This is a genomic window from Exiguobacterium antarcticum DSM 14480 (genome assembly GCF_000685865.1).
GTDB lineage: Bacteria > Bacillota > Bacilli > Exiguobacteriales > Exiguobacteriaceae > Exiguobacterium_A > Exiguobacterium_A antarcticum.
This window is the reverse complement of sequence record NZ_JMKS01000003.1, coordinates 1,153,429-1,210,190: the sequence shown is the minus strand read 5'-3', so window position 1 is coordinate 1,210,190 and position 56,762 is coordinate 1,153,429. Positions and strand designations below refer to the sequence as shown.

The 56,762-nt window shown below is 48.0% G+C and carries 58 protein-coding genes, 10 tRNA genes, 1 rRNA gene and 1 riboswitch (2 of these 70 only partly in view); of the genes, 38 read left to right on the top strand and 31 right to left on the bottom strand.

The window, feature by feature from the left end:
* Both P404_RS0107080 and P404_RS0107075 read right to left on the bottom strand, forming a co-directional pair.
* A protein-coding gene (locus P404_RS0107080; RefSeq protein WP_014971569.1) for a carboxymuconolactone decarboxylase family protein crosses the window boundary here: on the bottom strand, positions 1-341 show its 5' portion. The gene continues 73 nt to the left of window position 1, outside the view; the window shows 341 of its 414 coding nt (coding positions 1-341); it begins with the start codon at positions 339-341; its stop codon lies off the left edge, out of view.
* A gap of 87 nt (positions 342-428) precedes the next feature.
* Positions 429-1,298 (bottom strand): LysR family transcriptional regulator, encoded by an 870-nt coding sequence (locus P404_RS0107075; RefSeq protein ID WP_236624346.1) that lies wholly within the window; start codon positions 1,296-1,298, stop codon positions 429-431.
* A 129-nt stretch (positions 1,299-1,427) separates the two neighbouring features.
* Here P404_RS0107075 and P404_RS0107070 point away from each other — a divergent pair, with 129 nt between their 5' ends.
* A complete protein-coding gene (locus P404_RS0107070; protein ID WP_014971567.1) occupies positions 1,428-2,210 on the top strand; it encodes a 3-hydroxybutyrate dehydrogenase in 783 nt (260 codons plus the stop codon).
* Positions 2,211-2,259: 49 nt separating this feature from the next.
* Here the strand turns inward: P404_RS0107070 and P404_RS0107065 are convergent, their stop codons facing one another.
* Positions 2,260-2,754: a YajQ family cyclic di-GMP-binding protein gene (locus P404_RS0107065; RefSeq protein WP_014971566.1), complete on the bottom strand. Its 495-nt coding sequence runs from the start codon at positions 2,752-2,754 to the stop codon at positions 2,260-2,262.
* A gap of 161 nt (positions 2,755-2,915) precedes the next feature.
* Here P404_RS0107065 and pulA point away from each other — a divergent pair, with 161 nt between their 5' ends.
* The gene (pulA, locus tag P404_RS0107060) at positions 2,916-4,928 is read left to right on the top strand and encodes a type I pullulanase (protein ID WP_034774089.1); all 2,013 of its coding nucleotides are present in this window, start codon (positions 2,916-2,918) and stop codon (positions 4,926-4,928) included.
* A gap of 237 nt (positions 4,929-5,165) precedes the next feature.
* On the top strand, positions 5,166-5,648 hold the full coding sequence (locus P404_RS0107055) for a site-2 protease family protein (RefSeq protein WP_026830390.1): 483 nt from the start codon (positions 5,166-5,168) through the stop codon (positions 5,646-5,648).
* 64 nt (positions 5,649-5,712) lie between these two features.
* Here the strand turns inward: P404_RS0107055 and P404_RS0107050 are convergent, their stop codons facing one another.
* The gene (locus tag P404_RS0107050) at positions 5,713-5,892 is read right to left on the bottom strand and encodes a YycC family protein (protein ID WP_014971562.1); all 180 of its coding nucleotides are present in this window, start codon (positions 5,890-5,892) and stop codon (positions 5,713-5,715) included.
* A 115-nt stretch (positions 5,893-6,007) separates the two neighbouring features.
* Between P404_RS0107050 and P404_RS0107045 the strand changes: the two genes are divergently transcribed.
* From P404_RS0107045 to P404_RS0107035, 3 genes are all read left to right on the top strand, one after another.
* Positions 6,008-6,802, top strand: a complete 795-nt coding sequence (locus P404_RS0107045) for a hypothetical protein (RefSeq protein ID WP_026830389.1) — start codon at positions 6,008-6,010, stop codon at positions 6,800-6,802.
* A gap of 68 nt (positions 6,803-6,870) precedes the next feature.
* Entirely contained in the window at positions 6,871-8,979 is a 2,109-nt protein-coding gene (locus P404_RS0107040) for an MMPL family transporter (protein WP_026830388.1), read from the top strand.
* Between the two features lie 100 nt (positions 8,980-9,079).
* Positions 9,080-10,195, top strand: a complete 1,116-nt coding sequence (locus P404_RS0107035; RefSeq protein WP_026830387.1) for an NADH-dependent flavin oxidoreductase — start codon at positions 9,080-9,082, stop codon at positions 10,193-10,195.
* A 275-nt stretch (positions 10,196-10,470) separates the two neighbouring features.
* On the opposite strand, the gene P404_RS0107030 is transcribed toward P404_RS0107035, so the two are convergent.
* The 9 genes from P404_RS0107030 to P404_RS0106990 all read right to left on the bottom strand — a co-directional run bounded on the left by P404_RS0107030 (position 10,471) and on the right by P404_RS0106990 (position 19,962).
* A complete protein-coding gene (locus tag P404_RS0107030) occupies positions 10,471-11,046 on the bottom strand; it encodes a 3'-5' exonuclease (RefSeq protein WP_026830386.1) in 576 nt (191 codons plus the stop codon).
* A gap of 109 nt (positions 11,047-11,155) precedes the next feature.
* A complete protein-coding gene (locus P404_RS0107025; RefSeq protein ID WP_026830385.1) occupies positions 11,156-12,547 on the bottom strand; it encodes an MATE family efflux transporter in 1,392 nt (463 codons plus the stop codon).
* A gap of 169 nt (positions 12,548-12,716) precedes the next feature.
* Positions 12,717-13,796, bottom strand: coding sequence for a site-2 protease family protein (locus P404_RS0107020; protein WP_026830384.1), 1,080 nt, complete (start codon positions 13,794-13,796; stop codon positions 12,717-12,719).
* Positions 13,797-13,874: 78 nt separating this feature from the next.
* Entirely contained in the window at positions 13,875-15,140 is a 1,266-nt protein-coding gene (locus tag P404_RS0107015; RefSeq protein WP_026830383.1) for a sensor histidine kinase, read from the bottom strand.
* Complete coding sequence (locus tag P404_RS0107010) at positions 15,137-15,820, bottom strand: response regulator transcription factor (protein ID WP_026830382.1); 684 nt, start codon at positions 15,818-15,820, stop codon at positions 15,137-15,139. Before P404_RS0107010 ends, P404_RS0107015 begins: the two co-directional genes overlap by 4 nt.
* 11 nt (positions 15,821-15,831) lie before the next feature.
* Positions 15,832-16,725, bottom strand: coding sequence for a hypothetical protein (locus P404_RS0107005; protein WP_026830381.1), 894 nt, complete (start codon positions 16,723-16,725; stop codon positions 15,832-15,834).
* A gap of 100 nt (positions 16,726-16,825) precedes the next feature.
* Complete coding sequence (locus tag P404_RS0107000; RefSeq protein WP_026830380.1) at positions 16,826-17,377, bottom strand: maltose acetyltransferase domain-containing protein; 552 nt, start codon at positions 17,375-17,377, stop codon at positions 16,826-16,828.
* Between the two features lie 121 nt (positions 17,378-17,498).
* Complete coding sequence (locus P404_RS0106995) at positions 17,499-18,383, bottom strand: SDR family oxidoreductase (protein WP_026830379.1); 885 nt, start codon at positions 18,381-18,383, stop codon at positions 17,499-17,501.
* A gap of 226 nt (positions 18,384-18,609) precedes the next feature.
* Positions 18,610-19,962 carry an FAD-dependent oxidoreductase gene (locus P404_RS0106990; protein WP_026830378.1) on the bottom strand — a complete coding sequence of 451 codons (1,353 nt, stop codon included), beginning with the start codon at positions 19,960-19,962 and terminating at the stop codon, positions 18,610-18,612.
* 448 nt (positions 19,963-20,410) lie between these two features.
* On the opposite strand from P404_RS0106990, the gene P404_RS0106985 reads away from it, so the two are divergent.
* Entirely contained in the window at positions 20,411-21,022 is a 612-nt protein-coding gene (locus tag P404_RS0106985; RefSeq protein WP_014971549.1) for a YitT family protein, read from the top strand.
* Between the two features lie 76 nt (positions 21,023-21,098).
* Complete coding sequence (locus tag P404_RS0106980; RefSeq protein ID WP_014971548.1) at positions 21,099-21,659, top strand: GNAT family N-acetyltransferase; 561 nt, start codon at positions 21,099-21,101, stop codon at positions 21,657-21,659.
* A gap of 439 nt (positions 21,660-22,098) precedes the next feature.
* Here P404_RS0106980 and P404_RS0106975 read toward each other — a convergent pair whose 3' ends face one another.
* The 9 genes from P404_RS0106975 to P404_RS0106935 form a co-directional block, all read right to left on the bottom strand.
* The gene (locus P404_RS0106975) at positions 22,099-23,493 is read right to left on the bottom strand and encodes a hypothetical protein (protein ID WP_026830377.1); all 1,395 of its coding nucleotides are present in this window, start codon (positions 23,491-23,493) and stop codon (positions 22,099-22,101) included.
* Entirely contained in the window at positions 23,490-24,407 is a 918-nt protein-coding gene (locus P404_RS0106970) for an FTR1 family iron permease (protein WP_026830376.1), read from the bottom strand. The genes P404_RS0106975 and P404_RS0106970 overlap by 4 nt, the downstream gene beginning before the upstream one ends.
* Before the next feature lie 12 nt (positions 24,408-24,419).
* Entirely contained in the window at positions 24,420-25,157 is a 738-nt protein-coding gene (locus P404_RS0106965) for a hypothetical protein (RefSeq protein WP_014971545.1), read from the bottom strand.
* A complete protein-coding gene (locus tag P404_RS0106960; protein ID WP_026830375.1) occupies positions 25,154-25,885 on the bottom strand; it encodes a glycosyltransferase family 2 protein in 732 nt (243 codons plus the stop codon). The genes P404_RS0106965 and P404_RS0106960 overlap by 4 nt, the downstream gene beginning before the upstream one ends.
* Positions 25,882-27,315 (bottom strand): alkaline phosphatase family protein, encoded by a 1,434-nt coding sequence (locus tag P404_RS0106955; RefSeq protein ID WP_026830374.1) that lies wholly within the window; start codon positions 27,313-27,315, stop codon positions 25,882-25,884. Before P404_RS0106955 ends, P404_RS0106960 begins: the two co-directional genes overlap by 4 nt.
* A gap of 5 nt (positions 27,316-27,320) precedes the next feature.
* Positions 27,321-28,178, bottom strand: coding sequence for a lysylphosphatidylglycerol synthase domain-containing protein (locus P404_RS0106950; protein ID WP_026830373.1), 858 nt, complete (start codon positions 28,176-28,178; stop codon positions 27,321-27,323).
* On the bottom strand, positions 28,157-29,077 hold the full coding sequence (locus tag P404_RS0106945) for an NAD-dependent epimerase/dehydratase family protein (protein ID WP_026830372.1): 921 nt from the start codon (positions 29,075-29,077) through the stop codon (positions 28,157-28,159). Before P404_RS0106945 ends, P404_RS0106950 begins: the two co-directional genes overlap by 22 nt.
* A 25-nt stretch (positions 29,078-29,102) precedes the next feature.
* Entirely contained in the window at positions 29,103-30,284 is a 1,182-nt protein-coding gene (locus P404_RS0106940) for a hypothetical protein (RefSeq protein ID WP_026830371.1), read from the bottom strand.
* Positions 30,285-30,435: 151 nt separating this feature from the next.
* The gene (locus P404_RS0106935) at positions 30,436-30,963 is read right to left on the bottom strand and encodes a type III secretion system chaperone family protein (protein WP_012371690.1); all 528 of its coding nucleotides are present in this window, start codon (positions 30,961-30,963) and stop codon (positions 30,436-30,438) included.
* A gap of 209 nt (positions 30,964-31,172) precedes the next feature.
* Here P404_RS0106935 and P404_RS0106930 point away from each other — a divergent pair, with 209 nt between their 5' ends.
* From P404_RS0106930 to P404_RS0106920, 3 genes are all read left to right on the top strand, one after another.
* Positions 31,173-33,620: a CoA-disulfide reductase gene (locus tag P404_RS0106930; protein ID WP_026830370.1), complete on the top strand. Its 2,448-nt coding sequence runs from the start codon at positions 31,173-31,175 to the stop codon at positions 33,618-33,620.
* Between the two features lie 207 nt (positions 33,621-33,827).
* Positions 33,828-35,273: an alanine/glycine:cation symporter family protein gene (locus tag P404_RS0106925; protein ID WP_026830369.1), complete on the top strand. Its 1,446-nt coding sequence runs from the start codon at positions 33,828-33,830 to the stop codon at positions 35,271-35,273.
* Between the two features lie 119 nt (positions 35,274-35,392).
* Complete coding sequence (locus tag P404_RS0106920; protein ID WP_026830368.1) at positions 35,393-35,854, top strand: hypothetical protein; 462 nt, start codon at positions 35,393-35,395, stop codon at positions 35,852-35,854.
* 68 nt (positions 35,855-35,922) lie between these two features.
* On the opposite strand, the gene P404_RS0106915 is transcribed toward P404_RS0106920, so the two are convergent.
* Entirely contained in the window at positions 35,923-36,735 is an 813-nt protein-coding gene (locus P404_RS0106915; protein ID WP_014971536.1) for an aldo/keto reductase, read from the bottom strand.
* A gap of 156 nt (positions 36,736-36,891) precedes the next feature.
* Between P404_RS0106915 and P404_RS0106910 the strand changes: the two genes are divergently transcribed.
* Complete coding sequence (locus tag P404_RS0106910) at positions 36,892-37,092, top strand: hypothetical protein (protein WP_014971535.1); 201 nt, start codon at positions 36,892-36,894, stop codon at positions 37,090-37,092.
* Between the two features lie 48 nt (positions 37,093-37,140).
* Here P404_RS0106910 and P404_RS0106905 read toward each other — a convergent pair whose 3' ends face one another.
* The 4 genes from P404_RS0106905 to tnpA form a co-directional block, all read right to left on the bottom strand.
* Positions 37,141-38,448: a Na+/H+ antiporter NhaC family protein gene (locus P404_RS0106905; RefSeq protein WP_014971534.1), complete on the bottom strand. Its 1,308-nt coding sequence runs from the start codon at positions 38,446-38,448 to the stop codon at positions 37,141-37,143.
* 81 nt (positions 38,449-38,529) lie between these two features.
* Positions 38,530-38,633, bottom strand: a riboswitch (SAM riboswitch).
* 68 nt (positions 38,634-38,701) lie between these two features.
* Positions 38,702-39,667 (bottom strand): metal ABC transporter solute-binding protein, Zn/Mn family, encoded by a 966-nt coding sequence (locus P404_RS0106900; protein WP_026830367.1) that lies wholly within the window; start codon positions 39,665-39,667, stop codon positions 38,702-38,704.
* Positions 39,668-39,903: 236 nt separating this feature from the next.
* Positions 39,904-40,980, bottom strand: a complete 1,077-nt coding sequence (locus P404_RS0106895) for an RNA-guided endonuclease InsQ/TnpB family protein (protein ID WP_026830366.1) — start codon at positions 40,978-40,980, stop codon at positions 39,904-39,906.
* 4 nt (positions 40,981-40,984) lie between these two features.
* Positions 40,985-41,386: an IS200/IS605 family transposase gene (gene tnpA / locus P404_RS0106890; protein WP_026830365.1), complete on the bottom strand. Its 402-nt coding sequence runs from the start codon at positions 41,384-41,386 to the stop codon at positions 40,985-40,987.
* Positions 41,387-41,631: 245 nt separating this feature from the next.
* Between tnpA and P404_RS0106885 the strand changes: the two genes are divergently transcribed.
* Complete coding sequence (locus P404_RS0106885) at positions 41,632-42,591, top strand: alpha/beta hydrolase (RefSeq protein ID WP_026830364.1); 960 nt, start codon at positions 41,632-41,634, stop codon at positions 42,589-42,591.
* Positions 42,592-42,642: 51 nt separating this feature from the next.
* On the top strand, positions 42,643-43,233 hold the full coding sequence (locus P404_RS0106880) for a histidine phosphatase family protein (RefSeq protein WP_026830363.1): 591 nt from the start codon (positions 42,643-42,645) through the stop codon (positions 43,231-43,233).
* Here P404_RS0106880 and P404_RS0106875 read toward each other — a convergent pair.
* Positions 43,230-43,715 carry a YwpF family protein gene (locus P404_RS0106875; RefSeq protein ID WP_026830362.1) on the bottom strand — a complete coding sequence of 162 codons (486 nt, stop codon included), beginning with the start codon at positions 43,713-43,715 and terminating at the stop codon, positions 43,230-43,232. The genes P404_RS0106880 and P404_RS0106875 overlap by 4 nt on opposite strands.
* A gap of 142 nt (positions 43,716-43,857) precedes the next feature.
* On the opposite strand from P404_RS0106875, the gene P404_RS0106870 reads away from it, so the two are divergent.
* Complete coding sequence (locus tag P404_RS0106870; protein WP_014971529.1) at positions 43,858-44,187, top strand: hypothetical protein; 330 nt, start codon at positions 43,858-43,860, stop codon at positions 44,185-44,187.
* 14 nt (positions 44,188-44,201) lie between these two features.
* On the opposite strand, the gene P404_RS0106865 is transcribed toward P404_RS0106870, so the two are convergent.
* Positions 44,202-45,653: a nicotinate phosphoribosyltransferase gene (locus tag P404_RS0106865; protein ID WP_014971528.1), complete on the bottom strand. Its 1,452-nt coding sequence runs from the start codon at positions 45,651-45,653 to the stop codon at positions 44,202-44,204.
* A gap of 16 nt (positions 45,654-45,669) precedes the next feature.
* Complete coding sequence (locus P404_RS0106860) at positions 45,670-46,203, bottom strand: cysteine hydrolase family protein (RefSeq protein WP_014971527.1); 534 nt, start codon at positions 46,201-46,203, stop codon at positions 45,670-45,672.
* Between the two features lie 164 nt (positions 46,204-46,367).
* Between P404_RS0106860 and P404_RS0106855 the strand changes: the two genes are divergently transcribed.
* From P404_RS0106855 to P404_RS0106845, 3 genes are read left to right on the top strand one after another with little or no spacing between them, the layout of a single operon-like run.
* Entirely contained in the window at positions 46,368-46,643 is a 276-nt protein-coding gene (locus P404_RS0106855) for a 4a-hydroxytetrahydrobiopterin dehydratase (protein WP_014971526.1), read from the top strand.
* Positions 46,633-47,127, top strand: a complete 495-nt coding sequence (locus P404_RS0106850) for a hypothetical protein (protein WP_026830361.1) — start codon at positions 46,633-46,635, stop codon at positions 47,125-47,127. Before P404_RS0106855 ends, P404_RS0106850 begins: the two co-directional genes overlap by 11 nt.
* 34 nt (positions 47,128-47,161) lie before the next feature.
* Positions 47,162-47,425 carry a hypothetical protein gene (locus P404_RS0106845; protein WP_026830360.1) on the top strand — a complete coding sequence of 88 codons (264 nt, stop codon included), beginning with the start codon at positions 47,162-47,164 and terminating at the stop codon, positions 47,423-47,425.
* A gap of 74 nt (positions 47,426-47,499) precedes the next feature.
* Here P404_RS0106845 and P404_RS0106840 read toward each other — a convergent pair whose 3' ends face one another.
* Positions 47,500-48,246, bottom strand: coding sequence for a rhomboid family intramembrane serine protease (locus P404_RS0106840; RefSeq protein ID WP_026830359.1), 747 nt, complete (start codon positions 48,244-48,246; stop codon positions 47,500-47,502).
* Positions 48,247-48,314: 68 nt separating this feature from the next.
* Between P404_RS0106840 and acpS the strand changes: the two genes are divergently transcribed.
* From acpS to P404_RS0106740, 20 genes are all read left to right on the top strand, one after another.
* Positions 48,315-48,701 (top strand): holo-ACP synthase, encoded by a 387-nt coding sequence (acpS, locus tag P404_RS0106835; RefSeq protein ID WP_014971522.1) that lies wholly within the window; start codon positions 48,315-48,317, stop codon positions 48,699-48,701.
* Positions 48,673-49,746 (top strand): alanine racemase, encoded by a 1,074-nt coding sequence (gene alr, locus P404_RS0106830; RefSeq protein WP_026830358.1) that lies wholly within the window; start codon positions 48,673-48,675, stop codon positions 49,744-49,746. Before acpS ends, alr begins: the two co-directional genes overlap by 29 nt.
* Positions 49,747-49,884: 138 nt before the next feature.
* Positions 49,885-50,109 carry a hypothetical protein gene (locus P404_RS0106825; RefSeq protein ID WP_012371670.1) on the top strand — a complete coding sequence of 75 codons (225 nt, stop codon included), beginning with the start codon at positions 49,885-49,887 and terminating at the stop codon, positions 50,107-50,109.
* Between the two features lie 3 nt (positions 50,110-50,112).
* The gene (locus P404_RS0106820) at positions 50,113-50,463 is read left to right on the top strand and encodes a type II toxin-antitoxin system PemK/MazF family toxin (protein WP_014971520.1); all 351 of its coding nucleotides are present in this window, start codon (positions 50,113-50,115) and stop codon (positions 50,461-50,463) included.
* A gap of 194 nt (positions 50,464-50,657) precedes the next feature.
* Positions 50,658-50,984 carry an STAS domain-containing protein gene (locus tag P404_RS0106815; RefSeq protein WP_014971519.1) on the top strand — a complete coding sequence of 109 codons (327 nt, stop codon included), beginning with the start codon at positions 50,658-50,660 and terminating at the stop codon, positions 50,982-50,984.
* Positions 50,981-51,463 carry an anti-sigma B factor RsbW gene (rsbW, locus tag P404_RS0106810; RefSeq protein ID WP_014971518.1) on the top strand — a complete coding sequence of 161 codons (483 nt, stop codon included), beginning with the start codon at positions 50,981-50,983 and terminating at the stop codon, positions 51,461-51,463. Before P404_RS0106815 ends, rsbW begins: the two co-directional genes overlap by 4 nt.
* Positions 51,429-52,226 (top strand): RNA polymerase sigma factor SigB, encoded by a 798-nt coding sequence (sigB, locus tag P404_RS0106805; protein ID WP_026830357.1) that lies wholly within the window; start codon positions 51,429-51,431, stop codon positions 52,224-52,226. The genes rsbW and sigB overlap by 35 nt, the downstream gene beginning before the upstream one ends.
* Positions 52,227-52,294: 68 nt before the next feature.
* The gene (locus tag P404_RS0106800; RefSeq protein WP_026830356.1) at positions 52,295-54,415 is read left to right on the top strand and encodes a Tex family protein; all 2,121 of its coding nucleotides are present in this window, start codon (positions 52,295-52,297) and stop codon (positions 54,413-54,415) included.
* Positions 54,412-54,852 carry a SprT family protein gene (locus P404_RS0106795; RefSeq protein WP_014971515.1) on the top strand — a complete coding sequence of 147 codons (441 nt, stop codon included), beginning with the start codon at positions 54,412-54,414 and terminating at the stop codon, positions 54,850-54,852. The genes P404_RS0106800 and P404_RS0106795 overlap by 4 nt, the downstream gene beginning before the upstream one ends.
* Before the next feature lie 149 nt (positions 54,853-55,001).
* Positions 55,002-55,076 (top strand) — tRNA-Asn (locus tag P404_RS0106790).
* Positions 55,077-55,084: 8 nt separating this feature from the next.
* Positions 55,085-55,176: transfer RNA gene (locus P404_RS0106785), tRNA-Ser, on the top strand.
* A 49-nt stretch (positions 55,177-55,225) separates the two neighbouring features.
* Positions 55,226-55,300: transfer RNA gene (locus P404_RS0106780), tRNA-Glu, on the top strand.
* A gap of 4 nt (positions 55,301-55,304) precedes the next feature.
* A tRNA-Val gene (locus P404_RS0106775) sits at positions 55,305-55,380 on the top strand.
* Between the two features lie 34 nt (positions 55,381-55,414).
* Positions 55,415-55,490 (top strand) — tRNA-Asp (locus tag P404_RS0106770).
* Between the two features lie 4 nt (positions 55,491-55,494).
* A tRNA-Gln gene (locus P404_RS0106765) sits at positions 55,495-55,566 on the top strand.
* A gap of 7 nt (positions 55,567-55,573) precedes the next feature.
* A tRNA-Lys gene (locus P404_RS0106760) sits at positions 55,574-55,649 on the top strand.
* Between the two features lie 34 nt (positions 55,650-55,683).
* Positions 55,684-55,769, top strand: a tRNA-Leu gene (locus P404_RS0106755).
* A gap of 4 nt (positions 55,770-55,773) precedes the next feature.
* Positions 55,774-55,850, top strand: a tRNA-Arg gene (locus P404_RS0106750).
* A 19-nt stretch (positions 55,851-55,869) separates the two neighbouring features.
* Positions 55,870-55,946, top strand: a tRNA-Ile gene (locus tag P404_RS0106745).
* A gap of 134 nt (positions 55,947-56,080) precedes the next feature.
* Positions 56,081-56,762: ribosomal RNA gene (locus P404_RS0106740) — 16S ribosomal RNA — on the top strand; it runs 880 nt beyond the window's last position.

Sequence of the window (56,762 nt, the reverse complement as noted above, 5' to 3'; positions counted from 1 at the left end):
GGGAAACCTGTATAGGGAACAAGGTGCATGATGGCTTCGACGATTTCATTTCCAGTCAAGCCAGCCGTCAGACCCGTATTGATATGAAGAGCAAGCTGCGGTTCTGTCCCTTGTGTGACAAGTGAAGCGATCGTGACGATTGCACGGTCCCGATTCACAAGACCATTCCGGCTATAAACTTCGCCATATGCAAAATCCGTGATCCATTCGCCGACAGCCGGTGCAATATCTTTTAAGGACTCGGCAATTTTTTCATGGGTCGATTGAGCAGAATTTGTATCTGTAAACTCGTTTAATTTTTTCATCCCGACTTCGTGTCGGTTGTCTAAGTGCGTTGCCATAGTGAATAACTTCCTTTCTGTTGTGAACGATACAACTTATCTTAAAGGAAGAAAAACCATGCTACAAATACATGGTTTTTATACATATCATTCATTTTTAGAATGGATTTCTTGGACGAATCGGATCCATTCGCGGGTGACATACGATTGATATCGACCGGTCGGAACGGCGACACCCAGTTGCCAAGGAACACGTACCGTTAATGGAATCGTCTTTACACCTTTGATCGTCATTTGTTGGGCAAGCGAGCGGGGAAGCAGTGTCACCGCATTTCCTTCCGCGACGAGTAGGCAAAGGAAGTCCCACTGTGAACTGACGTGTGCGATGTTCGGTTGAAAACCGGCTGCTTCACACGCCTGTAAGACGACATCATGGAGCGAAAACGTTTCATTGAACAAAACGAAAGGAAGGTCTGCCACTTGATCTAAGGACAAAATCGACTGACGCGCTAACGGATGTTGTTCGGGTAAAAACAAATGAAGTTCTTCTTCGATAAATGGAAAGACGGTCAAATGTTCGTCAGCTGGAAAAACCGTCGCAATCAAATCGACCTCTCCGGCAACGACGGCTTTTTCGAGCGCATGTCCGCCGGCTTCCGTTATCTCGATCGCAATCATCGGATACCGTTCCTTGAACTGACGTAAGAGACGTGGAAAAAATAGCGATCCAATCAAAGGTGGGACACCGATCCGAATCGTACCTTTCGTCAAGTGCATGACGTCATAGAGATGAGACGGTAAGTCGGCCAATTGATTTAAGATCTTTTCGCCTTCTGTCAGTAAGGTCGCACCGGCATCGGTCAAGACGATTTGCCGCTTGCTCCGGTCAAACAGTTCGATGTCGAGTTCTTCCTCTAAGTGACGCACCATCTTGCTGAGCGTCGGCTGAGTCACATGGAGATGGTCGGCCGCCTTCGTAAAACTTTTAAATCGGGCGACTTCCGTAAAATATTCCAATTGGCGAAAATCTATTCTCTTCACTCCTATTCGTACAGGTTATATATATCATAACAAGTATTCATTTTTATTATTCGTTGTCTAAGCGTACAGTAAAGGAAACAAACGAGCAAAGAGGAGTAGATGAAGATGAAACAACTTGAAGGAAAAGTAGCCTTGATTACGGGAGCAGCGAGTGGGATTGGTCTTGAAATCGCGGAAGAATTTGCCCAAGAAGGCGCAAAAGTCGTCATCGTCGATTTACAAGAGGACGCTGCGAAACAAGCGGCGGAGGCACTCCAAAGTAAAGGATTCGAAGCCTTTGCCGTAGCGGGGGATGTGACGAGCGAAGTCGCCATCCAGTCGAGCATCGAACAGACGATGAGCCATTACGGACGCATCGATATCGTCATCAATAATGCCGGGATGCAACACGTCTCACCAATCGAAGAATTCTCGACTGAAAAATTCGACTTACTGCAAAGCATCATGTTACGGGCACCGTTCCTTTATACGAAATATGTTTTCCCGATCATGAAAAAACAGGGATTCGGTCGAATCTTAAATATGTCATCGATTAATGGACTGATCGGATTTGCCGGTAAAGCGGCTTACAATAGCGCAAAACACGGCGTCATCGGCTTGACGAAGGTCGCAGCACTGGAAGGTGCAACGTCCGGCATTACCGTCAATGCGATTTGCCCGGGTTATGTCGATACGCCACTCGTTCAAAAACAATTGTCTTCTCTCGCAGAGACACGCAACGTGCCACTCGACCGTGTACTTGAAGAAGTCATCTATCCGTTGGTGCCACAACACCGCTTATTACAAGTAAAAGAAATCGCGGACTATGCGATCTTCTTAGCAAGTGATAAAGCGGCGGGTGTGACCGGTCAAGCCGTTGTGCTTGATGGTGGTTATACGGCTCAATAAGTATAAAAAAATCCCTTTTCTCCAGCTTGGAGAAAGGGGATTTTTCTGGTTAACGGAAGTTGATGAACTGGACGTCAACCGATAACGATAACTCACGGACGATTTGCATGACTTGTTGCAGGTCATCACGTGATTTGGCCGTGACACGGATTTGATCGTCTTGAATCTGTGTTTTGACTTTGAGTTTCGATTCCTTGACGGCGTTGTTGATTTTTTTCGCATCATCGCGGTCAATCCCACTTTTGAGGATGACGCGTTGACGAACGGTATTACCAGCGGCCTGTTCGACTTTTTCATACTGCAGGTTTTTTGTCGGTACTTCACGTTTGATGAGTTTTGCTGTCAAGACATCCTTCACTTGATCGAGTTTGAAGTTGTCATCCGAGATGAGGATCAAATCCTCTTTCTCTAGTTTCATATCACTTTTAGAGCCTTTAAAGTCAAAGCGGTTCGTGATTTCCTTCAAAGCGACTTGCATCGCATTTTTGACTTCCTCGATGTTGATTTGTGACACGATATCAAATGAATTATCTTTTGCTGCCATTTAAATCTCCCCTTTCGTTCCACAACCATTTTAGCATATTTGTCCGGAAATGCTCTGTCTTCTCAATGAAGTTACAGGAAAAGAACGACAAAGGTGGACAGTCGAAACGTTCACCCGTGTGAAATTTTGCTATAATAAAAACCATGAAATGAAAGGGGTGCATGGCTTTGAAACAAACAGCAGATATGTTGACGCTCACACCAGAAGAGTTGGATGAGCGATATGCCTATAGAGGAACGGATCTAGGAGCAACGTTTGACGAGACGATGATACGGGTCCGCCTGTGGGCGCCGACGGCAGAACGTGTTGCGATTCGACTGTACCGGACATTACGGGCAAGAAAAGTCGAAGAAATCGAACTGACGCCAGATACGAAAGGGACATTCGTCGTTGAACTGGATCGTGCTGTGTATGAAGGTTACTTTTATACGTTTCAAGCCAGCATCAACGGACAAAAGATCGAAGCAGTGGATCCCTACGCAAAAGCAGTCGGGACGAATGGCAAACGGGGGGCATTAATCAATCCGTCCACGATACAACCGGACCGTTGGATTGAAGAACGCCCGTTGTTCCATTCCTCACAAGATGCAGTCATCTATGAACTACATGTCCGAGACGCGACAAGCCATCCGGCGAGTGGTGTCATCGAACGAGGCACGTTCCGCGGATTGACGGAGGCAGGCACACGGACGCCGACTGGTGGCTTGACCGGGCTTGATTATTTAGCAGACCTGGGAGTGACCCATGTCCAACTCCTGCCGATCTATGATTTTGGTTCAGTGAATGAATCGGTCATGAATGATCCGGACAACTACAATTGGGGATATGATCCCGTCAATTATTTTGCGCCGGAAGGTTCGTATGCGTCAAACGCGGACGATCCGACAGTCCGGATCCGTGAGCTGAAAGCGTTGATTCAGGCTTTGCATGACCGGGGGATCCGTGTCGTGATGGATGTCGTCTTTAATCATGTGTATGACGCGGAAACGGCACCACTTGGTCAGTTCGTACCTGGATACTTTTATCGTCACGAAGCAGATGGTACGCTGTCGAACGGCAGTTTTTGCGGAAACGATACGGCATCAGAACGTTTCATGATGCGGAAGTTCATCCTCGATTGCGTGACCTACTGGGCAAAGGAATATCACCTCGACGGATTCCGATTTGATTTGATGGGGTTACATGATGTTGAGACGATGAATCAAGTGCGTCACGCCCTCGATCGGATTGATCCTTCGATTTTGATTATCGGCGAAGGGTGGGATCTCGATACGCCACTAGCACCGGAACAGAAAGCCAATTACTTTAATGCACCACAAATGCCGGGAATCGCGCACTTCAACAATGGGTTACGTGACGGGATCAAAGGAGATGTCCAGACACCGACGGATCGCGGATTCATCAGTGGTGCTTTCGAGCGGACAAGTGAAGTCAAACGCGGTATCGCTGGTAACGTATCTTCACAAGGATTCGCGGAGGAACCGAACCAAGTCGTTTCTTACGTCGAAGCACACGATGATTTAACGATTTGGGATAAACTGTTGATCTCACGCCCGGAAGATACGGATGAGATTCGCAGGAAGCGACAGATGCTTGCAAATGCCATCATCTTGACAGGACAAGGCATTCCATTTTTACACGCAGGACAAGAATTCTTCCGGACGAAAAACGGGATTCGCGACAGCTTCAATGCGGGTGAAGTCGTGAATCGACTGGATTACGAACGGGCGGATCAATTCCGTTATAGTGTCGAATACGTCAAAGGGTTGATCGCCATGCGTCGTCAATATCCGATGTTCCGGTTAGAAAACACCGCGATGATTCGTAAACATCTCCGTTTTCTTGAAGAGGGAGAAGGCATCATCGCCTACGAACTGAAACGGACGTATGAAGGATATGTCGAACGGCAACGTGTCTATCACAACGCGACAGAGCAGGATGTGACAATCACGTTACCGAGCGGAGAATTTGAAGTCCTCGTCGAAGAAGGCACCGTGAAAATCCATGCACCCCGTCTGCATGAAGAAAAAGAAATCGTCGTCAAAGCGTTGACGACGACGGTGATTGCAGAACGGAAGTCGGACTATAAGAAGTATGCGGTCGCAGGTGGAGCCGCGCTGACGGTTCTTGGTTTATTGTATGCGGCGAGCAAACGACGAAAGAAACAAAACTAAATAAAGCACAATCTGTTTGAGACAAATGGGATGCTGGGGAAATCGAGGTTCACTTTAAGTGGACTTCGATTTTTTTGTTGAAATGAATAGGTGGACGAAAAACATGACAGTCGTGTTGCATTGTCATCGAATTGATTTAATGATTTCAAGTGGTTTCTGTTTCATTTTGGGACTTCGGGGAACATACTATAAAAGTAGTATCTAGAGTGTTGGTTTTTGAAAGGATGTACGTCTTATATGTTTGGTTTTAATGATATCTGGAAATTTTTCTTCTCGTTTTTTCTGTTATTACCGATTGTCACATTGATCCATGAAATGGGGCATTACTTTTTTGCACGTTTGTTTGGCGGTAACATGGAAATCAATATCGGATCCGGAAAATCCTTGTTACGGGTCGGACCGATCCGTCTGAATCGTGTCTACTTTTGGGACGGATGGTGCCAGTACGAGGCGCTTCGTCATGAAAATAAATTTACGAACATTACCGTTTATGCCGGTGGCGCGATTTTTAACTTAATCAGTATCCTCATCGTCAATGGTCTGATTTATGCCGGTGTGTTCGAGGCTTCGATTTTTACGTACCAATTTGCCTACTTCTCGTTTTACTTCATCTTCTTTTCGCTGTTCCCGATCGATCATCCAAACGGATATCCGAGTGATGGGAAAGCAATCGTCAACGTCTTCCGTTACGGAAAATCGAAGTACAATCCACAAGCTTAATCGGATGAATAGCAAATGCCCTTCTTTTCAAGCGATGATCGCAAGAGAGAAGGGCATTTTTTAGTCATAGTTCTTTTGAGGGTGGTGTTTCCTCTTCAGTGGATGATTTAGATTGTTCACTTTCTAATTCGACCAGTTTTTGAATCAAGATATGTCGTGGCATGTGCATCAACTGTTCGAGTGGCACATTGAGACGTTTTGAAAGTTCGACAGCGGTATCTGCTGATAGTTGTAGGGGTTTCATGATAAAGGTTCCTCCTTTTGGTTTAGTTTTAGTATACAGGACGTGCTCGCCGAGCGCATCGACAGTAGCTAGAAACAGCGAAGGTTGATACCGTAAGAAGTAGGAAGTGATGCGTATGTATAAACCAGCCGCTGAGCTGTTGCTCCATGAGTCTGTTTCACTATTCGATCGGTTTGGTGATGATCTGATTTTATATCGAGATCAAGGCGGATTTACGAAATGTGATTCAGACTTGAGAATACGATGGGAAACAGCATGTGCGTATATTCCCTTTACCTGGTATTTTGAACCAGACGGATACCGTGTGTTCATCGTTTTTGAAGAAACATCAATCTTTGGTTTACTTGATTTAAGAGACGGACGTCTTCAGTATATGGATCGCCCCGCCGTTTTTGCAGATGCGTGGTTCAGTAACCTGTATGAATGGCAAGATGACAGCATTTTTATGTATTCAGCTGAGACCGATGTCGTGCGATATTGTTTTGAAAAACAGGAAGGAACATTTTCTGATTACGATGAAGCTCCTTTACTGGGACGCCTGATTGAGCGTGGATATGATCCACGGTTTGCGTTTGAACGTCTGATTGTGCCAGGGACGATGATTTCCTATGACCTGACACAGTCGAGATATGTCATTTGGGATGCTGTCACAGAACAAGAACAGATTATTCCGTTTTCGGAGTATGATGAATATTTGCTTGTGGACAGTCGACAGCATCTCTTTTCAATTACGGATGCGACTCGTTTTTATCTATATGAAAAAGACCAGCTGAAATTCAAATTTGATGGTTGTCAATCATCGGTGCTGCTCAAGACGGTATTGTTGGATGAAGCAGCACAACGGCTTGCAATCGTCTCGACCTCGTCGAATTTCGGAAATACGTGGCTACAGATTTTTCAAAAGACGTAAACACATCCTTTGTCATATCAGGCGAAGGATGTGTTTCTTGTATGCGAAAAGAGGGGGAGCGATGAACGATGGAACGGTTTGGCCGACAAGTAGTGCGTTTTCGAAAAAGTATCAGTGTGATCTGGTTGATCGTCTTAATCGGACTCGGTTATTTTGCAGTTCAACTTCCGGATCAACTCAAAGGAAATGGTTTTACACGGGACGGTGAATTTCAGCAAGTGGAACGGGTATTGGAGCGTGAGTTCAATCAAGACCCCCATCAAATCATCGTGTTGTTTGAAGGCGAAGAGAACACGATCCGAGAAGACATGGACCGTCATGTCGCGATGTTTCGAACGATTCAAGGGGTCGGGCAGGTCGTTGGATTAAAGGAGAATCCGGACGCCTTGAAGGACGGGAAAGGATATGTATCGATTGGTATACCCAACATTGAACCATCGTGGGTGAGCGCGGTGCAAGAAAAACTTGATCCGCGTAACGGCAGCTCCATCCGGCTAACCGGGGAACCGTTGATCGTCGATGATTTGAACACAGCTTCGAAAAATGATTTAGTCCGAGCGGAATTGATTGGTGTTCCTGCAGCATTGCTCGTGTTACTTGTTGTGTTCGGAACACCACTTGCTGCCATCTTACCGCTCATCATGGGACTCGTTACGTTCATCTTTGGTGCAGGAACACTTTATTTTATTGCCGGTCAACAGGAATTATCGATCTTTGTCTTAAATGCCGTCGCCATGATTTCCCTCGCACTGGGAATCGATTTTTCCTTGCTGTACGTCAATCGTTTTCGGGAAGAACGAGCAGGCGGACGGTCCATCACGACATCGGCTGAAGTGTCCGTTGCAACAGCCGGACGATCGATCCTATTTTCGGGGATTTGTGTATTCGTAGGTCTGGCAGGACTACTTGTGATTGATGTCGATGTTTTTCAAGCTGTCGCGATCGGAACGTTAGTGTCGGTACTCGGAGCAGTCGTCAGTGCAGTCACATTACTTCCCGCCTTGCTGGCCCTTTTAGGTAAATGGCTGGAAAAAGGACGGATTTTTAAAACGGATTCGGAACAAGGAGAAGTCAGATGGCGAAAGCTGGCCCGTTTCGTGATGAAGCGTCCCGTTGCGATTACCTTGTTTTCGTTACTCTTACTGTTACCTTGCTTAATCCCACTCCGTGACTTGGAACTGAATATTCCACAAGCGAGTGCTTTACCAGAAGACTATGAATCGCGCCTTGCGTTCGAAGCTTGGGAAAAAACGTTTGGCAATGATGGGACGGATGCCGTTGTTTTGCTAAAAGCTGATTTTCAAACAGAACAAGGACTTGAGCAGCTGGAAGCATTGACGACACGTCTGGAGGCAGACGAAGGCGTACGCGGTGTGGTATCGGCAGCATCACTCGCAGAAGCAAGCGGGCTAGATGTCTCCCAAATCGTCGCTAGTGATCAAGGAAAACAACAACTCGCTTCCTTGATCACCTTCGACAGTGGAGTCGCCCGGGTGAATGTCAATTTAACAGGGGATCCTGGAGATAAGACGTCCCAGGCCTGGGTCCGCGAAATCCGCGAGCAAGGATATCAAGTCGGAGGACCTGCAGCCTTTAATCAAGAAATTTATGATGAAATTTATTCGAAGATGCCACTCGCACTTGGAATCGTTTTACTGGCGACATTCATCATCTTGTTGATTGCGTTCCAATCGATTCTGATTCCGATCAAAGCGATCCTGATGAATTTGCTGAGCCTCGGAGCAACGTTTGGTCTACTCGTCATCATCTTTGAATCAGGTCTCGTGTTCCCGGCAGAAACGATCGGGATTTTAACACCGGTCTTCATCTTTTCACTCGTGTTCGGTCTCTCGATGGATTACGAAGTCTTTCTGGTCTCGCGGATGGAGGAGTACTATGAAGAAACAGGCGATAACGATCTTGCGACGGAAATGGGGCTTGCGAAGACAAGTAAAATCATCACATCTGCTGCCTTGATCATGATTGTCGTCACCGGGGCATTTGCCTTTACAGGAGTCAGTCCGATCAAGCAACTTGGCGTCGGTATCGCGCTTGCGATCTTCATCGATGCGACGATCGTCCGGATGTTCCTCGTTCCGGCGTTGATGAAACTGTTTGGGCATTGGAACTGGTGGTGGCCGGGTGGACGGAGAAAACGTAAACATCGTATTGGATGATCTGGCTGAGCATCGGCTAGGCACATCATTAGTCATTTGACGGAACACGGGCGTATACTGACGATATTCAAGTTAAGATTTCAGAGGAGGATATGCTTTAATGGCTACTAAAAAGATGTTTGATACGTTTACACTTCCAAACGGAGTGACTCTAAAGAACCGGATCATGATGGCGCCGATGACGAACTATGCGGCTGAAGAAAACGGTGAGGTCTCGGAAGCGGAACTCGCTTATTATGCAGAACGTTCAGGTGGTGTCGGTGCTGTCATCACAGCGTGTGCCAACGTCACGGCAGACGGTCAAGGATTCCCGAATGAATTTGGGGCAGAGCGCGACGAATTGATTCCGAGCTTAAAACGTCTCGCAACAACGATTCAAGATCAAGGCGCAAAAGCAATTCTGCAAATTTTCCATGCCGGTCGTATGGCACCGCCAGAACTCGTCGGTGGACAAACAGTCAGTGCGAGTGCCGTTGCACCAGAACGTGAAGGCGCAATGACACCGCGGGCACTTGAAGCGGAAGAAGTCGAAGCCATCATCGAGGCGTTTGGTCAAGCAACACGTCGCGCGATGGAAGCCGGCTTTGATGGAGTGGAGATTCATGGTGCGAATACGTACTTAATTCAACAATTCGTCTCACCGCATTCAAACCGTCGTGACGACAAATGGGGGGGCAGTCTCGAAAAACGCCTTGCGTTCCCACTCGCAGTCGTCGATGCGGTCGAAGCTGTCGCAAAACAAGATCCGTCGTTCATCGTCGGTTACCGCTTCTCACCAGAAGAAGTCGAAAACCCAGGGATTACACTAGACGACACGATGCAACTCGTCGACGCACTTGCGAAAAAAGACCTCGACTACTTGCATGTGTCGGTCATGGACTTCTTTGCTGGATCGATTCGTGATCAAAACGAAACTCGTTCACCGATCAGCCTTGTGCAAGAGCGTGTAGGGCAACAGGTTCCTGTCATCGGTGTCGGTTCACTCCATACACCGGAAGAAGTCGAGCGTTCGCTTGAAGTCGTGCCACTCGTCGCCCTTGGTCGTGAGTTGATCATGGAACCGAAATGGGTCGAAAAAGTCGAAGCGGGCGAAACGGATTCGATCCGGACTGAACTTGATCCGTCGACACAAGCAGAACTTGTCGTACCGGATGCACTCTGGGCTGGAATTACAGGTCGTCCGGGCTGGTTCCCGATCAAACAAACAACGAAATAAACGATAAAAAGACTAAAAAAGTCGACTTAAAAGGTGGCAGATTTCAAATCTGCCACCTCAGACTGAAGACAAAATGCGATTTTTCTCTTAAACGAGAAGAATCGTTTTTTTTCGCCTCGAATCGTTTTCCTGGGACAAGCATCGCGCCTCTTCGCTTCGCTGCAGGGTCGCTCCTGCTTGTTTTTCCCTAGGAAGCGATTTCGAGCGAACAAACGATTCTTTTCTGCAGGAGTCGTCGCGTGAGGATATAAGTCATCCCAGAGTAAAAAGCTTTATTAGTAGGCGACTTCGCCCATCCGGACACCACAAAAGCGATGCAATTCGACCGGATGTTCGATATTTGTCCGGTCCAGCATATCCTGCAGCAACAAGGCACAGATGTAGGCATCTTCTTTGGCATCATGGTGCTTAAACGAGACATTTAAAAACTCCGCCATCGTATTTAACTTGTGGTTCGGCAACCACGGATACAGTTTGCGGGATAACTTGACCGTACAGCCGTACTGAAAAGACGGCATTTGATACAAGTCGTACTTTTGAATCGCTTTTTGGAGTGCACCCATATCGAACGAGGCGTTGTGGGCGACGACAAGCTCTGCGTTCTCAATCAATTCAAATAGGCCGTGTGTTGCCATTGCTTCCGGTAAGGCCGGCGCATCCCAAACGTTACTCGGTCGAATGCCGTGGACCCGGATGTTGCCGGCATCAAAATCTTCCTCCGGATTGATTAAGACTTGTTGGCTCGTCACGACTCGTCCCGCGGATAAAACAGACCATCCGAAGGCACAGATGCTGCGGCTGTTCCGATTGGCCGTTTCAAAATCAATCGCGAGTGTATACGGTTGTGGCATACCATCCCTCCTTTTTTAACAGCATACCGTATTTCGCTTCGGAATGCATGTTCGCCTTTTGATAAACATAACCAACAACCCGTCAACGTGTAGGTTAACGGGTTGTTGGTTATTTTGCTTGAATGGCTTTTGCTTCCGGTTCCGCGTATTCGTCCGGTTTAAAGAGCATGATCCGGTCACGATAGGCAAACACGACGGCGGTCAAGACGGCCATCAGATCGGCGATCGGGAAAGCGAACCAGACCCCTTGCACTCCGAAAAAGAGGGGCAAGATCAAGACGAGTGGAATCGTGTATAACGTTTGCCGAGAGAGGGACAGGAACAAGGCGACCCGGGCCTTGGCGAGCGATTGATACATCCCGTTGATGATCATCTGAATGCCATAGACAAACGAAATCGCAAAAAGAATCCGCATCGCCGTCGAACCGTCGTTAAGTAACGTCGTATCTTCCGTGAACATCCCGACCCAAAAACGGGGGAACAGTTGAATCAACAGCCAGAGCGTGATCGATAACGTCAAGCCGTAGCGGATGGCCAGTTTGATGGCTTGTGACATCCGGTCAAACTGTTTTGATCCGAAATTGTAGCCGACAATCGGCTGCATCCCTTGGACAATCCCCATGATCGGCATGCCGACCAGTGCCATGAATTTATTGATGACGGCAAATGTCGCCAGTTCCGTCGTCCCGCCATAGCGAACCAACATATGATTGACCGTGATGAACAAAACGGACTGCGAGACTTGCATGATGAAAGAGGATGATCCGATTTGACCCATCCGGACAACCAGTTTCGGATCAAAGCGGAATGCTTCTCGATTCAATATCAAACTCGTCTTTTTTGCCTTTGTGAAAAAGAACCGGAAAATCAAGACGGAACCAACGATTTGGGCGACGACCGTCCCGAGTGCTGCTCCTTGAATCCCCCAGTCGAGTCCGAAGATAAACAGTGGCGTCAAGACGATATTGATGGCGACCGTCGTCAGCATGACACGCATCTGATAACTGGCGCGGCCTTCCGCCCGCAACATGGCGCTTGATGCCATCGTCAGCATGAAGAACGGGGACCCGAGTAACAGGACACGTAAGAAGTCGATGCTGTACGGCATGATTTCAGGTGTCGCTCCGAACAGACGCAATAACGGTTCAACGAAGATGAAGGCAGCTACGATCGCGAGCATACTGACGACGAAGACAACCATCAAGACGTTGGCATAGGCGCGACTCGCACCATCCAGATTTTTTTGACCAAGCCGCTGGGAAGCAATTGCCGCCCCACCGATTCCGACCGAATTGGAGATCGCCATCAAGACGAGCTGGACGGGAAAGGCGATTCCGACGGCAGCGACGGCAACAGTCCCGATGCCTTGGGCCACAAAAATCGTATCGACGATATTGTAAAGTGCTGTCACGAGCATACCAATCATCGCCGGCAGCGACAGCCCGATCAGAAGTTTATTAATGGGTGCTTCTCCTAGTCGGGCTGTATTTTTATTCATCATATGAGGAGAGCCTCCTTTTTTTAAAACAGGTAGATTGATTTTCATTCAGATTAGTCGCTTCGATGAACGGATGCAAGCAATCGAATCAGGCAATGTGCAAAATGATTTTTTTATCCAAAAAAGCATCCCACCCACAACTGGAGGAATGCCTGTTTCACAGAGTTGCTTTTTAAGACGGAGTCGGAAGATATCCTTTTGAGTATTCAAAGGCAATGAAGAGAATTGCGCCAAGCGCCAAGTAAGCGACTAACGTAATTGTCTGTTGTTTTTTCGGCATCTGATGATATTCGACCGATTTTTCAGCTTCGATCAATGGTTCGATCCGTTGATCAAGCCGGCGTAGTAACGCATCATAGTCATTGGCGGAATCATATTGATAACGTAACAAGTCGTCAGCAGCACTTTTTGCTTCTTCCGGACTGGCACTACGTAAATCTTGGAGATCGTGCCGGAGTGACCAGGCAATCGGGTCATACGTGGAACTCGGTGTGTCGTCGATTTCATCGATTGTCGGTTCGGCAGCCGTTTCCGTTGCCGCCAGTTGTTCCTGCTCGACTTTCGCTTGAAGGACACGACTGCGGGCGGCACGATACAACATCAGGACGGATTTATTGTCTTCGTATTGTTTCGCGAAACGGTATCGTTTCCAGACGGCACTGCCGCCTAAGAAGGCGATGAGTAACAGGATGATGCTGAAATGCGTGATGCCGTAGGCAATCAGTGCAGCGAGACCCGCTACCCAGACGACGATCGGCAGACCAGCTAAAATCCGTCCACCGTCAAGCGGACTGACCGGCAACAGGTTGAACAGGTTCAACAAAGCCCCCAAGTGGAAAATGACGAGCCAAAACTCGTTTCCCGTCAACGCATAACCAATCAAAAGCGGAATCAGGGACAGTAATCCGGCAAGCGGACCTCCGTAAGCTAAAATCGCTTCTTGTTTTGGTGTCCGGAACGTATCCTTGATACCGATGACAGCACCCATGAACGGAATAAAAATCGCCGGTCCCGTCTTGAAGCCAAGCCGTTTTGCAGCAGCTAAGTGCCCCATCTCGTGAATGAACAGGAGGTACAGCAAACCGATACCAAACCAGACGCCAAAAATTTGTGCATAAAACAATAACGAAATGCCGAACGAGATTAACGTTCCGCCAAATTTAGAGAACTTTAAGAGAGCGAGTAGGACTTTACCTTTCGAAAGCAAAAATGCACCTGCGACGGCTAGGCCTCCCCAGCGTTTTTTATCCATCGTTCATAACCTTCCTTCATCATCTGACTACTACCTCTAGTGTACGCTAAATGACAAAGGAAAGTTTCGTTTCAGGTGTCAATGGAACGTAATGTAGAAACAACTTCCACCGCCAGAACGTGCTTCACTTCCGACGGATAGATGATGGTGCTCCGCTAACGCGGCGGCAATCGAAAGTCCAAGACCGCTGCCAGAGCGGTCGCGTGCTTCATCCAGCCGGTAAAATCGATCAAACAGACGTTTCCGTTGTTCAGCAGATAAGTTCGTTCCGCGATCACGAACTTCTAAGCGGTCCGGTCGGAGATGGAGTTCTGGATCCTTCGCATATTTAATCGCATTGTCGATGAAGATCGTCAAAATACGGACGAGTGCTTCGTGGTTCGCGATGACGGTACCGGTTGCATCAACTCGAAGGTCGACCGCATACGCATGGTGCATCCGGTCAGCGACTTCCGTTCCCAGTTGTTTGAGATCAATGGTTTCCGTCGTCGTTTCTCCGTATCCGAGTCGTGACAATTCGAGCATTGGCTCGATCAGTCCGCTCCGCATCGTATGCGTTTCGTTCAGGATGTTACTGATCGATTCCTCCAGGACATCCGGATTCGTTTTGCCCCAGCGTTTCAGTAATTTCGCGTATCCTTCAATCACGGTCAGCGGCGTCTTCATCTCATGGGAGACGTCGGCGACGAACTGCCGTTGCTGCTCCATCGTTTGATCGACCCGTCCGATCATCCGGTTAAAGACTTTACCAAGTTGGCCGATTTCATCATTTTGTTGTTCCGGAACGGTCTCGAGTGTGCCCGAGTCAGAAATCCGTTCCATCGTCTGACTGAGTTGACGAAGTGGGCGTAACGTCTGATAGGCAATAAAGAAACTGCTGAGAAAGGCGATGATGAGAGCGACGAGCAAGACGATCGAGAAGGCGAAGATCAAGGTTGAAATCGTATCATCGACCGTATCATCTTCAAACAGATAGGCTTGATCTTGGTGGACAACACCAAACCAGTTTCCAGATTTAAACGGTTCGTCTCGTGTCGTCGGAATTCCGGGAAGATCACGCGCCTGGACGTCTCCATTGACCGTGGCAGAATCATCATCCTCTTCATCGTTCGTGATGACCCAACGTCCATCAACGCGTGACAAAACAACAGAGTCTTCATGTAATGTCAGCAAGGCACGGGTCGAGGAATCATCCTCCATCAGCTCTTCTGCCTGCTCGAGTTGGGTGAATCGAGATTCGATCAGATGATCCCGGACGACGTAAGTGACGACTAAAAAGGACAGGAGTAACAGAAGCGTCGTAAACAGCGTGACCGATAACGCCAATTTTGTCCGTAACTTCATCCTGTTTCCTCCCTTAAGACATAGCCGATTCCACGAACCGTCTGGATCAGAGGCGATCGACTGCGATCGATTTTTTTACGTAAATAGCGAATGTAGACGTCGACGATATTCGTTTCACCGAAATAATCATACCCCCAGACACGGTTCAGAATTTGTTCGCGCGTCAGAACGTGTTCCTTGTTTTCCATCAAGTAGGATAACAAATCAAATTCGCGCGGAGTCAAATCAAGTGGGACGTCGTTGCGAAACGCTTCATGCCGGTCCAAATCCAGTAAGACATCGGCATAATGCAACTGATTGGATTCGACGGCGGCACGTGTCGTCAAGCGGAGTAAGGCCCGGATCCGGGCCAACAATTCTTCGATTTCAAACGGTTTCGTCACATAATCATTGGCGCCGAGATCAAGACCAGCAACCTTGTCATACACTTCGCCTCGTGCCGTCAATAAGATGACGGGAACCGGATTACCTTTTCCGCGAAGCCGTCGAAGCACCTCGAAGCCGCTGAGCTCCGGCATCATCACGTCAAGTAAGACGAGATCGATGTCGTTCTCAGCAGCTACTAAGCCATCTTTACCGTTGAAGGCGACCTGCGTCGCGTATCCAGCGTGGTTTAACTCCAGTTCAAGTAGGCGGGCGATTTTCGAATCGTCCTCGACGATTAAGATGGTCGGTGCCATAGACTTCCTCCTTACGACTGTTCGTCGATTTCTGTCACTTGCTTAGATCCGTTCAACTCAAGTTCGACTTGTGAATCAACCTGTACATCATTATCCTGTTCCATGTTTTGCGCACGTTCAAACGTCACGTTTTTACCGTTTTGTTCAATGACGACTTGTGTGTCCGTCACACGGACCAATGCACCACGGATGTCTTGGTCTTCAGCTGCATCGTCTTCTTGACGGTCATCGTTCCGGTCGTCTCGATCATTTGCATCTTCCCGGTCGAGCTCTCGGACGAGACCGTTTTGAGTCAGTTCAAGTTTGACGTTGTCACCGGCTTGCGCTTGGTCGATCTCTGCTCGCTCGATGAAACGGTACGTTTGATCCGAACCATTTTGAGTCAAAACGATTTGTTCATTGGACAGTTCTTTGACGACACCGGTGACTTCATTGCGGTCATCGTCGGATGAATCGTCATCTCGACCATCACGATCCTCTTCCCGTTCGAGTTCACGGACAAGACCATCTTGCGTGAGCTCAAGTTGAATCCAGTCACCAGCCTTAGCTTGTTCGATGTCAGCAGATGAGGCAAACGAATACGACTGATCCGAACCATTTTGTGTGAGTGTCACTGATGTATCAGATACTTCTTTTAACGTTCCTTCCACTTCTTGATCGTCCTCACGAAACGCGCTCGGAAGTGATTGTTTGACGTTGCTCGAGACTTTTGTCGAAGCCGCTTCGACTTTCTGTTCGACTTGCCCGGAAGTCGTGACCGTTGAATTGACGAGATTGTGTCCTGGACCGGTGAATAGTAAGAAGGCTCCGGCACCTGTTAACACCGTTCCTGTGATGGCGATTGAAGCGAGACCGCGTTTTACAAAATTCTTTTTTTGCTTATCCGTACGTTTTTCGTTTGTCATGATGATTTCCTCCTCAGTAGTGGTAGCTGCTTTTCTTATTCTTAGAATAGCGCCCGCAAGTGAGAGGAGACTGAGGATTAGATTAAAATTTGATGAGAAATCAAATCGGTTTGATGAAACGGGCCGGATTCCCGCCGACGACAGTGTTCGGAGCGACATCCTTGACGACGACACTTCCGGCCGCGATGACGGCATTGTCCCCGATCGTCACACCCGGAGTGATGACGGCACGTCCGCCGATCCAGACGTTGTTTCCAATGACGACCGGTTTTCCGAATTCATAACCGCTGTTGCGTTCAACTGGATCGAGCGGATGAGCCGCCGTATAGATGTGGACGCCCGGCGCAAGCATGCAGTTGTCGCCGATCGTAATCGGACAAATGTCGAGCAGGACACAATCATAATTGGCATAAAAGCGGGCACCGAGCGTGATGTTATAGCCATAATCACATTTAAAAGACGGTTCAATGTAGAAATCCGTTTGCTCCGTCTGGAACAGTTGCTGGAGGAGAAGTTTTCGAGCAGGTAACTCTTCGATGCCGAGTTGGTTGAATTGATGGCAAAGCTTCTGAGCGCGCTTTCGATCAGCGACAAGCTCGGCATCCCCAGCTAAATACAACTGGCCTTGAATCATCTTTTCTTTTTCTGTCACATGAATCATCTCCTAATTATATGTATACCTTCATTAGACTAAATCAGACCGGCAGAAGCAACTCATACAAAAAAACGATTTTGATGTCGCCATCAAAACCGCTTTTTACTCTAGCATTCAATTAAGCGAGTTCAATTCCGCCTGTGACACCATAAATTTGTGCCGTCACATAACTGGCGTCATCTGAAGCGAGGAACACATAAACGCCCGAAAGCTCGACCGGTTGTCCACTCCGTTTTAGTGGTGTGTCTTGTCCGAATTCCGGAATATTTTCGCTCGGTTGGCCACCTGAGATTTGTAGGGGCGTCCAAATTGGACCCGGTGCGACGGAATTGACACGGATGCCTTTTGGCGCAACTTGTTTCGCAAGTCCGCGTGTAAATCCGTTGATCGCAAACTTCGTAGATGCATAATCAAGCAGGTTTGCACTTGGATTGTATCCTTGGACCGAAGTCGTCGTGATAATTGAAGCTCCTTCTTTTAATAGCGGCAGAGCAGCTTTGACGACCCAGAACAGCGAAAAGACATTGATTTCATATGTTTTGCGAAGTTGTTCCGTCGACAGGTCCATGATGTCCTCGACGGCTTGTTGTTTGCCGGCGACAAGGGCAAGAATATCGATTCCGCCAAGTGATTCGTGTGCTTCTTTGACGAGTTGCTGACAGAATGTTTCATCACTGAGGTCGCCCGCCAGTAAGTATGCTTTTTGACCTGCTGCTTCGACAAGTGCTTTAACTTCTTCAGCGTCTTGTTGTTCTTCCGGTAGATAGTTGAGAAAAACATCTGCACCTTCACGTGCATAAGCAATGGCAGCTGCGCGCCCGATTCCGGAGTCGCCGCCTGTGATCAAGGCTTTTTTCCCTGTTAATTTGCCTGATCCTTTATAACTTTCTTCACCACAATCGGGGACCGGTTCCATTTTTGCCTGAACAGCCGGTGCATCCTGATATTGTTTTGGGAAATCATCGTTGAAATACTGTGTAAGCGGATTGTTAGACTGTGACATGAATTGATTCCTCCTAGATAATGGTTTCATTTGCATAAGTAATATCTTCCCTGTCAATTCACGTCTAAACGTCAATTGATTAATCAAGTGAAGTTTTCAGCAAATGGAAAAGGGTCTCCAACAAGGCTGTAGCAACAGATTGTAGGGGACGATTGCATGACAAATAAAAAAATCGAAGTCCACGTGTGTGAACTCCGATTTTTAAAAAGATTGAGTCATTGATTAATTAGACACGTTCCGATGTCAGTTCTTTCATCCCTTGCAAAGCCGCTTGATTCAGTAAGTTCCACGGTTTGTTGTAGTGCGGTTGGAAGAAGAAGTCGACGAAAGCGAGTTCCTCGAGTGTCATCTCGTTTTGAATCGCGACGGATAATGTGTTCATCGCTTGTGTCAGGTCGACTTTTGAGATGATCTGCGCACCCACGACACGATGTGTTCCTGTTTCGTAGACAAGTTTCAATTGGACATCTTCAGCTGTCGGCATGAATTCAGGACGATAGGCATCTTTGACCGTCGTACTTGCTACTTCAAGACCAAAGAAAGGAGCAGCATCTTCCGTCAGACCGGTCGAAGCGATATTTAAATCGTACAACCGAAGACCGGATGTGCCTTGTGTTCCTTGATAACGAATCGTTGGGGCAAGTAAGTTTTTTCCGACGAGTGTTCCCATCCGGACGGCATTTGTGGCAAGTGGAATATACGCGTATGTCCGGGCCGGATTGTAATAGACGGCACAGCTGTCACCGGCAGCGAAGATGTTGGGATTACTCGTCCGCATATAGTCGTCGACGATGATGGCACCGTTCGGCAACATGTCGATTTGTCCTTTTAACAATTCCGTACTTGGTCGGAAGCCGACACAGAGAATGACGAGATCCGTCTCAAACGTTCCTTTATCTGTGACGACTTGTGTGACGTTGCCATCGACACCTGTGAAACTTTGGACGGTTTGGTTCAGTTCGAGGCGGATTCCACGATCTGTCAATTCGGTTTCAATGATGTCCGTGAACGAACGATCCAGGTATTTATTTAAGATACGATCGGCACTATCGATGAACGTGACGTCTTTACCGTATGCCTCGAACGCTTCAACGAGTTCTGCTCCGATGTAACCCGCACCAACGACGGTGATCCGCTGGGCATCCGTTGCTTTTTTAATGATCGTTTGCGCATGGTGGTAGTTTTTACAGAGTTCGATTTGGTTGAGCTCGATGCCTGGTAACATCGGAATGATTGGCCAAGAACCGGTCGTCATGATCAATTTGTCATACGTATCGTGAACGGTCTCACCGGTGACAAGATCTTTAGCGAGAATCGTTTGGTTAGTACTATCGATTTCTAGGACATCATGTTTTAAGCGCATATCGGCACCTAGTTCAGCTAATTCGTCTGGTGAAGAGTAAAACAACGATTCAGCATGTTCGACGACACCGCCGACATGAAGCGCGATACCACAAGAAAGGAAAGACACGTTATCGTTTCGTTCGTAAACAGTGATGTCCAGTTGTTCGTGTTGGGAAGCCAATTCTTTGACTGCTGCTGTTCCTGCGTGTGTACATCCGATGACTGCTACTTTCATGAGTAAAGTCCCCTTTTTGTTTGTTTGTGATTAATATCACATTCATTTGATAGTCTTAGTGTATTACTTCACAATGTCGTTTTCAAGTACTTTGTTCAGCGTTGAGCATAATAATGTCTAAATTGTGAATGAGTGAGCAAAAGTGGATATTAGGATAGATGTATCCGTTCATCTGTATCGTTTCTGTTAAAAACGTGTAAAACTGTTTCAGTTTCTGAAGTTCGGGTTATAATAAAGTGGAGAACAAAAACGAAACGAAAGGGTGGAAACCGATGGATACCGAGAGGACAAATCATCTATTCAGCTTACCTGATTTTTAGCAGTGCCAATCTTCATGGAACAGGAAGGTAATGGCTTGAAAAAAATCAGGGAGAGCGAAAATAGATGAATACCCAAACGGAACAACTACACCCTCTCCCATTTAAGATACGGGAGAGGACACTAACACATGAAACGAATCATCACCATCTTAAGCGGGACGCTACTCATGGCATTCGGCTACTATACCTTGAATGAACAATTTGGCTTGGCAGAAGGCGGATTTATTGGTCTGTCGTTACTCGGACGTTATTTTTTTGACATCAATCCGTCCATTTCAATGATCGTGCTCGATATTCCATTTTTCATCGGCGCCTTGTATTTTAAAGGCAAACGGTTTGTCAGTGAAGCACTCGTATCAGCCGGAGCCCTCTCATTATTTTATGAGATGTGGTACCGTCTGGATCTGTTTCATTTTCCGGAACAGGCTTGGCCGGCAACACTGATTGCGGCTGTCGCCAGCGGAATCGTGACAGGATACGGTTTAGGACTTGTCTTGAAAAGTGGCGCAGCGACCGGAGGAGACGATCTCTTGTCGATGGGACTTAGTAAGTTGACGGGGTTATCAATCGGAACGATCTTATTTGGATTAGATGCCATCGTCCTCGTCATCTCACTCGTCTATTTACCGCTTAGTCTGACGTTATACACCTTACTTGCCGTTGCAATCGCAGGTCGTGTTGTTTCCGTCATGACACGTGAACCAGTCGTTGTACCGGTTCCAGTAGCTGAACTGAAATGAAATGAACAAATCCCTCCTGACGTCAGGAGGGATTTTGTTTTACGATAAAAGAGTGTAGAAGAAAGGGGCCAAATAAATGATTAGACAAGCAACTGCTAATGACGCGGATCAAATCGCACCGTTGATTGAACAGGCGATTCATGAAATTGCTGAAACGCTGACCGGAACACAGGAAAAGGAATTAATTTTGGAACGGCTCGCGCTGTTCGTTACGCAAACGGGAAACCGGCTCAGTCACGAGAATATTCTCGTCAAGGAACTCGACGGGCGTGTCGTCGGCATCGTCATCGCATACGCGGGAGTGGATGCGGCACAGTTGGATGAACCGATTAAACGTCAGCTGCTCGCGTGGACAGGACAAGAGGTGCAGATTGATCAAGAGACGGAAGGAAACGTCTTTTATCTGGATACGTTGTCGGTTGATGCGGCATATGGTGGAAAAGGAATTGGGTCTGAGCTGCTGCAGGCAGCGGCGGATGAAGGGGAACGGCGTGGATTACGGGCGTTTACGTTAAATGCCGATCAGACGAATGCTGGTGCGCAACGCCTGTATCGGCGTCTTGGATTCGTCCCGGTCAAGACGATTGAAATCAGTGGCGGACAATTTGATTATATGGAACGACCGTATGCAACTTGAATGATGAGGGAAGTACTTCGAATTCGGTTCAAGATTCGTTGATACGCAGACAAGACTTCGCTTTCCGCGGGCGAAACGTGAGCCTCCGCGTCGCCTGCGCGACTTACGGGGTCTCATCTGTTCCGCTTTTCCCGCAGGAGTCTTCGTCTTGTCTGCTTCTCAACGACGTTTTGTTAAGCTGTTAAGATCGACACATTAAGAACCTGGATTCAAAAAATCACTCGCTTCACGCGACTCCTACAGGAAAAAACGCAATCGACTTGCGCTGTCAGAGACAAATAAGACCCGATTTTCTGCCTCATGGAGGCAGGAAAACTGGCTTGTATCTCGCCTGAGGAAAGCGCATGGAAAAGAGTGGTTTTTTATGTTCACTTCAACTAATAAGTTGAGAAGTGATAATTTGCTAATCATCTGAAAAAAATAAGGAAAAACAGAATCTTTATCTCGGAACTTCTTCATTCAATTTCAACTTGTATAACCGCGCTTCCGCATCCTCCGGTTCGAACCGGGGATCGCTCGTAAAGCAGAAAACTTCCGTCACTTCGATCGATACATCTGCCGCCCGTAACCGTTCGAGCAATCGTCCGGTCAGGTAGACTCCCTGTGATTTTGGTTCCGCCCGCCATTTGCTGACGGATCCAATCGGGACGATCGTAGCGTCAGGACGCGCCATCAAAAACTGACGTTCTTCTTCATCCGTAAAGATGGTCGCGGACGCCGGTAAACCGGTAATGGCTTCCGCCAGCTGAATCGTAGCCGGTTTGGTAGTCGCTTGTTGATACAAAGCGGTACTTCCGATCAGCAATTGAATACATAAAAACGGAACGAGCCAACGGACCGACAGATGTCGAACGAGTAAAACCACAAGCAGTAAGACGAGTGGTAAGACATGCCGCGGTTTATCGATGTTTTGGGCAAACCAGACCCAGAGAAAATAACCGGCTCCTGTAACGCTCCACCAGAGCGGGAACGAACGGAAACGTTGGCAAAACAACAATCCCGATCCGAGACCAATCCAAGTGGCAAATCCAAGACCATGCCAAACCATTTGTTTGATTGTCAATCCAAGTCGTTCCAACAGGGTGGCTTCATCCGTTTGCGCCGTGCCTCCCCAGTCCGAGAAATGACCCGTCACGAAGCTGAGTGACAATTGGGCAAAGGAAGCTGGTCCGCCGACAGAGAAGGCGACCGGTAACAGCCAGGCGAGTTGGGCGAGGAGCAGGACTGCCATCTCTGACACCACTTGCCAAGCGTCACGCCGCACTTGCCACAGTAAAAACAAGAGGATGATCCCAAACGGTGCATAGGATAAGCGGGTCGCCATCAACAGTCCGAACAGGATATACGGCAGGAGACGGAAATGATGATGCCGGGCGCGTTCGACACTCCAGAGAAACCAACAAAGAACACCGAGTGCGAGACCGTCCGACATCCCGGTCGCGGACAAGACGACAAGGGAAGCCGTCGACACGACCGTAAAAGCAGCCAGCAGACGAACCGCATCGAATCGTCTGCGTTTGAACAGCAGGTACAGCGGAATCAGTCCACTGGCAAAGCCGAGCGTCGAGACAACGCCAAGGGCACGGACGGGATCAAGTCCGAGTCGTGCGAGCCCCGTCGCAAGCAAAATAAAAAACGGATACCCGGGGAAGTGCGGCTGTAAATTGGCTAAATCGTATTGTCCGACCGCTAAGGTGAAGTTTGCGATATCGTAGCTGGCAACGTAAGGGCTGACCCAATAGAGGCGTCCTGCGAGACAACCGAGTATCAGCAAGACAGCCATGAAAAAAAGCGATCGTCCACGTCGTTGTGGATGACCGCTTCGAACCGTCACGAGACCTCCTTCAGTTTCTTGACGGTTTTTGGCGCGCGATTTTGACGCATCAACATGAAGCCGGCGAAAGCGAAGTATCCCCACCAGGCGAAAACTTGTTCGATGGACGGATTATGACTGTAGCCGAACATCGCAGCCATGAACGTACCGATTTGACCGCTGATCAACGTCGTGTTGCCCGTATCCCGCAAATACTGGACCTGATCAATGTAGTGTTCCGGCATGAAGGCGACGATGTTGTAGAGGGCAGCCGGTGTACCGTCCGCATTCGTCAACAGACTGCCGAGTAAACCAAGATCTTGGAACCGGCCAATCGTCTGGACGAGCATGCCGGCAGCAATGAACAGAATCAAGACGCCGGTCACTTGGAAAAAGCGTTTGACGGGAATCTTCATCGTCCCAGAGACGAACAAGTAACCGAAGATCAAGGCGAGCAGGAGACCGGAGACGGCACCATAACTCGTTAAGACTTTTTCGATTTCTCCACCCGAGATGGCGGCGAAGAAGAAAACCGTTTCAATGCCTTCACGGACGATGACGAGGAACGAATGGACAATCATCGTGATCGCACTACCCGTCGAGACGGCAGCCGCGACTTTTGCTTGTGAGGCCTTCTGATTTTCCTTTGCTTCTTTGCCCATCCACAGCACCATGTGGGTCAAGAGGAAGACAGAGATGATCATGATCCCAAGACGTAAATACGTATCGCTGCCGAAACTGGCGAAACTCGTAAAGACGACTTGGAACAGGAAGGCGACACCTAAACTCGCGAGTAAGGCAAGTCCGACACCGGCGTAGACCCATTTTTTATATTGTGGTGCATTGAGCCGATCGAGGTAACCGAGAATCAAGCCGACGATCAAGACGGCTTCGAGACATTCGCGAAGAGTGATTAAAAACGCCTGAAAATCCATGTATCTTCCTCCTTATTGAGCGCGTCGTTTCTTACGCTGACCGATGATGACGATGACGATTAAGATGATGACGAGACTGATGGCGACCGTTTTCCAAATGTCATCCGTCCCAAAGGATTGACCGAAAATCGAATCCTCTTCATCGAAGACACCGGTCTTCTCCTCACCCGGCAAAACGAACAGCGGGGTGACCGTATCTTCAATCTGTTTAATGTTTTGATCAAATGTTTTTCGATCGCTTGCTTTTTTCCCGACCCCGAACAAACCGGGGTTTCCAAGAGCGGCAAGTGAATCATCAAAAGCAGTATACAATGAATCACTTGTCTTTGCACCCTCACTTTCCTTGACGTAAGGCGCAAGTACATCGTACGTGCCACGCGCTTTGGCAAGCAATAACTTCGCCTGTCCAAAATCATCGAATTGTTCCTGTGCGAAGTGAAGGCGACGTTCGATGTTTTGGCGCAGGGCGACCCGATAGGCTTGTTTTGCTGAATCGGCATCTTTCTCTGCTAAGGCTGCATCGATTTTGTCTTTTGCTTCCGGGAAATAGAGCGTAAACTCCTTGTCGTAGGCATCAATTGTTTCTCTGGCTAACGTGTAATCGTTTTGGTCGAGCTGTTCTTCAAACTGCTTATAGGCTTCCGCGAACGCTTCCTTTCCGGGATCGCCGTAGCTGTAGGCGAATGCCGGCAACGGGGTGATGATCAGGAACAAGAAGGCAATGACGGTGATGAAAAGCGGTTTTCTCATCCGAGATGCTCCTTTCGTTCAAAACGTTCTTCAGACGACAGTGGGACGATCGGGCGACGCCACTCCCGGTAAATCGCAGGGAGGACACGCTGGATATAATTCAAGCGAATAAAGGACTTTCCGGCTTCCCGCACACGGTAACGAATCGGGACTTCATGCAGCCGGAACCCTTTTCGAACAAGATTCAATGTCAGCACTTGGGCATAGTTATAGTCGTGGATGATTTCCGCGTGTTTACACGCCGCACGGGAAAAGGCACGCATGCCGCTTTGTCCATCGTAAATCCGACGTTTTAATAAGACACACTGTAACCAGGTAAAGACATGATTGCCGATATACCGATACAGGCGCATGCCGTCGACGGTTCCAAGAAAACGGGAACCAAACACGTAGTCTGCCTCGTCCAAAAGGATCGGCCGGACGACATCCGGAATCTGATCGGCCGGATATTCGTTATCCGCATCAATCATGACGGCGACAGTCGCCCCGTGTTGGTAAGACTGGCGAAGTCCTTCGCGGACGGCGGCACCTAAACCATGGTTGTGTTCAAAGCGGTAGACGATTGCTCCGTGTTGCCGGGCGATCTCGGACGTTGCATCGGTTGATCCGTCATCGATGACGATCGTTTCAACAGGAAGTCCATCGATGTTAGTCGGGATTCGTTTAAGCACAAGCGGTAAGGAAATTTCTTCGTTATGTGCCGGTAAAAAAACGACGATTTTTTTCATGAGGATTCCTCCTTAAAGGCTTCCGTAAGCAAGACACCCCGGCTGTCGTGCGGGATATCGGCACCAAGCAGCTTCGAAACAGTGGGTCCAAGTGACAGGATATGCCGGTGCGTATCCACTTTCAGACCGGCATGGATGTGTTTGCCGTACATCCAAAACGGAACAAACCGTTCGCCTTCATCGAGGTGACCATGACCGCCGATGCCGTCGGCTTGTCCATGATCCGCCATGACGATCAGTGTCGCATCGTCGAGCTTCCCGAGCCGATCGAGTTCCTCACAAAATTCAGCCAGTAAGGCGTCCGCTTCTTCGATTTTTTGGACATATTCGGAGTAAAGTGTTCCGCGGCTGTGCCCGGTCTGATCGGTCCCGATCAGTTGAATCGCCAGTAAGTCCGGATCTTCTTGGTGGACGATTTGTTTGGCCCGGTCGATGATGTTCCGATCCGCGACATCATTATGCATGACGGCTGTCACCGTGTGGACGTCCTTCGCACCAAACGCATCAACGAGATGAGCGATTCCGAGAATCTTACCGGTTTTCCCGACGTCGCGCAACCGGTCAAAGACAGTATCGGTTTTGACACCCGTCGTATTCCAGACCATGTTCGAATGGATCCCGTGTTCTTCCGGGCGGGCACCGGTGAACATCGAGCTGAAACAGACGACTGTTCGAGCCGGATAGACCGTCTCCATGTTCGTGTACTCGGTGCCTTCCTGCCGGAGGCGTTCGAGGAACGGCGTGTCTGCTGCCATGTACCGATCTTTTCGCATCCCGTCGACAATCAGGACATAGACTTTATTAGATGTCGGAATCGGTGCATCGACGGTCGTTTCGGTCGGGAGCTTTGGTTTCCAGTCAAACAGGTAATGATGCAAGATCCAAGCGAACACGAACAGCCCAAGTGGGAACCAAAGATAAGACCAGTCGAGGGTCTGTTCGATTGAGGCGGTTTGCCAATAGGCGAGTAACAGACCGACTTTCGGTAGTTGTTCTTGGGCATTCCCACTCGTCGAGTCACTGTTTTTGAGGACTAACTTCCAGAAACGAGTGAAGTTAAGCCAATCTGTCCCGATCCGGAGATGGTAATAAATCGTTCCCCAGAAAAAGACCGTAAAGAAGAAATAGAGACCTGCTCCATACGCGAACAAGGGGAGTAGTCGAGAGTCGGTACCTTCGATAAAGAACCAGACAATCAACGGAAGCCACAGGTAATTCCGTAGAAAGAGCGGGAAATCAAACTTCCAATATAAGAGCAGTAACGGAAGTGTCAGCAAAAAGCCAAAGCCAACACCACTTAAGGTCTGTTGGAACAACAAAGTGTAGCTGAGGAAAACACCGATCGTAAAAATGGGAGTGAACGGTTTTCCTTCATTCAATAAGTTCCACATGCGTGCAGCAATTTTTTCAAAACGGGAAGCACTTTTCATCAATGTCATCCTTTCTGATCGTGCTCCTTAAACTGGTTGAAGAGTTGTTTCACGATTTTGAAGTGTCGGACACCTACATAAAGAGGGGCCAAAAAGGCAAAAGCGTATTTAAAGACATGTGTCATCAAGGCAAGTTCATAGGGATGTGGAACATCCGCTAACTGCAAGACGGTCCCCATCGCAAGTTCATACGTCCCGAGTCCACCCGGCGTAAACTGGGCAATCCCGGATAAGACGCCCGCACTCATTGCGATTAGAACAATCGGAAAAGCGACGGTGACGTCAGCACCTTGAAAGAGGCAAAAAACAGCGCCGGCTTCACACATCCAAGCAAGTGCACCATAGCCGATCAACGGATAAATCGTTTTGATGAATCGACGGACCAGCAGTAGTGCGAGTAGACCGAGGATACAGGCGACCCCGGCCACCCATACCGTCTGTCCTAATAATAACCCGGTAGCGACGAAAAGACCGAGTACGGATAGGTCGATGCCGCGTTGGGCGACAAAAATCGCCGTTGTCCGTTTCATCGGACTACCGATGGCGCGTGCGGTCAGCAAACGCACTGCTTCCCCGAGTTTGACGGGGGAGAGGTGATTGATGGCGAGTCCCAGATAGAGACTCGTCAGATAGACCGCAGTGGGACCTGTTTTTTCATCGGCGTTTCGCCAAGCAAGCGCCCGTAAATAAAAGGCGAAAGCATAGGTGACGGTAGCGGCAACTGTCCAGGAAGATGTCAACAGGGTTTGGAGATCGTCGTAAACAACAGGCAGTTCCAGTCCAAAACGAACGAGTAAAAAAAGAGCTGCAAACGTCAGAAAGACGCCCGCAGCCCCACGTATCACAGGCGATCGAGATGCCATGTGATCATCCGTTCAATTCCATCAGCGAGCGTGACGGATGGAACATAACCGAACGTCTGCCTTGCCGCATCGGTGTTACTCCATGTCATTGAAACATCTCCCGCCCGTGCGGGAGCAAATGCTACCGGCACGTCAAACCGTTTACCGAGCATTGCTGCAACGTCTTGAACTGACTCCGGACGGTTGGCACCTAGATTGAAAATACCGGTTGCCTGTGCTTCCAGCGCTTGTTCCATTCCCCGTGTGATGTCGTCAATATAAGTGAAGTCTCGAACCGGTTTACCGAAAACCGTCAACGGTTGACCGTGTAAGGCGTGTTCGATGAACCGATACAGCGCCATATCCGGTCGGCCGTACGGACCATAGACAGTGAAGAAGCGGAAGATGCCGATTTGTAGACCGTACAGATTCTGATAGGCCTGACAAAATGTCTCAGCACTGTATTTCGCTGCCGCGTAGGGACTCATCACTTGTCCGGTTGCTTGATGTTCAACAAGTGCACCCGTCTGTTCACCGTAGACGGAGGATGAAGAAGCAAAAAACAGATGCGGAATGGAATGTGTGCGCGCTGCTTCAAGAACGGTCACTGTCATCGCGATATCATCCTCGATGTACCGGTGCGGTTCCGCCAACGAGCCGGGTACACCGGGCAAGGCGGCGAGATGAAACAGGGCGGCAAAGGAACGGGAGGCGCACCAAGTCGCCATATCCTCATGCACGTTCCCTTCAATGACCTCAATCCCGTGCTGTTGCAAAAGATGAGCCCGTTCCAGTTTCAGTTTAACGTCATAATAATCTGTGAAAGCATCGATGACACTAACGGTATGACCACTCGCTTGAAGGCGAAGCGCGAGGGCCGCTCCAATGAAACCTGCGCCACCTGTGATTCCAATTTGCATGTCGCGCCCCTCCATTTCCAGTCGTTTAGTTAAGCGGCTCTAAAGCGTCAATGACTTTCTTGCCTGTCTCTTCAGCTTTCACGTCGCCTTTTTCAACCATTGCATACCAGTCATTGGCGTCAGACAGCACTGTGCTGGCTTGTTCTTTTCCGAGACGACTCTCAAGTGTCGGTTTCATCGCAATGACGAACATGTTTGCTTCCATCGCTTCGACCCGTGCCGTATCAACATCTTTTTTCTCAAGTGCTTCTTGTGTTTCTTCGTGGTATCCGTCAATTTTTGCAGTTAATGCTTTGGCAAATAAGCTCTCCACTTCTTTGTACTTAATACCTTCAGGTTTTGTTTTTGAGAAATCATAAAGATCTTTTAGTTTAGTGACTGCTTCTTCATCTCCACCAGCCAGTGATTCCTCAATAGCAAGCAAGAAACCATATCCTTCGGCTTGCTCCATCTGTAATTCCTTCTCATCTGTACCTGCTTTAACGCCTTCTTCTACTTTTTGCGCATAACCGAGAGATGCAAGGTAGAACGACCGGTAGATTGATTTATCCGTTAGCTGTTTAGCCACGTTGAAATCGGCAGGCTTTTTCGCCGTGATCGCTTCTTCCTGTGCCGTCAACCCAGAATTGATGGCTTGAGCGATGGAGTCTTCGTTTTTAAAGCCGTAACTTGCATCCCGTTTTTCGGCAGTCGGGATGAAGACCGTTTCTGACATGTCTTTAATATCGTTCAGTGCAGCTGTCGCTTCGTCCGTTTTGCCGGCCGCAACGGCTTCTTCTGCTGTCGCTTGTGTTGATTTTTGGAGTTTATAGAAGTAAGACTGAATGCCTTTGTCGACAAGTTGACGGGCAACGTTCTCATCCAGTTCTTTTGATTCGACACCCGCCAATGCGGAACTGATGACTTCTTCGATTTCAGGAGCAGCGGTCGAGACGCCGCCTTTTAATTTTGAGTCATAACTCGTCGTAACCATTTTCCAGTCGATGGCTTGACCTTCTTTTGCTTTGTCGAGCTCCGCCTTGATAGAACTGAAAATCGTCAATTCATCTTTTAAAGTCGTTGCCGCAATACCGGCGTTGGTTTTCGTCTCCGATGTTTGCTCTGTTTTCTCTTTTTTCGGAGCCGTCGTCGTTTCTTCGCTGTTGCCACAAGCAGCAAGTAATCCTGCCGTAATGAAGAGTGATGCTACCTTAATTCGTTTTTTCATAATCGATTCCCCCAGAATATATAATTAGTTGATAAAATGATGTTGTTTTCACAAATCTAACTATAGCGAGAATAATTCTCATTGTCAATTGAACTTTAAAATGAAAAAAATGGCTCTCGAGAAGCCTCGGAAGCCATTTTAAGGTGATGTTTTACTGAACTTGGTCATACAGTTTCGTGAGATACGCAAATACTTCGTCAGAAGCTTGGAACATCATGACCGAGTGACCAAAGATCGCTGCCGGATTAAAGCCATGATCCAAGTCGATCGTCGAAGCAATCGTCACATCACGGTCGCTGTCGAGAACGACACGGAAGTATTTGAACTCTTGGTTAAAGTCGTTGATAGCATTTAAGATAGGTAAATCTTCGACACCGTCTGGTACATGTGTAATCGTCCGAGCGAACAATTCGACATCCGTTGCTGTTTTGCTGAAGACGATCATCATCATCGGTTCAGCACCAGATGGCGTTTTTTCTTGTGTCATGAAGAAGACATGTGTTTCGTTCTCACGTGCTTCCATCGGGATGCCTTTTTCGACTAAGAAAGCTTGGAACTCTTCCAGATACTGTTGCTGAACAGCTGTGACGCCGTTCTCATTTGTTTCTGGCTGACTGTTTTGGTTAATCGGTGTGACTTTGTTATCGTTCGTGTCTTTTGAGTTACGATCCTGGTCCATTTAAAAATCCCCCTTATAGATACTGTAATCTCAGTTTCAAGCATTTCAGATGGAATTGCAACTAATGTCCGTTATCCTCAAAGGAACATTTTCATTTTAAAGCAAGACATCTTTGTGAATGAACGAACAGATAACTTGAAAAGGTATACCTGAATGGGTATATTGGTACACATAGACAATAATGGATTCTACTCAAGGAGGAAGACAAGATGAAAACAATCATTGTAGGTGGAGTAGCAGGTGGGGCAACTGCAGCAGCACGATTACGTCGATTGGATGAAACGGCAGAAATCATTCTATTAGAGCGGGGTAAGGAAATTTCTTTTGCGAATTGTGGTCTACCGTATTATATCGGTGACGTCATTAAAGACCGAAATAAATTATTGGTTCAAACTCCTGAAGGCATGAACGCACGATTCAATCTGGATGTCCGGAATTTGTCTGAAGCAATCCGAATCAATCGTGAGCAAAAAACCGTAATCATTCGTAAAGTGGAGACGGGAGAAGAATATGAAGAAACATACGATCATCTAATCCTGTCACCAGGAGCAAAACCAATCCGGCCGGGCATCCCGGGGTTGACGGAAGCGACGAACGTCTTTACGTTACGGAATATCCCGGACACTGACAAGATGCGTCAATACGTCGACGAAACCCGTCCATCCCATGCGACGGTCATCGGTGGTGGGTTCATCGGTCTTGAGATGGCGGAGAACTTAGTCGAGCGCGGTGCACGTGTGACATTGATTGAGATGGCGGATCAAGTCATGGCACCCGTCGATCCGGAGATGGCTGCGATTGTGCATGAACATCTACGTGCCAAAGGGGTTGATCTGATTTTAGAGGATGGTGTGGAACGGTTTGAGCAAGCCGGTACACAGGTCGTGCTGACGAGTGGGAAAATCATTCAGACGGAGATGAACATCCTGTCGATCGGCGTCATGCCAGAAAGTAACTTGGCTTCAGATGCCGGACTTAAGCTCGGAATCAAACAAACGATTCAAGTCGACGAGACACTCCGGACTTCAGACCCTTCCATCTTTGCGATTGGTGACGCGATTGAAGTCAAAGACTATATTACGGGTGAACCGGTCCACGTTCCGCTTGCTTGGCCGGCGAACCGTCAAGGGCGTCTCGTCGCCGATATCATCACGGGTCGAGATGTCCGGTACACAGGGACACTCGGCACGGCTGTCGCAAAAGTGTTTGATTTGACGGTCGCTTCAACCGGCGTCAATGAAAAACGCCTTCGTCAGTCTGGACGCCGCTACGAAGCGGTTCATCTGCATCCGGGTTCCCACGCCGGTTATTATCCTGGTGCCAGTCCGATTTCGATGAAACTACTGTTTGATCCGGTCGATGGAACGATTTTTGGTGCACAAGCCATCGGGATGACGGGTGTCGAAAAACGAATTGACGTCCTAGCGACGGCAATTAAAGGCGGGCTGACGGTTCTTGATCTACCAGATCTTGAATTATCGTATGCCCCTCCTTATAGTTCAGCAAAGGATCCGGTCAATATGGCAGGATACATTGCCTCGAACATCGTGCTTGGGGACAGTGAAAACGTTCATTGGCATGAAATTGATCAGATTGTCGCAAATGGCGGACTGTTGCTAGATGTTCGGGAACCTTCCGAAAATGAACTCGGCTCGATTCCGGGATCTGTTAACATCTCGTTACCGACGTTGCGTCAGTCGCTGGATGAGTTGCCAAAAGATCAACCGATTTACGTGACCTGCCAAGTCGGATTACGTGGATATGTCGCGAGTCAATTGCTTAAGCAAAACGGATTTACTGTCAAAAACTTAAGTGGCGGTTACAAGACGTGGGCGACGGTACACCGTGACCGCGAAGCGAGAAGCCAAGTACGGGAGGAAACAGCTGTGACGATTACGAAAAGTGAGCCGAAACGAGCAACAAAAGAGCAGATTACGTTACTGGATACATGCGGTCTCCAATGCCCGGGCCCGATTGTGGAATTAAAAACGAAGATTGATCAACTGCAAGACGGCGATCAAGTTTTCATCAAAGCCTCGGATCCAGGATTCCTGCCGGATGTTCAGGCGTGGGCGCATAAACTGGGACACACTGTCCACACGGCGGAAATGAACAAGGGAATCGTCGAAGTCCTGCTCGAAAAAGGGAATACGACGACACAACCTGTCCAATCGACCGTCACGAAAGCAGATGATGCGACGATGGTCGTCTTCAGCGGCGAACTCGATAAAGCACTCGCTTCGTTCGTCATCGCGCAAGGCGCACAGGCGATGGGGAAACAAGTGACGATGTTCTTTACCTTCTGGGGACTCAATGTCATTCGAAAACCAGATGCACCGACCGTTGAGAAGGCACCGATGGAACGGATGATGGGCATGATGATGCCGAAACACGCCGGCGATCTGCCACTCTCGAACATGAATATGGGCGGGGCTGGTCAAAAAATGATGAAAAAAGTCATGAAGGACAAACAAGTGGATGCGCTTGAGACGATGATGGCGAAAGCGCAGGCCGCAGGAGTTCGGATGATTGCCTGCACGATGTCGATGGACATCATGGGAATCAAAAAAGAAGAGTTACTCGATGGCATCGATTACGGAGGTGTCGCGAGTTATCTAGGTGCGACGGACGACGCAAACTTGAATCTGTTCATCTAAGTATGATTGACACGACAAGCCTCAGTGGACTGGGGCTTGTTTTTTTATGTAAAACCTCACATCTGATGTGAGGTTTTACATAACTTATTCAAGGAAACTACAGAACAATAGATAAAATGAATTTGATTTTCTGAAATTATTTTCGTATCATAGAACACATGTGAAAAAAGGTTACATGAAAGAACTTATAAATAAGGGGGATCACCTGTGGAGAAACAACTAGTGGATTTAGCCGGCGGTATTAACGACTTATTGTGGTCAAGCGTCTTAATCATCCTGTTAGTCGGTTTAGGCATTTATTTTACGATTCGCATGGGCTTCGTCCAATTTCGGATGATTCCGGAAATGTTCCGGCTTCTATTCGAAGGAACGGATAAAGGAAAAGATGGGGTTTCACCTTTCCAGGCGTTTGCGATCAGTACGGCAGCACGTGTCGGAACGGGAAATATCGCTGGTGTCGCGACAGCGATTGCCCTGGGTGGCCCGGGTGCCGTCTTCTGGATGTGGTTGATTGCTTTAATTGGTTCGGCATCAGCGTTCGTTGAGAGTACACTGGCTCAAATCTATAAAGTACGTGATGAAAAAGCATGGCGTGGCGGTCCGGCGTATTACATGGAAAAAGCACTCGGACAACGTTGGTTAGGGATCGTCTTCAGTATCTTGATTACGATTTCCTTCGGATTCGTCTTCAACTCGGTTCAATCGAATACGATTTCGTTGTCGCTTCAAAGTCAGTATGGGATCGATAAGACATGGATCACAGTGGGACTTGTTGTATTGACCGCCCTTGTCATCTTCGGTGGTGTCCGGAGTATCGCGACGGTTTCGGCTTTCCTCGTGCCGATCATGGCGGGGGGCTATATTTTGATCGCCCTCTATATCATGGTGACGAATCTTGAAGTTTTACCAAGTGTTTTTGGTCTGATTTTCCAAGAAGGGTTACTTGAATTCAAAACGCTTGCGGGTGGAGCGATTGGGGCAGCTGTCCTCAACGGTATCCGTCGTGGTCTCTTCTCCAATGAAGCGGGCATGGGATCAGCGCCGAACGCTGCTGCGACGGCAGAAGTCTCACACCCGGTCAAACAAGGATTGATTCAATCGTTTGCTGTATTCGTCGATACCTTACTGGTATGTTCGTCGACTGCGATGATCGTTCTGATCAGCGGCGTCGCGACAAAAGATGCGAGCGGAGAACCTGTTGCTGGAATCGAATTGGCACAAGGCGCGTTGTCTTCTCAAGTCGGCTCGTTTGCGACAGGATTCATGGCGCTTGCCATCTTCTTGTTTGCCTTCAGTTCGATTGTCGGGAACTATTATTATGGTGAATCAAACATCAGCTTCATCAATGGCAATAAAAAGTTGATGACGATCTACCGTGTGATGGTTCTTGGGATGATCGTGTTTGGTTCGCTCGTTCAAACGGCAGGTCTTGTCTGGGCACTGGCCGACATATTCATGGGTCTGATGGCGATCGTCAACCTGTATGCGATTTTCCGATTATCTAAAATTGCGAAGTTGGCACTCGATGATTATTTGGCGCAACGAAAAAACGGGCAGGATCCTCGTTTCTATACAGATTCGATTCCGAATCTGCCGGGGAAAGAAACGCTCGAAGCGTGGCAGGACGATGATTCAAAAGAAAAAGCGATTTAATAGAGGAGGATCAGAGCAATCTGGTCCTCTTTTTTGTAGGGGAGATTTCCGGAATCATCATTAAAGAAGTCCGAAAATGGGAATACTTAAAAAGGATAACGATTGAAAGGAGGGGAAGGATGGAAAACGTACATTATGTCCGGGTTGCTGACGCGGTCTGGGATTCGTTTGGAAACGACCCGCATATCATCATGGACTGGATTTTATTCATTCATGAAACACAACCGGATCAGGAGCAATTGTTTGCGCTGGAAGAAACAGCAACGCTGTATCATGTGATGAGTCAAATTGATATCTTCATTGATCAAGAAACACATTATAATCTTGGACGGGCGATTGTTGGAGAAGAATTGATCGTCAACGAAGATCGTGCGGCGATCGTTGGTATCCTTCCCTTACCTTTACTCATCATCTCGACGGAAGTCATGCGTAATTTTGATCGGCAGGCACTGGAAGTGATCTATCAGGAAGTGGGGCGATCAGGAGATTTTGACGAAGTATGGGACCAGTTTGGTGACTTGCGTGCCTATTTCCGCAAAGCGGAAGAAGCAGAAGAAACGATTTTAATCTATTATGTCTAAAATAGATCCATGACAACGAAAACACGGACCCGACGATCGCCGGATCCGTGTATTTTTGATTGTAATGCTTAAAAGTCGATTTCATCTGGATCTGGTCCAAGACGGACATCCGTTGCCAGACGATCAATCTTCTCTAAATCATCTGCATCTAGTTGGAAATCAAACACATCGAAGTTTTCCGCAATCCGTTCTGGTGTGACTGATTTTGGAAGGGCGACGATTCCGTTATCCAGATGCCAACGTAACACGACTTGTGACGGAGACTTACCATGTTTTTCGGCAATTTCCTTAAAGTCGTTGATTTCAAGGAATTTCCCTTGCATGAGTGGACTCCATGCTTCAACTTGAATGCTGTTGTCCTGTAAGTACTCATGCAGTTCATGTTGCGGAAGTTGCGGATGGAGTTCCACCTGATTGATCATCGGTGTCATCAGTCCTTCTTCAGCAAGTGTATCGAGGTGGTGTTCTTTGAAGTTCGAAACACCAATCGCTTTGATTTTTCCTGCTTCGTACAGCTCGATCATGGCTTTCCATGCTTCGATATATCCTTCAACCGGCCAGTGAATGAGATAGAGATCCAGGTAATCCGTCTCTAGTCGTTCGAGTGACTCAGCGAAAGCTTCTTTTGTGCGTCCGGCACGAATATCATCGTTCCATACTTTAGACGTTAAGAAGAGATCTTCACGGTTCACGCCGCTTTCTTTGATTCCTTTAGCGACACCACGTTCGTTTTTATAGACGGCAGCCGTATCGATATGACGGTAACCGACACGAAGGGCTTCTGCGACGGCAGCCGGTGCTTCCGTCTCTTCGTCAACTTGCCAGACACCGAAACCGATTTGTGGAATCGTGATACCATTTGAAAGTTTTGTGTATTGCATGTGTATACTCCTCCTTCAATAAAACTAGAATATGGATTTGCTCGTTTAGTTTAGCATGAACGAGCAGGAACGTCTGTTTCAACGCTCAAAGCAGGAAATGAACGGTTAGAAAGAGAAAAAAGGGGGGTAAACCTTAAAAGAAATGAGGTGTAAATCATGGCACGATCCGTTAAAAACGTACCAAAAGGCGTTTGGGCGGGCATTGCGGCACTACTGGGTGCTCAAGCGACCTTCCTGTTCCTCGGTGCCCGCAAGACTGGGCGTAATCCGTGGGTCTGGGGTGGAGCAGGACTCGTTCAGTTCCCACTTCCAGCCATCGCGTATTTCATTCTAAACCGTCAAAATCAGAAAAAATAACTGAAAAACAAGTCCGGTCGCGTTGCAGGCGGCCGGACTTGTTTGTTTTTACGAAACGTTTTTCTTTTGCGTAGCAGATGTCTTACGACGCGGGAACCCGAAGACAATGGCAAGCGACCCGCAGATGAAAAGAAGGAACGGATAAAACAGATACGGAATCAGCTCTGGTGAAGCGGTTTTTGTCAGTTCAGCGGCAATCAGCAATTGGGCACCATAAGGGATGATCCCTTGAATGCCGCAAGAGAAGATGTCGAGAATACTGGCTGACTTCTTCCGGTCGATGTCATACGTATCCGCAATCTCGGCGGCGAGTGGACCGGCAACAAGGATCGAAATCGTATTGTTGGCTGTCGCAAGGTTCGTTGCACTGACGAGTGCGGCCATGCTGAACTCTGCTCCACGACGTTGCGTGATTTTTTGAGTCAGTGTTTCTTTCAGATAAGCAATCCCGCCATTAAACGTGATCAAGCTGACGAGACCACCCATCAGTAACGTCAAGATTGAAATTTCAGCCATTCCCATCAATCCTTCTGACATCGACAGGACAAATCCACTCAATCCAAAACTCCCATCGAGCATACCAATGATCCCGGTCAGTAAGGCTCCACCGAGTAAGACAAGGATGACATTGACACCAAACAAGGCGAGGATGATGACAGACAGATACGGAATCAATTTGTAAAACTCAAACGCTTTAGCCTCGACGACATCTCCGGCACCTGAGACGAATGCTAAGATGATGACGGTCAGAATCGCCGCGGGAAGGACGATCAGGAAGTTCGTCCGGAATTTATCACGCATGTTGGTTTTCTGCGTCCGGACTGCGGCGATCGTTGTATCGGAAATGAACGACAAGTTATCGCCGAACATCGCTCCACCGACAACAGCTGCCGCAGCAATCGCGACATTGACACCGGTTGCTTCATGAATACCGAGTGCAATCGGTGCGAGTGCCGCAATCGTACCGGTTGAAGTCCCCATTGCCATCGAGATGAAGGCGGCAATGATGAACAAACCGCTCATTAAGAGCGACGGTGGTAAAAACGTAAGCGCGGCATTGACCGTCGCATCAATCGCACCAATCGCATCAGCCGTTCCGGAAAATGCACCGGCAAGTAAGAAAATAAAGACCATGATCATGATGTCCGGATTCCCGGCACCCGTCGCAATCCGTTCAACGGTTTGATTGATACTACCTTTTGTTGTTACGGCGGCAAACACCAAGGCAATCAGAGCTGCAATCAAAATCGGGAACTTGTAAAAATCATCATAAAAGATACCGGCACCGATAAAGAGGACCAAAAAGACAAGTAATGGTAGAAGGGCCCACTTGTTTGGTGTAATCGTCTCGTTCATTGTCTATCACTCCTTTTCTGCATCTGCAAAAAAAAGACCCCTTCGCAAGAAAGAAGGAGGTCTTTACTGAAAAAGACGCTCTTCTTATCTCTCAAGCCGTAGCTTGCTGGATTTGGCACAGTACGAATCAATCGTCCGCTGCCGAAACATCATTGGGCCAGTCCCTCCGTCTCTCGCGATAAAAAGAAGTCATTTAATTGTCTGAAACACGTTTTCTACCGTAACGTATCTTTTAATGCATGTCAACAGTACTTCACTGCAGTGCTTTTTTTAGTGTCGTCACATTTTCATTCATCAAGTCAAAATAAGACGCATCCTGCTGTGCTTTCGTGACGGACTCCAAGTTGTGAATCGTAATCGCTTCAGCGCCAATTTCCTGCTGAATGACACGGGCGACTTTTGGTGAAACCGTCTCTTCAAAGGCAATATACTTCAAGTCATGTAACTCCGCTTCCTTGACGAGTGCCGCCAGTTGTTTTTGGGAAGGCTCGTCCGATGGAGAAATCCCGGCGATCGGTAATTGGGAGAACCCATACCGTTCAGCCAAGTAGCCATAAGCGGCGTGCGTGACGAGCAGTTCTTTTTTAGATCCGGCGTCAACGGCTTGCTGTAAGTTTTGGTCGAGCGTGTCGGCTTGTTTATTAAATGCCGCCAGATTTTTTTCGAACGTTGCTTTTTTATCCGGTACTTCTTTTGCGAGTGCGGTCGTGATCGACTCTGCCATCAATTTGGCATTGTTTGGATCGAGCCAGACGTGTGGATCATATTTTCCATGATCCTGCTCCTCTTCCGCATGTTCGTCATCATGTCCTTTTTCCTCGTGGTCATGAAGCGTTGCGCTTGCTTCGAGGAGATCGATGCCTTTACTCGTCTCGATGAAGCGAACATCATTTCCTTTAAGGCTCGCTTTGATTTTTTCCGAATACGGCTCAAGCGTGGTACCCGTTAAAAGGAACAGGTCGCCTTTGGCGATTGCCGTCAGTTGTTTAGAAGTCGGCTCATAGGAGTGGGGATCGGCACCAGGTGGGACGATCATTTCGACGTTGACGTCGGAACCACCGATTTCTTTGGCGATTGCCGCCGTTGCGAACGTTGACGTATACAGTTGCAGCCGATCGTCCGCAGCACCTTGATTGGAATCGGAGTCGGATGATCCGCAGGCAGTTAGGAACGTTGCACCGGTTAAGGCGATAGTTAAGGCAGGGATGAACTTTTTCATATGAATAAAACCTCCAGGAAGTATTAAAACGTAATTATTCCGATTTGAACCTTTTCACTATAACGAATCAAAAACGAAGCGTCAAGCTTGACACTCCCACGGCTAAAGCCGCAAGCTCACCCTTCGGGATGAGTGGGATTCTGAAGTGCTTGTGCGAGCGCAGTCCATTTCTGTTTTGCTCAAGCCTTCAGATGAGGGTGTGCCATCACCCCTCCTGAGACAGACCCTAAAGGTTCTCAGGCTGATTGACTATTACCATCAACCACAGGTGCATATCTAATATTCATCGCACCGACTAAATCTCTGTGCTTTTTGAATCCACATGGACAAAAATAGGTTCGATCTTTCGCTTTGTTTCTTTTACCGCAAGAAGGGCATGTCTGAGATGTATAGGCCGGATTGACATACTCGACCTTGATTCCGTCCAGACTTGCTTTGTATTCAATGAATGTTGCTAGGCGATAGAACGACCATGTATGCAGATTCTTATTGTTTTTACGGCTTGTTCTTGCCGTCTGCCGGATGTTCGCCAGTCTTTCTAGGCGAATGACAGAAACGTTATTCTCTTTCGCAAATGAAACGATCGCACGACTTACCTTGTGATCTTTGTCTCTCATCCAGCGTTGCTCTTGATTATTTAGTTTCTTGATTGCGTTCAGCTTCTTCTTTTGACCGAGCTCTTTCCGTCTCGTACGAAACTTGCGTTTCATGTATTTGTTCTCGCGTCCGTTCCCGAAGAACCTCGCCTTGTCGCCATCATTCGTTGCGACTGCCGGGACTTTCAAACCCAGATCCACACCGAGAACCTTGGAGCCGGTCTTCTCGGTCGTGAGAAGCGTGACAGCGATCTGGGCAATCCATTTGTTCGACTTCTTCGTGATGCGTAGCGTTCCCAACTTATTATTCAGGAGTGAGAAATTGCGATTGTGTTTATCGACCATTTCTGCTTTGATTGCCATCTTCTTTGCTTTACCGTCCATCATGATCGGGAGAGAAATCGACTCGAAATCGAACGAATAGTTCTGGTTGTTCCATGTGCAGTAGGGTTTCTTGAGAATAGGGATGATTTTGAATTTGGATTTCTTGACTTTCTTGAAGAGGCTTTGGGCGTCTTTGATGACTTGGTTCTTGACGGCGCTAGGCAAATGAGACTGGACATTCTTGCTCGTCAGCTTAAGCATCGTTTCTGCCTCTACCATATCTGAGACAAGTTGGTTGGCCGTGTGGATATAAGTTCCCATCATACGCTTCAAAATAGATTGTTGTACTTTGGTAGGACGAAGTTTGATGTTCACCGTTAATGTCTGATTCAAGGTGTCACCCCCTTGTTTTTTGTTGCTCGACATAACGCTTGATTGTTTCGCTCGACACATTTCCGGCGGTCGAAACGAAGTAGGAACGCGTCCAAAGACTTGGCAAGTGTTGAAGATGAGGAAATTCCGCTCTTAATTTTTTAGATGTCACGCCTTTGATTTTTGCCATAATATCAGCAGGACTGAGTGTTGGTGGGGCATTGAGGAACAGATGTGTATGATCTTGATCGCATTCTAAGGCGATTGTATTGATTTCTAAGCTTTCACATATCTCATGCACCAATTCTTTGAAACGTCCTTCTACATCGTTTCGACGGAATATTTTCCTTCTATATCGAGGGCAAAAAACGAAATGATAATTGATCAGAGAAACGGTGGTCTGGGTTCTTCGATAGTTGTTTTTCATATTTACAATGTATCATTTCAAATAACTTACTGCAACGCAAAAAAAGATTTTCGGATACATGAAGTGCCAGAACCTTCGGCTTCTTTGTGGGCACTCCGTATCCGACCGAGCTTTCATCCCACCCCTAAAGGAGTGGGCTTTCCCGCTCAAAAATTCTGTAATCAGGCAGAAGTTCGACTTCTAAAAAAATGGGGTAAAAGACTAATAAGAATTAAAAATTGGGATCATGTCTGGGAGGTGATGAGGTGAAACGGGAAACAGCGTGGTTGATGGGCGGTGCCGCAATCCTGACGACGGCAGCAGCCGGTGCAAGCATCTGGAATAACTATGGGGCACTTTTACGGTGGACGGAACCGGCACTTCCGCTTGCGGAAGCGCAACTTGCTCCTCGCACCATTTTGTATAAAACAATTGATAAACAGGAGCTCAAACTGGATCTGTATTATCCACCAGGCGACGGACCTTTTCCGGTAGCGATTTACGCACATGGCGGCGCATTTGTCCGGGGAAGTCGGGATGACATCTTTTGTTTTACACCAATCGTCGAGCGTTTTTTAGAACTGGGGATTGCTGTGTGCAGTATCGACTATCGGCTGTTCGAGGACGGAAGTTATTTTCCGGATAACTTAGAGGATGTCCGAGATGCACTCTGTTTCTTGAATCAGGAAGCGGATGACTTACGGATTGCGCGTGGACGAATGCTTCTTTGGGGAGATTCGGCAGGAGCGGCACTGATGCTGACGACGGCACTTGCCCCAAATGCGTTCATCGGTGAACAAAAAGCCGAGCATCTCCCGTTGGTCAGCGGTATCATCGCCTTATATCCACCTACGAATTTCTTGTTATTTAAGTTCATCCAAACGTGGATCGCGCACATTAAATTTTACGGCGGGGGACGAGACGAGTGGCGTGATTTGATGACACGAGTCTCTCCTGCAACACATTTGACAGCGGATTCACCTCCAGTCATGTTGTTGCACGGAAAAAAAGATCCGATCGTGCCCTTTGCGCAAGCGCTGTATTTCGTTGGAAAAGGAGCAGATGTCGGAGCAGATGTCCGCCTGTTTTCCTTCCCGAACGGAACCCATTCACTTGCCAGTTTTGCTCAAACCGAGAATCCGCTAAAAATCGAGCGTTTACTTGAACGGATCGAAGCATTTAGCTGTCAAGTCCTTGTCCTGCCACCTCGTGAGACTCTTCACTAAACAAGAAAACATGATACAATCAGTCATATTTCTTTTGAAGGAGACAGCGAGATGACAGAAATTTGTTTAGTGCGTCACGGTCAAACCGATTGGAATTTAAATGAACGGATTCAAGGACGAGAAGATATTCCGCTGAATGAGACGGGCAGATGGCAGGCTGGGATGAGTGCCGCATATTTGGCACAAGAGAAGTGGGATGTCCTGATTTCAAGCCCGTTGTCACGGGCTGTCGAAACGGCAGAAATCATCGGGCGTTCGATTGGGCTGGACGTGACGGAGAAGGATGAACGGTTGGTCGAGCGGGAATTTGGTCTTGCGTCCGGTCAACCGGTCGCAGGCATTTATGAAGCGGTCCAAGCCAATGATACGACACGCGTGCCGGGACTTGAAACCGAAGAGGAAATCCAGGAACGGGTATTTTCAGCGGTCGAAGAATTGACCAAAAAATATCGAGGCAAACGCCTGCTGATCGTCTGTCATTCACATACGATCAAAGCAGCGTTATCCTCGATTGATGATAGCTTCAGTTACCGGACACCGCTCAAAAATGCCTGTGCCAACTACATTCGTTTTTCCGACCGGTACGAGATTGAACGCATCAATGTAGCGGACCATATCACAGACACGACAAAACGCCCTTAAGGAAGGGTCGGATTTTCCTGGAGGTACTGTTTGAATGTTTCTTTAGCGATGCTCGTGATGTGTGCTCCACGTTTGGAACGACGGTCTTTGTACTCTTGAATCAAGGCTTCACCGGTAAAGTGGTCTTCGACGACTTCACGTAAGATGGATTCGGATAAATCATTTTTCATCATGACCATCTTTCCTTTGAACAAGTAAGAAACGCCTTCGCTTAACGGTGTGGATTCGAGTGGTGTTACAATCATCGCGGCGGGGTCATTATCGGGTCGAGAAATCGTAATTTCAATCAGCGCCCGTAATTTTTTTATGAAGAGTTCCTCGATGATCGGTTGATCGTTTTTTAAGACGACGATTTCTGCGACCCATTGTGCCGTCTGATCGGTACTGACGGTCAGTCCATCTTTAATCGCAACCGGAATCGTTGTATCTCGGCCGGACTCATCCATTAAAATACGTAGTGTGCACAATTTAAAGGTTTTCAAGAAAACGCCTCCTTGTTGAATGGACAACAGATTTTCTCCAGTATACCGTGACCAAGCAGACGGTGGGAAAGTTTTAGAGAGGATTTTTTAGTGAACTGTGTTTAAATGAAAGTAGAAATCAGAAACAGGAGGACCGTTCATTATGCCGCAAGCACTAATAGGAGTATTAGGAATCATTGGAATCATCTTACTTGCCCATTACATCATTACGTATTGGCATGCTGAACCAACCGATCGTCCGACGCTTGCTTATCGCATAGCGCTCCTGATTGCCTGTTTGCTTCTCATCAGTGGAAGCGACCACTTGATCAGTATTTTTTATGCGGATTCTTTGGCTGAATTTGGTCAACGCATTACGTATATCGTCTTGATCGGAGGTGCGCTTGGCTTCGCGTGGTACTTTCGTCAACAAATGGAACAAGCGACAATCCAAATGACACCGACACCAAATGAAACAGCCCACTTCAGCTGAAGTAGGCTGTTTTTTTATTTGATGCCGCTTGCGGTCCGCGTATCGCGAATCATATCGAGTTTCAGCTTCCAGAGACGATCGCTGAATGTGATGGCGTACACTTCCGGTAGACGAAGACGTTTATATTCTTCCCATAGACGACCGATTTGCTGTTCATGGAACTGGCGGCTTTCTTCGATGGTCGGAACGGAATAGATGAGCTCGCCATCAACGAAGACTGGTGTCAACAGGCGCTCGACGTTAAAATTCTCGATCCGGTTTCGGAATGAAGGATCCCGGACATCAATCAAATCAATCGAATCCAGATGAGTCGGATCTTCATCGAGCAACGTCACGTAGTCGCCCTTGAACTTATTCGTCACCCGGTCGACGATTCGGTAAACTTCCTTGATATGCGGAGTCGTCGTCTTCGCTTTAGACGAAGAAACTTTAATGACAGGAACAAGTGCTCCGTCGACTTCACGCGCAACCAACTTGTAGACCATCCCGAGGGCTGGTTGTTCATACGCTGTGATACCGCGTGTCCCGACGAGGAATGTATTGGCTTGTGCCCCTTGGATACGTAAATCTTGGATGACGTATTCATCCAGATCACCCGACAAGACGATATCGACTTCGGGGAAACCAGCTTCGTCAAGCATCGTCCGAGCACGTTTGGATAAGTAGGATAAGTCACCGGAATCAATGCGGATGCCGCGTAATTTATGCCCTTTTGCTGCGAGTTCTTTGGCGACGATGATGGCGTTCGGTAAACCACTTTTTAACGTATCGTACGTATCGACGAGCAACGTCGCTTGATCGGGATAATACGCCGCAAAGGTCCGGAAGGCTGTCAGTTCATCGTCGTGGAACTGGATGTCGGCGTGTTCCATCGTCCCACCGCACGGTATGCCGAAGTCGCGTCCGGCAGAAGCAAGACTCGTGACGTCGAAGCCTGCTAAATAAGAAGCGCGTGTCCCGAAGTAAGCGGCGTCAATCCCTTGCGCCCGACGCGCACCGGCTTCGAGGAATTTTGCTCCCGGCGCTGATTGACGAATCCGCGCATATTTCGTTGCGATGAGGGATTCGTGATTGGCGATGTTCAAGATGGCTGTTTGTAACAATTTTGCTTCGAAAATCCGTGCTTCGATTCGAACGAGTGGCTCATTTGGAAAAACGATTTCGCCTTCTTTGACACTTGAGATCGAACCGGAAAATTTAAAGTTTCGTAATTCGTCTTTGAACTCTTCCGGAAAACCAATCATTTTTTGGAGATAGGTGATGTCTTCTTCCGTGAAACGAAGCGTTTGGACGTACTCGATGATGTTTTCAAGTCCAGCGAAGACGACATAGCCCCCTTCGAACGGATTCGTCCGGTAATAGACATCAAAAACAGCACGCTCATTATGACGTCCTTCCTGCCAATAAATGTACATCCACCGTGGAAGATAGAGGTCAGTATGAAGTGCGAGGTTACGTTGTAACATGAAGACAGATCCCTTCTTATTCGCCGACGACGTCTGCGCCGAGCGATTGTTTGAAATGTGTGAGTGCCCAGTCATGACCAATCGCATTGAAGCTTGCGACGGCATCGGCATGAACGACAATTTTATATCCTAGATTGTAGGCGTCGACGGCTGTATGCAGCACACAGATATCGGTGCAGACACCAACGAGATGGACTTCGTGAATCGAACGTTCGCGTAAACGTAAATCAAGATCCGTTCCGGCAAAGGCACTGTACCGCGTTTTGTCGATGACATGATCCGCAACACGCGCCATTTCGGCAACTTGTCCAAACAGGTCTCTGCCATGAGTGCCACGGATGTTATGTGGCGGGAAAAGGACCGTTTCCGGATGGAAGGTGTCTCCTTCTTCATGGATATCGTTTGCGATGACGACATAATCCGCGGATGAAAATTCATCCATTAACGAAGCAATCCGTCCTTCGATCGCCTGGCCTGGTTTTCCGCACGTCAACTTTCCTTCGTCGGCCACAAAATCAAATGTATAATCAATGACGATAAGCGCACGCATGAGCGTCTGCCCCTTTCTTTTATGGAAGATAGTGTTCTCTTTCACATTGTACTCTATCTGTATCCGAAGACAAAAGGAAGAAATCCGCTAGTGATAGGTATAAGAATGTGGAAAAGTAGGGTATAAGGTATAGGACGAAAATAATTGTGGAGGAGGAAAATGGCATGAAGAGGTTGAATGAGTATGAAGTGGAAGAACGTCTGGAAGGACTGTCCGAGTGGCGTGTCGTCGACGACGAAATCGTCCGGGTCTACACACTGGTTTCATTTCCGGCAGCACTTGATTTTGTACAGGAGGTTGGTTCGGTAGCAGAACACTTAAACCACCACCCTCGTATCATCATCGATTATAAAAATGTTACGCTTGCTGTGACGACGCATGATTCAGGCGGTCTGACCGGCAAAGACTTCGAACTCGCGGAGGCCTGTGATGCCATCTAAACTTTCCATAACATTCGGTAGCGGTAGTTTTGTTGATAAAATTCGAGCACGTGATTCACACATTCGGGCAGGAAGCGGGAGTGGGGAAGCTCTTTTGTTTATCGAAACAGAAGGGAAATCCCCTTTCCAGAGTGGTAATACGTACACGTTGCTTGAAACACGCGGTAATTTTAACGAAGAAGGCAGTCTGTTCTATTGGTCGATTCCGGCAGATCAGAACAGTGGTGATCTATTTGTGCATCAAGTCATGTCAGACCCAAAAGTACTTGGGGCAGAATATGCTAGTTTTCAAGCGGTACGGATTGCTCGTGTCGAACGGGGCACGGATTTAGTCTTGTTGATTCAGTTCAACCATGAAGGAGACGCGACGCGTTACGCGAAATCAGTTGAACGACTGACCGTCGACCAGTATGCTGAAGAAGCAGGGAAGTCGTTTGCGCCTTCCCCAGTCATGAAACGGTATCAACTTCTACAACCACTATAATAAATAGTCAAATTAGTCTAGGGGGAAAAAACAGATGAAAAAGAATTACTTTGTAGTAGCAACGCTTGGTGGAGCCCTTGTCGGAGCAACGTTGTCGATGCTTCATAAAGATACACGTCAATCGCAACTCGCTGCCGTCAAACGGACGTTTGGTGGAGCAAGCACACAGCTTTCTGCCGTCAAACAGGATCCAAAAGGACGTTTTGAAGAGATTCGCGCCCTATACACGGACAACCAAGAAACGATTCATAATTTGATCGATGACTTAAAGGACTTAGCGGAATCATTACGTAAATAAGGTTAAAAAAAGCGACCCCTCCTGAATTCCGGAAACGGAAAAAACAGGAAGGTTCGCTTTTTTTGTAGCGTGCGTCAGATGAATCGTGCGAGTAAACCGAAGACGGCAAAGGCGACGATGACATAAAAGATGATCCGACCCATTTGACCGGAACCACTCGTCTGAACGACACGTCCACCTGTAGCGGGACGTCTTCCTGTGTTGAACGGGCGTGTAAAAGGAACCGCGCTTTTTCCGAATATGAATCCGGCGAGAAAACCAAGGACAAACCCATACAAGTGACCAAACACGGATACGTTCGAACCAAGAAGTGTAAAGATTGCCGTGATCGCACTGAAGATGTAGACCAGGCGTGCATCATCGGCTGAGATGACCGTCCGCTTGAATCGACCGAGATACACATAAAAACCAAGCAACCCTAAGATGGCACCGGAAGCCCCGGCCTGTCCGTAAAACGGTTCATTGATTTTCGTGAAATACGTCAAGACATTGGCGAGTGTACCGACGAGGAGATAGAAGGATGCGAACTTCGCATGACCAATCATTCGTTCCAGTGCAGGCGCGAAAATGATCAAGGCAAACGTGTTGAACGCAATATGCCAAAAATCATAATGGAGGAAGGTCGCCGTGACGACACGCCACCATTCCCCATTTCCGATAAACAGGTTGATGGCTGCCCCGTAGCTGAGTGGTGAAAAGCCAAAGTTGAAAAAGGCGTTTAACTGTTCGATGACAAACAGGGCGACTTGGATTAAAATGAACAACGAAACGACCGGATAAGAACGTGTGAACGTTTGTAGGTTTTCCGTTCGACTAAACATGACAACACCTCGCTTCCTCTTCATTCTATATGAAGATGGCGAAGAATAGAACTGTGGAGGCGTCAGAAATGATTTTCGGAATAGGACTCGATCTCGTGGAACTGCAACAAATCCGACGGACACTCGAGCGTCAGCCACGAATCATCGAACGGATCTTGACAGCAGCAGAACAAGAACGGTTTCATACCTTGTCTGAAGGACGACAACTGGAATATCTAGCAGGACGGTTCGCGGCAAAGGAAGCATTCGTCAAAGCATTCGGGACGGGGATTGGAGCTGATGTCTCTTGGTTAGATCTCGAAGTGCTTAATGAAACATCAGGGCGACCGGTCATGACGGGTCCGTTCGAAGGAACGATTCATGTATCGATTACGCATTCCGATCATTACGCGGCTGCACAAGTCTTATTAGAAAAGAGGAGTTTAGATGTATCGACCAACTTGGATAGAAATTGATCGCGAGGCAATCGCCCATAACGTACGAGAAATCAAGGCGCGGATGGGGCATCAATCGATGATGGCTGTCGTCAAAGCCGATGGATATGGACACGGAGCCATCACTGTCGCAGAAATCGCTTTAGCAAACGGGGCAGAGATGCTTGCTGTCGCTTTATTGGAAGAAGCCATCGAGTTGCGAGAAGCGGGCATTCAAGCGCCGATTTTGATGCTCGAGGCACTTTTACCCGAACATGCACCGATTGCCTCGAATTATGATGTCGCCGTTCCTGTGTTCTCAGCGGAGTGGTTACGGGAAGCAAAACAACATTTGACGGAAATCGATCACTTGCGTCTTCATATCAAAGTCGACAGCGGGATGGGACGACTTGGCTTGCAGACACTGGACGAGCTAGATGCCGTTCTCAAAGAACTGGACCCGGATTTGATGGAACTGGACGGGATTTACACACACTTCGCGACGGCAGATGAATTGACGAGTCGTTTGTTTGAGCAACAACAAACTGTTTTTCTGCGTTTTGTTGAACGTGTGCCGGGTATCCGCTATATTCATGCCTCCAACTCAGCCGCCGCCATCCGTCTTGCCGGTCAAGAACCGTGTAATGTCGTCCGGATCGGGATTGCCCTTTATGGCGCATTGCCATCGGACGAGATGAGTTCCTATTACGATTTTTTACAACCGGCATTTTCGTTAAAAAGTCGTCTGATGCAAGTCAAGCACGTCGAGCCGGGTCAGACGATCAGCTACGGTGCGACCTATACAGCGCCGACGGATGAATGGATCGGCACCGTCCCGATCGGGTATGCCGATGGGTGGTCACGCAAGTTTCAAGGATACGCGTTGATCGTCGATGGCACTCCTTGCGAAATCGTCGGGCGCGTCTGCATGGATCGGTTGATGATTCGTTTGCCACGCGCCTATCCAGTCGGAACGGAAGTGACGTTGATTGGGCGAGGCGCTCCGATTGATGAGGCAGCCCATTGGTTAGGGACGATTAATTATGAAGTACTCTGTCAGTTTTCGAAACGTGTACCCCGAATCTAATTTTCAAAAGACATCAATATGATGGCAAAAAAATGTTATTTGTTTGAATTTTGATTGTATTTTCTGAATTTGACTGATATATTGAAGTGGAAGTGAGTCGTTCGTTAAGGTTTCAGTGAATCTGGAGGTGCCATTATCTTGGTCCAACAACGGGAAAAGCAATTTGTTGAGCGAAATGTAGCGAAGGAGACGATTGGGATGAAGTCGAACCATACGACGGAAGAACGCAAGCGTCAGCTACGTGAGGAATTGAAACGTGGTTACGAAGAAATGGCAGCGATCAATTTATCAATCGTTGGCGAAATGTTCCAGATTGAAACGGAGGCGGAGTTCTCGCTCCTACGTCAAGTAAGCGGGGTGTAAGCTTTGATAGTCAAACGTGGCGACGTGTTTTATGCAAATTTGTCACCTGTGGTCGGATCGGAACAAGGAGGCGTTCGTCCTGTCCTTGTCCTACAAAATGATATTGGTAACCGATTCAGCCCAACTGTAATCGTGGCTGCGATCACGGCACAGATCGACAAAGCCAAACTACCGACCCATGTGGAAGTATATCGAGAGCGACACGGATTAGAACGTGATTCGGTCATCCTACTTGAGCAGGTCCGTACAATCGACAAACGCCGTCTAACGGATAAAGTCACGCACCTAGATCCTGACACGATGATGAAAGTAAATAGTGCCGTCGCGATCAGCCTAGGCTTGATTGACTTTTAGGCACTTACATAGAACAGCGAGAAGAGTCGATACATTTGTATGCGACTTTTTTTTGAACGATTTTTAAAAAAAGTGGTTTAGGAACAGTGAAATCGGGGAATTACATCAGAGTGACCTTTTATTTAAAGTGGTTCATTCAGATGATAGAGATAGAGAAAACACATAGTAGATTTTCCTTGAGGAGGAACTTGAAGATGGATTTAACAATTAAAACAGAGCAACTAGATGGTCAGACGCATCTCTATATCGCAGGAGAGATTGATACGTATACAGCACCGAAACTTCGTCAAGAATTAGTACCGGCAGTCGAAACAAATGATGTCGTCGTCCACTTGGATGAAATTCATTATATGGATTCAACAGGTCTTGGTGTATTTGTCGGGGCGCTTAAAGCCTCAAAGAAAAACGGAACGACGTTCACACTCGTCGGGGTATCCGAACGGATTCGTCGTCTATTCGAAATCACAGGTCTTTCAAGCATCATTACAATCGATAGTGGTGTACGAGGTGGGACACAATGAAGAACGAACAACTTGAAATGACGCTTCCGGCAAAACCGGAATACGTAGCAATCGCTCGACTAACGGTTTCTGGTGTCGCGAATCGGATGGGCTACACATACGATGACATCGAAGACATCAAAATCGCTGTTTCTGAAGCATGTGCGAATGCCGTTCAGCATGCATATGAAGGAGAAAAAGATGGATCGATGGCATTGACGTGTAACGTCTATCCGGATGACCGTCTTGAAATCATCGTCAAAGACAACGGTGTGACATTTGATAAAGACAGCGTCAAACGCCAAAGTGAACCGATTACGGACTCACATGATCTAGACTCTCTGCATGAGGGGGGACTAGGGATCTTAATGATTGAAGCACTCATGGATCAAGTCACGATCGAGAAAGCAAACGGCGTCACTGTCCATATGACAAAATATATGAATAGAGATGAGGTGGGTCAAAGTGCCAGCAAAGTCTCAACAACGCCATCACAGTGATGACGAAGTCCTTCGACTAATTGACCTATACCAACAAGATGACCAAGATGAGGAAGTCCATGCTGCGTTACTCGCGCGTTACTCGGATCTCGTCGAGGCACTCGCCCGTAAATTCTCACGTGGCCGCCCGATTCATGACGATCTCGTTCAAGTCGGCATGATCGGTCTACTCGCGGCACTTCGTCGCTTTGATAAAGAATTTGGTCGCAGTTTTGAATCGTTTGCCGTCCCGACCATCATCGGTGAAATTAAACGATTTATCCGCGACAAGACATGGAGTGTACACGTCCCCCGTCGAATCAAGGAGCTGGGTCCAAAAATCAAGAAAGCCGTCGAAGAATTGACGACGGAACTGCAACGGTCACCACGGATTGATGAAATTGCAGCCCGTCTAGAAGTGTCGGAAGAGGAAGTGCTCGAGACGCTCGAAATGGGTAAGAGTTATCAAGCGTTATCCGTTGATAGTTCGATTGAAGCTGACCAAGAAGGCAGTACGGTCACGTTGCTTGATTTAGTCGGGAACCAAGAAAATGGTTATGACTCGGTTGATCAAAGGTTGATTCTTGAAAAAGCTTTTGCGGTTTTGACGGATCGGGAACGTTCGATTTTAGAATGTGCCTATTACCGGAACATGAGTCAAAAGGAAACCGGGGAATTACTCGGTATTTCGCAGATGCATGTCTCGCGCCTGCAACGCCGGGCTCTTCAAAAGTTACGCGAAGCGATCAAAGTGGAACCAAACGAAGTATTCTCAAAAGACTGATGCTTAGGCATCGGTCTTTTTTTTGTGTCCGATCGATTCTTCGGTATAATGAAGGAGAGGTGAAGAAGATGGAGAAGAGAATCGCAACAGAATTGAATTTACGACTAGCACAAGTGAAAGCCGTTTTACAACTGACGGAAGACGGGGGAACGATTCCGTTTATCGCCAGGTACCGCAAAGAACAAACCGGTGAACTCGATGAGGTCGAAATCAAAGCGATCCTCGACCGCCATAAAAGTATCACGCAGCTCGAAACGAAACGAGAAGACGTCCTGCGTAAAATTGAAGAACAGGGCGTCATGACGCCAGAGTTGAAACAAAGCCTGAATGCGGCGACGACGCTGCAACAGATTGAAGACTTATACTTACCGTTCCGTCCGAAACGACGAACGAAGGCGGAAATCGCACGGGAAGCCGGACTGGCACCGTTCGCCGACTTTTTACGTTCCCCGAAATCGTATGACGATGAACAGTTTAATCAGTTTATCGCAGCGCATGAAGAAGGGGAAGCGGTTGCTGGGGCGCAAGCGATCATTGCTGAGGAATGGGGAGAGCAGGCAAGTGTCCGTGATCATATCCGCAAGACGGCGTATCGCTTCGCGGACATCGTCACGAAGTTAAAAAAAGACGCAGTCGACGAGAAACGTGTATTCGCGCAGTACTATGAATACAATGAACGAATCCGTCAAATCGTGCCGCACCGGATTTTAGCGATCAATCGTGCCGAATCGTTAAAAATCGTTTCGGTCAAAGTAGTCTTGGATGATCAACACGTATTGCCGTACCTGTTGCGCCCGTTTAGCCGGTTAGCGGATGAAAAACGGCGTCTGGTCGAAGAAGCTGTCCAAACAGGCTATAAAAAATCTGTCTTTCCGGCGATCGAACGGGAACTTCGCAATGAATTGACGGACAAGGCGGAAAATCAAGCGATTGAAGTATTCGGAAAGAATTTACGACAACTCTATATGCAACCACCGATGAAAGGGAAAGTGATGTTAGGTCTTGACCCTGCCTACCGGACCGGCTGTAAATGGGCGGTCATTGATCCGACGGGAGAAGTCAAAGAAGTGGGTGTCGTCTATGTCACGATGTCTGAACAAAAAGCACAGGAGGCGCGTCAGGTCTTGACGAAACTCGTGAAACGGTACGGTGTTGAATTGATAGCGATCGGAAACGGAACGGCTTCCCGTGAGACGGAATCGTTTGTCGCGAATTGGATCAAGGAACATGATGACATCGCTTTCACAATCGTCGATGAAGCGGGTGCGAGTATTTATTCCGCATCGGAAATCGCACGGACGGAGTTTCCTGACCTACAAGTCGAACAGCGGTCGGCGATTTCGATCGCAAGACGATTGCAAGATCCGTTGGCAGAACTCGTCAAGGTCGACCCACAATCGGTGGGTGTCGGACAATACCAACATGATGTCACACAAACGAAGTTAAAAGAAACACTCGACTTCGTCGTCGAGACGGTCGTTAACCAGGTAGGTGTTGATGTCAATACGGCATCGGAGTCACTCCTCGGTTATGTCGCAGGGATCACAAAAGCCACTGCGAAAAAAATTGTCGAACGTCGATCGGAGCTGGGTGCCTTTGAATCCCGGAAAGAACTGTTGAAAGTACCACGCTTAGGAGCAAAAGCCTATGAACAGGCGGCAGGATTCTTACGGATACCGGAAGGCAGTCATCCCCTTGACCGGACACCGATCCACCCGGAACAATATAAAACCGTCGAACGGTTGTTTAAGCAGCTCGATTTATCGTTACAGACAGTAGGGACGGAAGAGTTGCGGACCCGACTCGACGGCTTATCCGTACAAGAGACGGCGCAGTTGCTTGAAGTTGGGGAACCGACCTTACGCGACATCATTGAAGCGTTACAACGTCCGGAACGCGATCCGCGTGAAGCGCTTGATAAACCGTTGTTGCGCCAAGATGTATTATCCCTCGACATGATTCAAGTCGGAATGGAGTTTCAAGGCACGGTGCGCAACGTACTCGACTTTGGAGCATTTGTAGATATCGGCGTCAAAGAGAGTGGACTGGTGCACATCTCGAAACTTAGTAAAAAACGGGTCAAACATCCGCTTGATGTCATCGCGGTCGGGGACATCGTCACAGTGTGGGTGACGAGTGTCGAACCGGAACGGGGACGCATCGGATTAACGATGGTCAGCCCGTCATGACGAATGAACAATTACAGCAATACGTCGAGCGGTTATCACTCGACGTGTTTGCTTTACCTTTTGCGCACAGAGCGTTGTTTAATGATCGCTTACGGACGACAGGCGGTCGCTATTTTTTGACGGATCACCATCTTGACTTCAATCGGCGATATCTCGAAGACCCACATATCTTTCGCGGAATCGTCATTCACGAGCTTTGCCACTATCATCTTCACCTGCAAGGGAAAGGGCACCGGCATCAAGATCACGACTTCAAAGAGTGGTTATCCCGGTATGGAGGCTTACGGTATAGTCCGCGTTTAAAAGAAAATGAAAAAAAGACGCATCTCTATGAATGTAAAAAATGCGGGACATTATATAGAAGGAAAAGAAAGATGAATCCAGAGCGATACCGGTGTGGACGATGTCGTGGAAAGATTTTTCACAAAAGTAGTTGACGTTCATTTCGGAGCATGATAAATTATAGAAGTCGTCAAAACGACCGCAACTAAACAACTTCTCGTCATTAAAAACTTTTTTAAAAAAGCATTGACGAAGAGAAAGAAAGTTGCTAATATAGAAAAGTGTTCTGAAACGAACGTCACGTTCCGCAATAGCTCAGTGGTAGAGCAACCGGCTGTTAACCGGTAGGTCGTAGGTTCAAATCCTACTTGCGGAGCCATTATTTTTGGAGATGTACCCAAGTGGCTATAAGGGGCGCCCCTGCTAAGGGTGTAGGCCGGGAAACTGGTGCGAGGGTTCGAATCCCTCCATCTCCGCCAGACCTCTTATGTGAATTTGTTACTTGAGAATAATTATCGATTTTAAACTGGCCCGTTGGTCAAGCGGTTAAGACACCGCCCTTTCACGGCGGTATCACGGGTTCGATTCCCGTACGGGTCACCATTTCGGAGGATTAGCTCAGCTGGGAGAGCATCTGCCTTACAAGCAGAGGGTCGGCGGTTCGATCCCGTCATCCTCCACCATTTTTAATTTCATACTTAAGTTTCACAAAAATGTGGTCCTGTGGTGTAGCGGTTAACATGCCTGCCTGTCACGCAGGAGATCGCGGGTTCGAATCCCGTCAGGACCGCCATTTTTGGGCTGTGGCCAAGTGGTAAGGCACTGGATTTTGATTCCAGCATGCGAAGGTTCGATCCCTTCCAGCCCAGTTTTCTCGTGTCATTAGCTCAGTTGGTAGAGCATCTGACTTTTAATCAGAGGGTCGCAGGTTCGAATCCTGCATGACACACCATTTTAATTTTAACTTTAATTTCAATTTTATATTTGCGGTCGTGGCGGAATGGTAGACGCGCTAGGTTGAGGGCCTAGTGGTGGCAACACTGTGGAGGTTCAAGTCCTCTCGACCGCACCATATCGCACCCTTAGCTCAGCTGGATAGAGTACTTGACTACGAATCAAGGGGTCGGGAGTTCGAATCTCTCAGGGTGCACCACATTTTGTTTGCTTTTGACGGGCCTATAGCTCAGCTGGTTAGAGCGCACGCCTGATAAGCGTGAGGTCGGTGGTTCGAGTCCACTTAGGCCCACCATTTTTCAAAACAAACGATGACGAACTTTGAAAACTGAACGATGAGGCAAAAAACGTATCTTCGGATACAAACAATGAATGAAGCGCAAGCTTCGTCAACGTGACTCCGGTCACAACAACGAGCAAGTCAAACACTTTATGGAGAGTTTGATCCTGGCTCAGGACGAACGCTGGCGGCGTGCCTAATACATGCAAGTCGAGCGCAGGAAGCTCACGGAACTCTTCGGAGGGAAGTGAGGGGAATGAGCGGCGGACGGGTGAGTAACACGTAAGGAACCTGCCTTAAGGATTGGGATAACTCCGAGAAATCGGAGCTAATACCGGATAGTTCTTCAGACCGCATGGTCTGATGATGAAAGGCGCTTCGGCGTCACCTTGAGATGGCCTTGCGGTGCATTAGCTAGTTGGTGGGGTAATGGCCCACCAAGGCGACGATGCATAGCCGACCTGAGAGGGTGATCGGCCACACTGGGACTGAGACACGGCCCAGACTCCTACGGGAGGCAGCAGTAGGGAATCTTCCACAATGGACGAAAGTCTGATGGAGCAACGCCGCGTGAGTGATGAAGGTTTTCGGATCGTAAAACTCTGTTGTAAGGGAAGAATAGGCGTGAGAGGTAATGCTCATGCTATGACGGTACCTTACGAGAAAGCCACGGCTAACTACGTGCCAGCAGCCGCGGTAATACGTAGGTGGCAAGCGTTGTCCGGAATTATTGGGCGTAAAGCGCGCGCAGGCGGCCTTTTAAGTCTGATGTGAAAGCCCCCGGCTCAACCGGGGAGGGTCATTGGAAACTGGAAGGCTTGAGTACAGAAG

Excerpts from the sequence above, each read along its gene's own strand:
- P404_RS0107010 (WP_026830382.1), bottom strand. The coding sequence starts at position 15,820 with ATGGCACCGACCATCTTAATCGTCGAGGACGATTCGAAAATCGCCCGC.
- P404_RS0107055 (WP_026830390.1), top strand. The coding sequence starts at position 5,166 with ATGTTTGGTTTTAATGATATCTGGAAATTTTTCTTCTCGTTTTTTCTG.
- P404_RS0106985 (WP_014971549.1), top strand. The coding sequence starts at position 20,411 with ATGAAACGAATCATCACCATCTTAAGCGGGACGCTACTCATGGCATTC.
- P404_RS0107030 (WP_026830386.1), bottom strand. The coding sequence starts at position 11,046 with ATGCCACAACCGTATACACTCGCGATTGATTTTGAAACGGCCAATCGG.
- P404_RS0106910 (WP_014971535.1), top strand. The coding sequence starts at position 36,892 with ATGGCACGATCCGTTAAAAACGTACCAAAAGGCGTTTGGGCGGGCATT.
- P404_RS0106980 (WP_014971548.1), top strand. The coding sequence starts at position 21,099 with ATGATTAGACAAGCAACTGCTAATGACGCGGATCAAATCGCACCGTTG.
- P404_RS0106905 (WP_014971534.1), bottom strand. The coding sequence starts at position 38,448 with ATGAACGAGACGATTACACCAAACAAGTGGGCCCTTCTACCATTACTT.
- P404_RS0107025 (WP_026830385.1), bottom strand. The coding sequence starts at position 12,547 with ATGATGAATAAAAATACAGCCCGACTAGGAGAAGCACCCATTAATAAA.
- P404_RS0107040 (WP_026830388.1), top strand. The coding sequence starts at position 6,871 with ATGGAACGGTTTGGCCGACAAGTAGTGCGTTTTCGAAAAAGTATCAGT.
- acpS (WP_014971522.1), top strand. The coding sequence starts at position 48,315 with ATGATTTTCGGAATAGGACTCGATCTCGTGGAACTGCAACAAATCCGA.
- alr (WP_026830358.1), top strand. The coding sequence starts at position 48,673 with ATGTATCGACCAACTTGGATAGAAATTGATCGCGAGGCAATCGCCCAT.
- P404_RS0106915 (WP_014971536.1), bottom strand. The coding sequence starts at position 36,735 with ATGCAATACACAAAACTTTCAAATGGTATCACGATTCCACAAATCGGT.
- pulA (WP_034774089.1), top strand. The coding sequence starts at position 2,916 with ATGGCTTTGAAACAAACAGCAGATATGTTGACGCTCACACCAGAAGAG.
- P404_RS0106815 (WP_014971519.1), top strand. The coding sequence starts at position 50,658 with ATGGATTTAACAATTAAAACAGAGCAACTAGATGGTCAGACGCATCTC.
- P404_RS0107015 (WP_026830383.1), bottom strand. The coding sequence starts at position 15,140 with ATGAAGTTACGGACAAAATTGGCGTTATCGGTCACGCTGTTTACGACG.
- P404_RS0106800 (WP_026830356.1), top strand. The coding sequence starts at position 52,295 with ATGGAGAAGAGAATCGCAACAGAATTGAATTTACGACTAGCACAAGTG.
- P404_RS0106880 (WP_026830363.1), top strand. The coding sequence starts at position 42,643 with ATGACAGAAATTTGTTTAGTGCGTCACGGTCAAACCGATTGGAATTTA.
- P404_RS0106900 (WP_026830367.1), bottom strand. The coding sequence starts at position 39,667 with ATGAAAAAGTTCATCCCTGCCTTAACTATCGCCTTAACCGGTGCAACG.
- P404_RS0106955 (WP_026830374.1), bottom strand. The coding sequence starts at position 27,315 with ATGAAAAGTGCTTCCCGTTTTGAAAAAATTGCTGCACGCATGTGGAAC.
- P404_RS0106920 (WP_026830368.1), top strand. The coding sequence starts at position 35,393 with ATGGAAAACGTACATTATGTCCGGGTTGCTGACGCGGTCTGGGATTCG.
- tnpA (WP_026830365.1), bottom strand. The coding sequence starts at position 41,386 with ATGAAAAACAACTATCGAAGAACCCAGACCACCGTTTCTCTGATCAAT.
- P404_RS0106855 (WP_014971526.1), top strand. The coding sequence starts at position 46,368 with ATGAAGAGGTTGAATGAGTATGAAGTGGAAGAACGTCTGGAAGGACTG.
- P404_RS0107045 (WP_026830389.1), top strand. The coding sequence starts at position 6,008 with ATGTATAAACCAGCCGCTGAGCTGTTGCTCCATGAGTCTGTTTCACTA.
- P404_RS0106845 (WP_026830360.1), top strand. The coding sequence starts at position 47,162 with ATGAAAAAGAATTACTTTGTAGTAGCAACGCTTGGTGGAGCCCTTGTC.
- P404_RS0107050 (WP_014971562.1), bottom strand. The coding sequence starts at position 5,892 with ATGAAACCCCTACAACTATCAGCAGATACCGCTGTCGAACTTTCAAAA.
- P404_RS0106965 (WP_014971545.1), bottom strand. The coding sequence starts at position 25,157 with ATGAGAAAACCGCTTTTCATCACCGTCATTGCCTTCTTGTTCCTGATC.
- P404_RS0106865 (WP_014971528.1), bottom strand. The coding sequence starts at position 45,653 with ATGTTACAACGTAACCTCGCACTTCATACTGACCTCTATCTTCCACGG.
- P404_RS0107035 (WP_026830387.1), top strand. The coding sequence starts at position 9,080 with ATGGCTACTAAAAAGATGTTTGATACGTTTACACTTCCAAACGGAGTG.
- P404_RS0106995 (WP_026830379.1), bottom strand. The coding sequence starts at position 18,383 with ATGTCACAGTCTAACAATCCGCTTACACAGTATTTCAACGATGATTTC.
- P404_RS0106945 (WP_026830372.1), bottom strand. The coding sequence starts at position 29,077 with ATGCAAATTGGAATCACAGGTGGCGCAGGTTTCATTGGAGCGGCCCTC.
- P404_RS0106950 (WP_026830373.1), bottom strand. The coding sequence starts at position 28,178 with ATGGCATCTCGATCGCCTGTGATACGTGGGGCTGCGGGCGTCTTTCTG.
- rsbW (WP_014971518.1), top strand. The coding sequence starts at position 50,981 with ATGAAGAACGAACAACTTGAAATGACGCTTCCGGCAAAACCGGAATAC.
- P404_RS0107065 (WP_014971566.1), bottom strand. The coding sequence starts at position 2,754 with ATGGCAGCAAAAGATAATTCATTTGATATCGTGTCACAAATCAACATC.
- P404_RS0106990 (WP_026830378.1), bottom strand. The coding sequence starts at position 19,962 with ATGAAAGTAGCAGTCATCGGATGTACACACGCAGGAACAGCAGCAGTC.
- P404_RS0106930 (WP_026830370.1), top strand. The coding sequence starts at position 31,173 with ATGAAAACAATCATTGTAGGTGGAGTAGCAGGTGGGGCAACTGCAGCA.
- P404_RS0106850 (WP_026830361.1), top strand. The coding sequence starts at position 46,633 with ATGCCATCTAAACTTTCCATAACATTCGGTAGCGGTAGTTTTGTTGAT.
- P404_RS0106940 (WP_026830371.1), bottom strand. The coding sequence starts at position 30,284 with ATGAAAAAACGAATTAAGGTAGCATCACTCTTCATTACGGCAGGATTA.
- P404_RS0106935 (WP_012371690.1), bottom strand. The coding sequence starts at position 30,963 with ATGGACCAGGATCGTAACTCAAAAGACACGAACGATAACAAAGTCACA.
- P404_RS0107020 (WP_026830384.1), bottom strand. The coding sequence starts at position 13,796 with ATGGATAAAAAACGCTGGGGAGGCCTAGCCGTCGCAGGTGCATTTTTG.
- P404_RS0107070 (WP_014971567.1), top strand. The coding sequence starts at position 1,428 with ATGAAACAACTTGAAGGAAAAGTAGCCTTGATTACGGGAGCAGCGAGT.
- P404_RS0106870 (WP_014971529.1), top strand. The coding sequence starts at position 43,858 with ATGCCGCAAGCACTAATAGGAGTATTAGGAATCATTGGAATCATCTTA.
- P404_RS0106960 (WP_026830375.1), bottom strand. The coding sequence starts at position 25,885 with ATGAAAAAAATCGTCGTTTTTTTACCGGCACATAACGAAGAAATTTCC.
- P404_RS0107005 (WP_026830381.1), bottom strand. The coding sequence starts at position 16,725 with ATGACAAACGAAAAACGTACGGATAAGCAAAAAAAGAATTTTGTAAAA.
- P404_RS0106860 (WP_014971527.1), bottom strand. The coding sequence starts at position 46,203 with ATGCGTGCGCTTATCGTCATTGATTATACATTTGATTTTGTGGCCGAC.
- P404_RS0106795 (WP_014971515.1), top strand. The coding sequence starts at position 54,412 with ATGACGAATGAACAATTACAGCAATACGTCGAGCGGTTATCACTCGAC.
- P404_RS0106970 (WP_026830376.1), bottom strand. The coding sequence starts at position 24,407 with ATGGATTTTCAGGCGTTTTTAATCACTCTTCGCGAATGTCTCGAAGCC.
- P404_RS0106840 (WP_026830359.1), bottom strand. The coding sequence starts at position 48,246 with ATGTTTAGTCGAACGGAAAACCTACAAACGTTCACACGTTCTTATCCG.